48 protein-coding genes and 1 riboswitch (2 of these 49 running past the window's edge) are annotated in these 57,671 nt (G+C 50.8%); of the genes, 28 read left to right on the top strand and 20 right to left on the bottom strand.

The genetic code is table 11. The features are described 5' to 3' along the window. The 16 genes from ACYVHX_RS20995 to ACYVHX_RS20920 all read left to right on the top strand — a co-directional run. On the top strand, window positions 1-677 hold the 3' portion of the coding sequence (locus ACYVHX_RS20995; RefSeq protein ID WP_460673653.1) for a hypothetical protein. 298 nt of this gene lie to the left of the window's left edge; only the last 677 of its 975 coding nucleotides appear in the window; its start codon lies off the left edge, out of view; the stop codon is at window positions 675-677. A gap of 6 nt (window positions 678-683) precedes the next feature. Beyond that, complete coding sequence (locus ACYVHX_RS20990) at window positions 684-1,814, top strand: glycosyltransferase family protein (protein ID WP_460673652.1); 1,131 nt, start codon at window positions 684-686, stop codon at window positions 1,812-1,814. Between the two features lie 68 nt (window positions 1,815-1,882). Beyond that, on the top strand, window positions 1,883-2,908 hold the full coding sequence (locus ACYVHX_RS20985; protein WP_460673651.1) for a glycosyltransferase family 4 protein: 1,026 nt from the start codon (window positions 1,883-1,885) through the stop codon (window positions 2,906-2,908). A 143-nt stretch (window positions 2,909-3,051) separates the two neighbouring features. Then, window positions 3,052-4,215: a glycosyltransferase family 4 protein gene (locus ACYVHX_RS20980; RefSeq protein ID WP_460673650.1), complete on the top strand. Its 1,164-nt coding sequence runs from the start codon at window positions 3,052-3,054 to the stop codon at window positions 4,213-4,215. Window positions 4,216-4,241: 26 nt separating this feature from the next. Then, a complete protein-coding gene (locus ACYVHX_RS20975; RefSeq protein ID WP_460673649.1) occupies window positions 4,242-5,609 on the top strand; it encodes a hypothetical protein in 1,368 nt (455 codons plus the stop codon). Window positions 5,610-5,860: 251 nt separating this feature from the next. After that, window positions 5,861-7,012: a glycosyltransferase family 4 protein gene (locus ACYVHX_RS20970; protein WP_460673648.1), complete on the top strand. Its 1,152-nt coding sequence runs from the start codon at window positions 5,861-5,863 to the stop codon at window positions 7,010-7,012. Between the two features lie 25 nt (window positions 7,013-7,037). Continuing rightward, window positions 7,038-8,207, top strand: a complete 1,170-nt coding sequence (locus tag ACYVHX_RS20965; protein ID WP_460673647.1) for a glycosyltransferase — start codon at window positions 7,038-7,040, stop codon at window positions 8,205-8,207. Between the two features lie 30 nt (window positions 8,208-8,237). Continuing rightward, window positions 8,238-9,416, top strand: coding sequence for a glycosyltransferase (locus ACYVHX_RS20960; RefSeq protein ID WP_460673646.1), 1,179 nt, complete (start codon window positions 8,238-8,240; stop codon window positions 9,414-9,416). A 23-nt stretch (window positions 9,417-9,439) separates the two neighbouring features. Then, a complete protein-coding gene (locus tag ACYVHX_RS20955; protein ID WP_460673645.1) occupies window positions 9,440-10,555 on the top strand; it encodes a glycosyltransferase family 4 protein in 1,116 nt (371 codons plus the stop codon). Further along, window positions 10,527-11,141, top strand: coding sequence for a DapH/DapD/GlmU-related protein (locus ACYVHX_RS20950; RefSeq protein ID WP_460673644.1), 615 nt, complete (start codon window positions 10,527-10,529; stop codon window positions 11,139-11,141). Before ACYVHX_RS20955 ends, ACYVHX_RS20950 begins: the two co-directional genes overlap by 29 nt. A gap of 213 nt (window positions 11,142-11,354) precedes the next feature. Next, window positions 11,355-12,806: a CsgG/HfaB family protein gene (locus tag ACYVHX_RS20945; RefSeq protein ID WP_460673643.1), complete on the top strand. Its 1,452-nt coding sequence runs from the start codon at window positions 11,355-11,357 to the stop codon at window positions 12,804-12,806. Between the two features lie 46 nt (window positions 12,807-12,852). Further along, window positions 12,853-14,397, top strand: a complete 1,545-nt coding sequence (locus ACYVHX_RS20940; protein WP_460673642.1) for a carboxypeptidase regulatory-like domain-containing protein — start codon at window positions 12,853-12,855, stop codon at window positions 14,395-14,397. Window positions 14,398-14,879: 482 nt separating this feature from the next. After that, on the top strand, window positions 14,880-16,550 hold the full coding sequence (locus tag ACYVHX_RS20935; protein WP_460673641.1) for a lectin-like domain-containing protein: 1,671 nt from the start codon (window positions 14,880-14,882) through the stop codon (window positions 16,548-16,550). A gap of 177 nt (window positions 16,551-16,727) precedes the next feature. Further along, window positions 16,728-17,450 carry a hypothetical protein gene (locus tag ACYVHX_RS20930; protein WP_460673640.1) on the top strand — a complete coding sequence of 241 codons (723 nt, stop codon included), beginning with the start codon at window positions 16,728-16,730 and terminating at the stop codon, window positions 17,448-17,450. 88 nt (window positions 17,451-17,538) lie between these two features. After that, on the top strand, window positions 17,539-18,393 hold the full coding sequence (locus ACYVHX_RS20925) for an alpha/beta hydrolase (protein WP_460673639.1): 855 nt from the start codon (window positions 17,539-17,541) through the stop codon (window positions 18,391-18,393). Between the two features lie 214 nt (window positions 18,394-18,607). Further along, window positions 18,608-19,030 carry an EamA family transporter gene (locus ACYVHX_RS20920; RefSeq protein WP_460673638.1) on the top strand — a complete coding sequence of 141 codons (423 nt, stop codon included), beginning with the start codon at window positions 18,608-18,610 and terminating at the stop codon, window positions 19,028-19,030. Between the two features lie 46 nt (window positions 19,031-19,076). Here ACYVHX_RS20920 and ACYVHX_RS20915 read toward each other — a convergent pair whose 3' ends face one another. The 7 genes from ACYVHX_RS20915 to ACYVHX_RS20885 form a co-directional block, all read right to left on the bottom strand. Next, window positions 19,077-23,087, bottom strand: a complete 4,011-nt coding sequence (locus ACYVHX_RS20915) for a S8 family serine peptidase (protein ID WP_460673637.1) — start codon at window positions 23,085-23,087, stop codon at window positions 19,077-19,079. Between the two features lie 77 nt (window positions 23,088-23,164). Beyond that, on the bottom strand, window positions 23,165-23,509 hold the full coding sequence (locus ACYVHX_RS20910) for a hypothetical protein (RefSeq protein WP_460673636.1): 345 nt from the start codon (window positions 23,507-23,509) through the stop codon (window positions 23,165-23,167). A gap of 428 nt (window positions 23,510-23,937) precedes the next feature. Continuing rightward, window positions 23,938-24,735, bottom strand: coding sequence for a polyprenol monophosphomannose synthase (locus ACYVHX_RS20905; RefSeq protein ID WP_460673635.1), 798 nt, complete (start codon window positions 24,733-24,735; stop codon window positions 23,938-23,940). Window positions 24,736-24,825: 90 nt separating this feature from the next. Further along, window positions 24,826-26,151 (bottom strand): protoporphyrinogen oxidase, encoded by a 1,326-nt coding sequence (hemG, locus tag ACYVHX_RS20900; protein ID WP_460673634.1) that lies wholly within the window; start codon window positions 26,149-26,151, stop codon window positions 24,826-24,828. Continuing rightward, on the bottom strand, window positions 26,148-26,567 hold the full coding sequence (locus ACYVHX_RS20895) for a DUF4296 domain-containing protein (RefSeq protein WP_460673633.1): 420 nt from the start codon (window positions 26,565-26,567) through the stop codon (window positions 26,148-26,150). The genes hemG and ACYVHX_RS20895 overlap by 4 nt, the downstream gene beginning before the upstream one ends. Before the next feature lie 323 nt (window positions 26,568-26,890). After that, on the bottom strand, window positions 26,891-27,823 hold the full coding sequence (locus ACYVHX_RS20890; protein ID WP_460673632.1) for a serine hydrolase domain-containing protein: 933 nt from the start codon (window positions 27,821-27,823) through the stop codon (window positions 26,891-26,893). 298 nt (window positions 27,824-28,121) lie between these two features. Then, window positions 28,122-29,630 (bottom strand): M20/M25/M40 family metallo-hydrolase, encoded by a 1,509-nt coding sequence (locus tag ACYVHX_RS20885; RefSeq protein WP_460673631.1) that lies wholly within the window; start codon window positions 29,628-29,630, stop codon window positions 28,122-28,124. A 161-nt stretch (window positions 29,631-29,791) separates the two neighbouring features. On the opposite strand from ACYVHX_RS20885, the gene ACYVHX_RS20880 reads away from it, so the two are divergent. Then, window positions 29,792-31,873, top strand: a complete 2,082-nt coding sequence (locus ACYVHX_RS20880; protein ID WP_460673630.1) for a S9 family peptidase — start codon at window positions 29,792-29,794, stop codon at window positions 31,871-31,873. Between the two features lie 228 nt (window positions 31,874-32,101). Here the strand turns inward: ACYVHX_RS20880 and ACYVHX_RS20875 are convergent, their stop codons facing one another. Next, window positions 32,102-32,284, bottom strand: a complete 183-nt coding sequence (locus tag ACYVHX_RS20875) for a BrnT family toxin (protein ID WP_460673660.1) — start codon at window positions 32,282-32,284, stop codon at window positions 32,102-32,104. Between the two features lie 205 nt (window positions 32,285-32,489). Here ACYVHX_RS20875 and ACYVHX_RS20870 point away from each other — a divergent pair, with 205 nt between their 5' ends. Beyond that, window positions 32,490-33,971 (top strand): xylulokinase, encoded by a 1,482-nt coding sequence (locus ACYVHX_RS20870; protein WP_460673629.1) that lies wholly within the window; start codon window positions 32,490-32,492, stop codon window positions 33,969-33,971. 172 nt (window positions 33,972-34,143) lie between these two features. After that, window positions 34,144-34,260: riboswitch (SAM riboswitch) on the top strand. A 143-nt stretch (window positions 34,261-34,403) separates the two neighbouring features. Here ACYVHX_RS20870 and ACYVHX_RS20865 read toward each other — a convergent pair. From ACYVHX_RS20865 to ACYVHX_RS20830, 8 genes are all read right to left on the bottom strand, one after another. Then, window positions 34,404-34,886, bottom strand: a complete 483-nt coding sequence (locus ACYVHX_RS20865; RefSeq protein WP_460673628.1) for a DUF6644 family protein — start codon at window positions 34,884-34,886, stop codon at window positions 34,404-34,406. After that, window positions 34,883-35,239: a DUF6152 family protein gene (locus ACYVHX_RS20860; RefSeq protein ID WP_460673627.1), complete on the bottom strand. Its 357-nt coding sequence runs from the start codon at window positions 35,237-35,239 to the stop codon at window positions 34,883-34,885. The genes ACYVHX_RS20865 and ACYVHX_RS20860 overlap by 4 nt, the downstream gene beginning before the upstream one ends. Window positions 35,240-35,342: 103 nt before the next feature. Further along, window positions 35,343-37,547, bottom strand: coding sequence for a xanthine dehydrogenase family protein molybdopterin-binding subunit (locus ACYVHX_RS20855; RefSeq protein ID WP_460673626.1), 2,205 nt, complete (start codon window positions 37,545-37,547; stop codon window positions 35,343-35,345). 16 nt (window positions 37,548-37,563) lie between these two features. After that, window positions 37,564-38,037 carry a (2Fe-2S)-binding protein gene (locus ACYVHX_RS20850; RefSeq protein WP_460673625.1) on the bottom strand — a complete coding sequence of 158 codons (474 nt, stop codon included), beginning with the start codon at window positions 38,035-38,037 and terminating at the stop codon, window positions 37,564-37,566. 75 nt (window positions 38,038-38,112) lie between these two features. Further along, a complete protein-coding gene (locus tag ACYVHX_RS20845) occupies window positions 38,113-38,886 on the bottom strand; it encodes a carboxypeptidase-like regulatory domain-containing protein (RefSeq protein WP_460673624.1) in 774 nt (257 codons plus the stop codon). A gap of 112 nt (window positions 38,887-38,998) precedes the next feature. Then, window positions 38,999-39,733, bottom strand: coding sequence for an ABC transporter ATP-binding protein (locus ACYVHX_RS20840; protein ID WP_460673623.1), 735 nt, complete (start codon window positions 39,731-39,733; stop codon window positions 38,999-39,001). A gap of 44 nt (window positions 39,734-39,777) precedes the next feature. Further along, on the bottom strand, window positions 39,778-40,278 hold the full coding sequence (locus ACYVHX_RS20835; RefSeq protein ID WP_460673622.1) for a hypothetical protein: 501 nt from the start codon (window positions 40,276-40,278) through the stop codon (window positions 39,778-39,780). Window positions 40,279-40,319: 41 nt separating this feature from the next. Next, entirely contained in the window at window positions 40,320-43,349 is a 3,030-nt protein-coding gene (locus tag ACYVHX_RS20830; RefSeq protein WP_460673621.1) for a tetratricopeptide repeat protein, read from the bottom strand. A gap of 365 nt (window positions 43,350-43,714) precedes the next feature. Here ACYVHX_RS20830 and atpD point away from each other — a divergent pair, with 365 nt between their 5' ends. Both atpD and atpC read left to right on the top strand, forming a co-directional pair. Further along, window positions 43,715-45,238, top strand: coding sequence for a F0F1 ATP synthase subunit beta (gene atpD / locus ACYVHX_RS20825; protein WP_460673620.1), 1,524 nt, complete (start codon window positions 43,715-43,717; stop codon window positions 45,236-45,238). A gap of 83 nt (window positions 45,239-45,321) precedes the next feature. Beyond that, window positions 45,322-45,570 carry an ATP synthase F1 subunit epsilon gene (atpC, locus tag ACYVHX_RS20820; protein ID WP_460673619.1) on the top strand — a complete coding sequence of 83 codons (249 nt, stop codon included), beginning with the start codon at window positions 45,322-45,324 and terminating at the stop codon, window positions 45,568-45,570. Between the two features lie 90 nt (window positions 45,571-45,660). Here atpC and ACYVHX_RS20815 read toward each other — a convergent pair whose 3' ends face one another. Further along, the gene (locus tag ACYVHX_RS20815) at window positions 45,661-47,178 is read right to left on the bottom strand and encodes a S41 family peptidase (RefSeq protein ID WP_460673618.1); all 1,518 of its coding nucleotides are present in this window, start codon (window positions 47,176-47,178) and stop codon (window positions 45,661-45,663) included. Between the two features lie 68 nt (window positions 47,179-47,246). Continuing rightward, window positions 47,247-47,600 carry a YraN family protein gene (locus ACYVHX_RS20810; protein WP_460673617.1) on the bottom strand — a complete coding sequence of 118 codons (354 nt, stop codon included), beginning with the start codon at window positions 47,598-47,600 and terminating at the stop codon, window positions 47,247-47,249. A 92-nt stretch (window positions 47,601-47,692) separates the two neighbouring features. Here ACYVHX_RS20810 and lipB point away from each other — a divergent pair, with 92 nt between their 5' ends. The 6 genes from lipB (at window position 47,693) to ACYVHX_RS20780 (ending at window position 53,287) form a co-directional block, all read left to right on the top strand. Further along, the gene (lipB, locus tag ACYVHX_RS20805) at window positions 47,693-48,475 is read left to right on the top strand and encodes a lipoyl(octanoyl) transferase LipB (RefSeq protein ID WP_460673616.1); all 783 of its coding nucleotides are present in this window, start codon (window positions 47,693-47,695) and stop codon (window positions 48,473-48,475) included. A gap of 29 nt (window positions 48,476-48,504) precedes the next feature. Then, the gene (locus tag ACYVHX_RS20800) at window positions 48,505-48,918 is read left to right on the top strand and encodes a hypothetical protein (RefSeq protein WP_460673615.1); all 414 of its coding nucleotides are present in this window, start codon (window positions 48,505-48,507) and stop codon (window positions 48,916-48,918) included. Window positions 48,919-48,936: 18 nt separating this feature from the next. Continuing rightward, window positions 48,937-49,668, top strand: a complete 732-nt coding sequence (locus ACYVHX_RS20795) for a ribonuclease H-like domain-containing protein (RefSeq protein ID WP_460673614.1) — start codon at window positions 48,937-48,939, stop codon at window positions 49,666-49,668. A gap of 139 nt (window positions 49,669-49,807) precedes the next feature. Continuing rightward, on the top strand, window positions 49,808-52,177 hold the full coding sequence (gene rnr, locus ACYVHX_RS20790) for a ribonuclease R (protein WP_460673613.1): 2,370 nt from the start codon (window positions 49,808-49,810) through the stop codon (window positions 52,175-52,177). Window positions 52,178-52,246: 69 nt separating this feature from the next. Further along, window positions 52,247-52,684, top strand: coding sequence for a nucleoside deaminase (locus tag ACYVHX_RS20785; protein WP_460673612.1), 438 nt, complete (start codon window positions 52,247-52,249; stop codon window positions 52,682-52,684). 27 nt (window positions 52,685-52,711) lie between these two features. Further along, a complete protein-coding gene (locus tag ACYVHX_RS20780) occupies window positions 52,712-53,287 on the top strand; it encodes an NADPH-dependent FMN reductase (protein WP_460673611.1) in 576 nt (191 codons plus the stop codon). 76 nt (window positions 53,288-53,363) lie between these two features. Here the strand turns inward: ACYVHX_RS20780 and ACYVHX_RS20775 are convergent, their stop codons facing one another. Further along, window positions 53,364-54,992, bottom strand: a complete 1,629-nt coding sequence (locus tag ACYVHX_RS20775; protein WP_460673610.1) for a CehA/McbA family metallohydrolase — start codon at window positions 54,990-54,992, stop codon at window positions 53,364-53,366. Between the two features lie 137 nt (window positions 54,993-55,129). On the opposite strand from ACYVHX_RS20775, the gene ACYVHX_RS20770 reads away from it, so the two are divergent. Both ACYVHX_RS20770 and ACYVHX_RS20765 read left to right on the top strand, forming a co-directional pair. Further along, window positions 55,130-55,696, top strand: a complete 567-nt coding sequence (locus tag ACYVHX_RS20770; RefSeq protein WP_460673609.1) for a hypothetical protein — start codon at window positions 55,130-55,132, stop codon at window positions 55,694-55,696. Then, window positions 55,696-56,511, top strand: a complete 816-nt coding sequence (locus ACYVHX_RS20765) for a hypothetical protein (RefSeq protein WP_460673608.1) — start codon at window positions 55,696-55,698, stop codon at window positions 56,509-56,511. The genes ACYVHX_RS20770 and ACYVHX_RS20765 overlap by 1 nt, the downstream gene beginning before the upstream one ends. On the opposite strand, the gene ACYVHX_RS20760 is transcribed toward ACYVHX_RS20765, so the two are convergent. Next, window positions 56,512-57,671, bottom strand: partial view of a hypothetical protein gene (locus ACYVHX_RS20760; protein WP_460673607.1) — the final stretch only. 1,246 nt of this gene lie beyond the right edge of the window; the window shows 1,160 of its 2,406 coding nt (coding positions 1,247-2,406); the start codon falls outside the window, past its right edge; the stop codon is at window positions 56,512-56,514.

Raw genomic sequence — 57,671 nt, 5'->3', positions numbered from 1 at the left:
AAAGAGCAAAGCAAATGTTATACTTTGATCCGGATATTGTAGTAACAGCTCCGTGGTTGTATTTTAAAAGATGGGTAGAATGTGGAGTTGCCGTGTGTGAAGACGTAAACTCACCTCTGGCAGAATTTCATCCACGGCGCACCGCATGGCGAGAATTCTTTCTCGGAAAAGGTATTAAGCTTAGTTTCAATACTCCGATCTATGTGAATGGTGGATTTTTGGGAGTCGAAAACCAGGAGTTTTTAATCCTGTGGAAGAAAATTCAAGAGTTGATGGCCATTCAAATTGGTGGTCTCAATCGCTCCTCTCTCAAGGGAACACCCTTGTCTGAAGAAAATCAGGGGCCGTTTGAACCTTTTAGCAAAACTGACCAAGACGCTCTAAATGCCACTATTGAAGCATGGAATGGTAAGGTGAGTTTTATTGGCAAAGAAGGGATGGCTTTTAAAGCTGGCTCCGCCTTAATGCCACACGCACTTGGACAGCCCAAACCGTGGCATAGAAAACCCCTTTTGCAGGCAATTTATGGTGTTCCACCCCGGCGAGTAGACCACTGTTATTGGAATTCCGCAAACGGTGTTGTAACGTCCCAGCCACAGCATGTGATTCGTTTAACCAGGATGGCACTTAGCTGTGCCGCTTTTATCGGGCGGTTTTATAGAAAAGGAGAGCTTTAGTACCCTATGAAAATTATTTTTATTTGTGGCTCCCTTGAAGCTGGACGGGATGGGGTTGGTGATTATACCCGAAAATTAGCAGGTGAATTAATCGCCCAGAACCACCAGGTTGCTATTATTGCTTTAAACGACAGACATTTAAAACAGTACCTAGCGGACGGTTTTCAACACGAAGGCACAAATCAAATCTATACATTACGCTTATCTCCTCAGGTACCCTGGAAAAAGAGAATTGAAAAGGCATCGGAATTGGTGAAGTCATTTAACCCTGATTGGATCAGTTTACAATTTGTCCCTTTTTCATTTCAACTAAAGGGCCTGCCTTTTGGCTTGGGCAGTTCAATAAAAGGACTAAGTTCCGGCAGGAAAATTCACTTGATGTTTCATGAATTGTGGTTGGGATTATCAACCCAATCCTCAACAAAGCATCTTTTATGGGGCTGGACGCAACGCCGTTTAACGAAGGCATTAATTAATACATTGCAACCCAACGTAATTCATACACAAAATCTATTATACCAAATCCATCTTCAAAAATTAGGCATTAAAACCGCACTCTTACCTTTATTTCCAAACATTCCTACTCCGACCAGTAACCCGTTTACCTCAAAACAACTACCAGACAAGTCTCCAGATAAAATCAATTTCGTTTTTTTTGGTGGCATTCATCCTGATGCACCGGTTGAAGAACTAGCGATGGAAGTAGCTAACTATGCCACTAAAAGAAGTCTTGATGTTGACTTAACCCTTGTAGGTCGGAGTGGTAAAGAACAGGAAATATGGATCAAAGCGTGGCAGTCTCAAGGATTGAATGTGAAAATGCTTGGTGAGCAGCCCCCCGAAAAGATTTCAGAGATTCTAGAAAAATCATCAATCGGCCTTTCAACGACGCCGGTCGCCTTGTCAGGTAAAAGCGGGTCGATTGCGGCAATGCATGCACATGGCTTACCGGTTTTATGTGTTTCAAAACCATGGCATCCTAGAAAGGTAAAAATACCAGAATCACTTCCCGGAGTACTTGAATATACGATTGGGAACTTTGAGGTATGCATAAACAATAAGGACAAATCCATACCGATTCATACAACAGTGGGAAATATCGCTCAACAATTTATAGCAGATCTCTCAACAACCTGACTATGAATTAATAAAATCTCTCAACGTTAAGCACTTATTTAACCTAGCACATCAAATTGAAAATTCTAATGTTATCTCATAAATTCCATCCAGATATTGGTGGAATTGAAAGTATATCGGAGGGTTTGGCAACTAGTTTTGTAGAAGAAGGGCACGAAATTCATATTCTGACCTGGTCGACCAGTTCTTCCAAAGATGACTTTCCATACGAGGTGATCAGGAAACCAGGCTTTAAACAACTAGTCAGTGAGCATCTTTGGGCAGATATAATTTTTGAGAACAATCCCTGTATCCAGCTATCTTGGGTAGGTGGATTCCTAAACCGTCCATCTGTTATCAGTTTACAGACTTGGATAGGATCGATAAATGAAAAACTTAACTGGAAAAATTATCTTAAAATCAAATGGTTAAGCCGCGCTAAATACGTAATTGCCTGTAGTGAGGCTGTTAAAAACCGCTGTTGGCCGGCGTCATTAGTCATAGGGAATCCTTATAAAGCAGAGAGCTTTAAGCGTGTAGACACGATTCCCAAGACAAAGGATTTCATATTTCTTGGACGCTTAGTTTCTGATAAAGGGGCGGATCTTGCTATTCAGGCCTTTTATGAACTTACGAAAAGGATGCAGGCCCAACAGGGCCACTCGCAAAAAATGTCGTTAACCATCGTTGGTAATGGGCCTGAAAGGCAAAAGCTTGAGCAATTAGTTTTAGAACTAAATTTACAAGATCATATTTTATTCACAGGCGCTCTGCGTGGGAAAAGCCTGGTTGACTGTTTAAATCAACATCGTTTTTTGGTTGTTCCTTCAAATTGGGAAGAACCTTTCGGGATTGTTGCTTTGGAGGGTATGGCGTGTGGCTGTTTGCCCATTGTATCTGATGGTGGCGGTTTACCAGATGCAGTAGGTGAAGCGGGTCTGATTTTTAAACGCGGAAGTGTAAACAGCCTGGTAGAGGTAATCTGGCAACTTCTTAATGATGTTGATCTGGAAGAAAAACTCCGGGATGCCGCACCGCAGCACCTCGTTGCCCATCATCAGGCTGTTGTGGCAGGGAAGTATTTGAAATTATTTACAAAGGCACTTAATACCTGAACCACACCCGGTTTACTGAAACCGGGTGCGATCAGCAATCAACAGTGGCAGTCTATTTAAAAGCCGGTAATCACAGAATGAGCAATGGTAGTGCCGAATGGAATCATCGTTTAAGCTCATTTTGACAAAGCATTCCAAATACTATGAAAGTTGTTTACACTGCCCCCAATAGAGCTCATCATTACCGCTACGCTTTAGCAATGTTTAAAGCGGACGTTTTAAGTTCATTTATCAGTGGGCTCTCACGCTTCAGCCCTTTTGCAAAGTTCGACGAATTAGGATCTAAGATTCATCGTGCCGATTTTTTACAGACACTTTATGTCGCCAGCCTAAAGTTTGGAGCCCCTGCTCGAATCAGTAAGTATCTTGCCTATTGGTCGAAGATTGAACAAGACTTAGCCTGTAAGAAATTTATTAAATCTTGTGATATCTTTATGTTCTATAACGGAAGCGGCTTGCATAGTTGCCGTTTTGCGCACAATAAAGGCATTATCACAGTCGTAGAAGCGGTTAATTCTCACGTACAATACCAGGAAGACATTTTACAGGAAGAGCATCGTTCGTTGAGTCTTCCTTGGGTCCCCTTTAATAAGAAAGAAAAAAACCGGCGAATTGATGAATATAAGGAAGCTGATTATATCCTGCTGCCTTCGGAGTTCGTAAAAAATAGTTTTCTGGAACTGGGCTTTCCTGAACACAAACTCTTAAAGGTTCCGTACGGTTTTAGCCCATTTATGAATGCGAACACGGAAACAGCTTCGGAGGAGAAATCTGAAGATTTTACAGTTCTGTATGTTGGAAGTATCTCGGTACGAAAAGGTTTGCGGTATTTACTCCAGGCATTTGAGCAACTTCAGCATCCACGCAAGAAGTTAATAATAGTGGGTCCAAAGACAAAATTGACCGGAATAGATGATTTAAACATTCCACCGCAAGTAAGTTTTACGGGCGTACTTAAAGGAGAAGCTTTGCAAAAAGCTTACCGCAGTGCCAGTGTTTTCTGCCTTCCATCCATTGAGGAAGGGCTGGCTTTAGTGCTTGGCGAAGCTTTATCATACGGTTTGCCAATTATCGCAACGACTAATACGGGGGCAGCAGATATCATTTCTGATGGCAAGGAAGGATTTATCGTTCCAATTAGAGACTCAAACAGTATCCATGAGAAACTTCAGTTCCTGGCCGATGAAAAAGAATCCTATTATACAATGAAAATATCGGCAAAGGAAAAATCGCTGCAATTAAACGGATGGGAAGAAACCGGACAGTTACTTGTTTCTACTCTGTCGCAGATAAAAGATAAAAAATAGAAGTATATATTTATTCAGCTATACCAGTGGAAAAGATATCAACAAAATATCAACAACTCCTTTATTTATTAATGGGTGTGATGGTATTTGAGGGGCTAGTGCGTAAGCTGCTTCCTCCAACTCTAGGCTTAGCCGTATTTTTCTTAAAGGATTTTCTGTGCGTATATGCCATGTATTTAATTAGCAAAGCCAGACTATCTTCAACGCTAAGGATTATTAACACAAGGTGGAAAGTTTTACTGCTTCTATTAAGTCCCTTGCTGCTTTATACGGCAATGATTGACTTACCATTAAGTATTTTTGCAGCGAAGCAGTACCTACTGTATATTGTCATTGCGTTACTGGTTCCTATTGCATTTCCTCCAAATACGCTCAATCAATTTAAACAATTTGCATTCTTTCTTGCATTCTTTATCGTTCCAACCACTATAGTTGCGATCATACAAAACTCCCTTCCTTCTACGCATTGGTTAAATCTAAGTGTGGGTGGAAATTCTCTGGAAGGTTTTGCTGCGGCTGGTTACCTTCGCGTTAGTTCGACTTTCTCATTTACCGCACAGTATTCCTGGTTCTTAAACGCAGTTTGCGCTTTCCTCGTTTCACAATATTTTCTGCCTTACTTCACTAAAAATACGTTGAAGCTACTAGTTCCTACCGGGCTGGGAATTTTATTTCTAATTGGGATCTTTATAACGGGTGGCCGAACAGCGGTAATTGGGAGTACAGGATGCGTCGGACTGGGCTTTCTTTTAGCTACCTGGAAAGCTCCCTCTCAAATTATTTGGAAAGGAGCACTATTAGGAACCGTAATGTTTATTGCTCTTTTTCTGGTTAGAATGCAAAACCCCCGGTTCTTTGCTGCGTATGACAAACGTTCTAGTGGAACAGCGGAAGTATCACACGAAGCAGAAATAACGGAACGCGTTTTTGATGGCCTAACGAACTGGGCAAACTGGTTCTGGGTGCAAGAGTCCACGCCAATTTTAATAGGAAACGGTTTGGGTGTGATGAGCAATGGTTCTGAAAAAATCAGCGCTTATGCAAACCTGATCCGATCAGCGGGGTTCTGGACGGAAGGAGACGCGGCAACGATTGCCTGGGAAGGGGGGCTCTATCTTTTGGTTATCTGGTACGGATTTCGAATCCTAACGATTCTTTATTGCCTTAGCAAATGGCTAAAAATAAGGAATACTAAGTACAGTTTGCCGTCTTCTTTTCTAATGGCTAACGTCATCATTAACGGGCTTTTGGGGACTCTAAGCATACAACCACCAGTTGCTATCTGGTGGTGGATTTCGGTAGGATCTATTTTAGCAATTGAAGGTTTCGACAAGTATGAATTCAGTTTAAAAACTACCGTAAACGAAAGAAAAGAAGTTGATTTACAAGTATAAAAATTAATATTTTAAGTTATCACTACGCCTAAGGCTGACTAAATTGCGGAAACTGGTTTAGGACGTAATAAATAACAAACATTCACTTTTAAGCATGATAAAATATAGCTAAGAAGATAATTCTATCAAAAAATAGCAATATAATAACATAACACCTCCCTTAACACTTAAATTTAGCTCTCAATAAAAATTTAAACAGGTTCTTCAATAAATTAGAGTAAGTAATACACCAAGAGTAGTTAGTGCATTTCATGAAAAAGATAGTCTTTATTAATTCGCATCCTATTCAATATTTTGCTCCATTGTATAAATACATGAACGAGCAAGGGTTGGACGTTGATGCCTGGTATGCATCAAAGGGGTCTTTGAATACAACTATGGATAAAGACTTTGGTGTTAAAATAAAATGGGATATTCCACTGCTTGAAGGATATAAGTATCGGTTCTTCAAGAATATGTCCTGGAAACCATCGCATGCAAACGGTTTCTGGGGATTGATAAATTTGGGGATGCTGGTTGAGCTTTTCAGAATACCAAAATCTGTAGTTATCGTTCATGGGTGGCATTATTTCACCAACTTCCTGGTTATAATGCTGGGTAAAATAAAGGGCCATACGGTATGTTTAAGAAATGAAACACCATTAAGCCACGAAAAACACAAAACCGGCTGGAAACAAAAAATGAAGTATTTCTATTTCCAGCATATATTATTTCCCAGAGTTGATTATTTTTTATTTATAGGTTCACAAAACCGTTTGTTTTACAAAAGCTTTGACGTACCTGATAACCGACTTTTAAAATGTCCTTACGCAGTTGACAATAACAGGTTCGATAAAACAGAAATCGATGTTGAAGCGATTAGAAAGAATTATAATATCCAGGAAGATGACAAAGTAATTTTATTTTCTGCCAAATATGTCGACAAGAAGAAGCCTTTAGACTTACTAGAAGCCTTTAAAAATATTGACAGTAAAAATTGTTGGTTAATAATGGTTGGCGAGGGGAAGTTAAGGGCGGAGATGGAAAAGTTCATAAGCGATAATCAACTCAAAAACGTTCTACTGACCGGTTTTGTAAATCAATCCGTCATTGCGCAATTTTATGCAATTAGTGATGTATTTGTCATGTGTTCAACAATAGGTGAAACATGGGGTCTTTCTGTCAATGAAGCAATGAACTTTAATCTTCCAGTGGTTATATCGGATCTTACCGGCTGTTCAGATGATCTGGTTTTGGAAGGGGTAAATGGTTACGTATTTAAAACCGGTGATACCAACGAATTATCGGCAAAAATTAAAAGTGTACTATTTGAAAATAAACTCCTGTGGAAACCGGACTCCAAAGAGATTATTAAAAATTACAGTTATCAATCCATTGTCGATAATATCAGAAGTTTGGTTTAGTCTCCAGATTCGATTTCTTGTCTAAATGAACATCGTTTTTTTTGCACATCCTAGTTTTTTAGTGTCACAGAGCATGCCCCGTTTCGCTAAGATGTTATCGGACGGGATGGGAGAAAGGGGCCATACGGTTGAGATTTGGTCACCTGTCTCTCAATTAAATAACTACAAGATTCCGCCTTCCGTTAAAAAATGGTTTGGTTACTTTATTCAATTTATTCTCTTTCCTATTGAGGTTCAAAAACGACTACGAAAATGTGGCTCCAATACATTATTCGTCATTACTGATAATGCCTTAGGTCCCTGGGTGCCTCTAGTAGCCAAACGCCCACACATCATTCATTGCCATGACTTTCTGGCGCAGCGGTCTGCGCTGGGGCAAATTTCAGAAAATCCTATTAGCTGGACCGGTAAAACCTACCAGGCATTTATTCGCCGTGGTTATTCACAAGGACGTAATTTTGTTTCGGTTTCTGAGAAGACCCGGCAAGACCTTCATCATTTATTGCCTTCTCTACCTGCTTTTTCAGAAGTTTTATATACGGGTTTAAACAAGACGTTTACAGCTTATCCTGTTGACAAAGCAAGAACTCTGTTTGGTAAATCCGTTGGTCTCGATTTAGAATTAGGCTATTTGTTGCATGTAGGGGGAAACCAGTGGTATAAAAACCGGGGGGGCTTAATTGCCATTTACAATGCCTTACGATCAACTAGTTCGTATACTCTTCCCTTAATCTTAGTCGGCGCAGCGCCGTCGGCCAAGCTTCAGAACAGTAGAGATTCATCTCCGTATGCAGCAGATATCATCTTTCTTACCGGAATAAGCGATGAATCGGTTCAATTGGCCTATGCGGGAGCTTCGTTATTAGTATTTCCATCGCTGGCAGAAGGATTTGGATGGCCGATCGCGGAAGCGATGGTTGCGGGTTGCCCGGTTGTAACAACGGGTGAAGCACCAATGACCGAAGTGGCGGGTGAGGCCGCTTATTTTATTCCACGTCAACCTGAAAATTTAGCCGATAGAAAGGCATGGGCTAATGAAGCTGCCGAAATCATTAAAACCGTACTTGATTTACCGCAGGAAGAACGGAAAAAAGTAGTAGAAAAGGGGATCATTAATGCGCAAAGATTTAACGCTCATTCGTATTTAAATGAAGTTGAAGCCCTTTATAAACGCATTATTGCTAATTATGAATAAAAAATGAAATTCCTTCATGTAATTAACAGTATGGATCCCCGGACGGGTGGACCATGCCAGGGAATCCGGAATTTGGATAAAGAGTCACAAAAGCTTGGTATAACCAGAGAAGTTGTTTCGCTCAATAGCCCTACCGATTCTTTTCTGGGAATGGACTCTTTTCCGATCCATGCACTAGGCCCCGGTAAGCGCCCTTGGCATTATAGCTCGAAGCTTATTCCGTGGCTTATTGAAAATATAAACCGGTTTGACGTAGTAATTATAAATGGAATTTGGCTCTATCAATCTTATGCGGTTTGGAGCGCCGTTCGCCAGTTAAAAAAGAACAAAACGTATACCGGCAAGATCCCTAAAGTATTTGTCATGCCCCACGGAATGTTAGATCCCTGGTTTCAGGTTTCCAACGTCCGGAAACTAAAGGCGGTTCGAAATTGGGTTTATTGGAAATTTATTGAAAGCAAAGTAGTAAATGATGCTGCGGGCGTTCTATTTACCTGTCAGGCGGAACTGGTACTTGCTCGAAAACCGTTCCGGCCTTATCATCCAAAACGTGAGATAAATGTTGGCTACGGTATTCAGGAGCCCCTTTCTTTTACCGACGCTATGTCGAAGGATTTCCGGGAGAAATGTCCGGAAGTTTCTACCAAACCTTACCTGCTATTTTTAAGCCGCATTCATTATAAAAAGGGGATTGATTTATTGGTAGACGCCTACGCTCAGCTTCTAAAAACGGAACTTCAGACCAACGTCCCCATTCCGGATCTGGTGATTGCCGGACCCGGACTTGATCGTGACTATGGTCAGGAACTCCTAAAAATGGTTGAACAGAATTCTCAGTTGAAAAACCGGGTGCATTTTCCGGGTATGCTCACCGGCGACGCTAAATGGGGGGCTCTCTATGGGTGTGAAGCGTTTATTCTACCGAGTCATCAGGAAAATTTTGGCATTGCGGTCGTTGAAGCAATGAGTTGCCGGAAGCCCGTCTTGATTTCGTATCAGGTCAATATCTGGCCAGAAATTGAAGCGGGTGGGGGGGGCATAATTGCCCAGGATACCTTGGAAGGAAGCCGGAAGTTGCTGGATAAATGGCTCGCCTTATCGCCGGATGAAAAAAATCAAATGGGTCAACAGGCACGAACTATGTTTGAAAATAATTTTCATATAGAAAAGCTGTCGATCCGAATGAGTGAATTGCTGGATCAGTATTAGTCAAATCTAAATTTATTACAATTGTGCGAATTGCAATACTCCAGGGAGCCTTTTTACCCGTCCCCACGCTCCTGGGGGGAGCGGTAGAGAAAAGATGGTTTGCATTAGGGAAGGAGTTTGCCTTACAAGGTCATAGTGTAACGCAGATTTCCCGGCATGTTGAACAGCTCCCCAGGTCAGAGATGATTGATGGCGTTAACCATATTCGCATCGATGGCTATAATACCCCAAAGTCAGGATTGATTCTGAAATTTTTTGATTTACTATACACGTTAAAAGCGCGCCGACTGTTTTCCGCTGATTTCGACGTTGTCATTAGCAATACCTTTTGGGCACCGATTATTCTACCGGGAAAGGCCAAAAAAATATGCGTTGTTGATGTGGCCCGAATGCCTAAAAAGCAAATGCAATTCTACAAACAAGCCGCACGTTTGCGAGCAAACTCCAATGCCGTTGCCCAGGCCATAAAAGATGAACTCCCTCAATCGGTACATAATAAGGTGGTAATGATTCCAAATCCGCTCCCTTTTGTTTCGTCGTTGGAGATCGATTTAAACCGGAAAAAACCAATTATATTGTACGTCGGGCGTATTCATCCGGAAAAAGGTTTAGATTTACTTATAAAAGCATACAAGAAGACCTCTCAAAACTATAGATTACAATTAGTTGGCCCCTGGGAAACCGCTTCCGGAGGAGGTGGCATGGGTTATCTCAATTCACTAAAACAACTGGCAGGCGATGCTCCTGTTGAATTTATAGGGCCCATATTTGACATTGATAAATTGAATAAATATTACCAGGATGCTTCTATTTTTGTCTATCCGTCCATAGCTGAAAAAGGTGAGACATTTGGTCTCGCTCCCCTGGAAGCGATGGCCTGGGGATGTGTGCCTATCGTCTCCAAGCTGGACTGTTTTCAGGATTTCATAACTGATAAAAAGAACGGTTTAATTTTCGATCACCGGGCTGAAAATGCGATTGATCTACTCACTGGTCAGATAAACCGGGTGCAGGAAGATCGCGAGCACCGGATAAAATTAGGAGGTCTGGCCTTAAATGTCAGACGAACACATTCTACAAAGCACATTGCTGCCCAGTTTTTAAAAGAGTTTGAACGTATTGTCAACCCGACAAATTGATGTGATGGTCGCAAATTCAAAAACTTATAACCAGGCCAATCCTTATGCCAGCCCCTGGAGCGTAAAACACCGCATTAAAATGTTGGTTTGGGAATATGTCTGGGCAATTTTGTGCTCATGGACGCCTAAACCGGCTAACGCCTGGCGACTGTTCTGGCTCAAACTTTTCGGTACGAAAATTTACGGTTCTCCTTTTGTTCACCAACGTGCCCGGATTCAGGTACCCTGGAATCTTATCCTGCACGATCATGCCTGCCTGGGCGATCGGGCGAATGCTTATTCCCTGGGGATAATCGAAATTCACGAACACGCGACGATTGCTCAGGAAGCGTATTTATGTACGGGTACGCACGCGTTTGACCAGGCAGCCTTAAACCTGGTAACAGCTCCGATCTCGATCGGGCCGCATGTTTTTGTGGGTGCCCGGGCTTTCATAATGCCTGGCGTCTCGGTTGGTAAACGGGCCATTGTGGGAGCCTGTAGCGTAGTTACCAAGGATGTAGCTCCCCGTAAAATAGTTGCAGGCAACCCTGGCTGTGAAATAGGTGTGAATAATTTCTCTATTAAAGAACCCATAGATGAGTAATTTTAGAAGCCTATACCCGGTGGATTAGCCTCTATTGGCAACAATATGGACTGACAGATACTACAGAAGTAGTTGGAGTGATCTCTTCAGTCTGTTGCCTGGCTAAGCCGACCCCAATTTATTAGAAAGCTAAAGGCGGTTTTTATTCAAACGGTACAGATCGACCCAAGCATTATCAACGAATCTATTTACAAAACTCTCTTTCGTCATTACATGAATTTTTATTTACTCAAAGATCACTACTTTCATTTATTTGCCAGACTCATCGGAGCTCTAATACTTTATTTGGTGCTCTTTCAAAAACCGGCCTTCGCTCAACAAGCACCAGCGAGAAGCACGGTGGCGGCTTCAGCTTATGTTCCTCCACTGCCAGTTCCTAAATCAAAAGTGCCAGTAATCGTTCTGAAATTTCGTGATCTCACAGATTACCAAAAACAAATAAATCAAAGCCTGACGAACACCGCCCCCCCGGTGATCGGTGATCTGAATCATACCGGTACTCTGCTCAAGGCGCTCGAAGAAAGTGGCTGGTTTACAGCCAGCGAACACAATGACCTCGTCAGTCTGCTCAAGGAGCGAAAAAGCGCTCAGTCCACTCTGGCCAACGGGGGCGAGAAATCGCTTTCTGTGCAGGGGGCGAACTTCTTTCTGGAAGGAGGCATCTTGGCGCAGGATGCCAATACATTTTTAGATGAGAAGGGCGTTAAATACTTCGGTGAAGGCGGCTCCAGACCCTATCAGCAAGACCGGGTCACCTTGTATCTGCGCATTCTGTCGGCTCAGTCAGGTAAAATTTTAAAAACCATCTACAGGTCCAAGACCCTTTTCACGCAACCGAACGGGGCCAACTCGTACCAATTTGTTAGATTTAAAAAGCCTTATGAAGCTGAAACGGGTACAATTACTACCCTGCCAGGCCAGTTTATCATAACCGAAACCATCAAACAGGCCGTACAAGGATTAGTGATCGAAGGAATACGCGATGGTTTGTGGTCAGCACCCGAAAACTCCGCTTTGGTGACGAGTACTTTAATCCAGAAATACGAGCAGGAAATAAAGGATTTGAGCGAAGATGGCCTGCCGGACAACCAGGCTAAAAAGGGTTTATTTGGACTCCGTCCCCGAATCAATGCCCCGTTTATTAGTGTACACCCCTATTTGGGCAGTATGCGCTATGTGGGTGATTATACCCAAAGGGAGACCAAAGGCATGTATGGTGTATCGCTGGAAATGTATATAAATCCAATTGTTGGCATTCAGGTAAACGGGGCTACGGGTACGATGGCCAGTAAAGACGCCTTTTCAGTCAACCTTACCTCGCTGGAAGCCAATGTGATTCTGAGGCCCTTCCCCTACCAGCGCTGGACTCCAATCCTGCTTGGCGGAGCTGGAGTCTTGAGCCGCAGCGGGTCAACCCCTTTTGAACTGCAAGGAGAGAAATATGGACAAGCGCAAGGTGGAATTGGAGTGCAGTATACGCCGAGCAGTTTTTTGGGACTGCGGTCAATGGTGATGATTAGTCAACCCTTTACGGATTCCCTGGATGGGAAAATAATGGGTTCTCACAGCGATTACTACACCCGCTTTACGGTGGGAATAGTTTTCCATCTTGGACGCTTCCTGGTAAAAACTCAGTCTATCAAATTTACGAAAGTAACTCCATAGGGGAAATCAATACTATACAAACAGAATTATCCATCAAGCAATTCTAATGAAATCTATTGTTTATTTTGCTCTGTTTATTATCGGAATAGTAAGTCTGTTAAGTTGCAAGGAGGATTTCACGATCAGTCCGACTCAGTACGCTACGGTACAGGGAAGAGTACTAAACAATACTAGTTTAGTACCTGTCGCCAATGCACTGGTAACTTTATCCCCGAATAACCGGATCGTAAGAACCGATGCTTCAGGCGTGTTTCGCTTCGACAGTGTTTTGGCTGGAGCCTACACACTTCAGGCGGAAAGAGCCGGTTTTACAACCCAGATTGCTTCAGTTACGGTAACCGGCGATGTGGCCCCACCGTCAATAACCCTTATACTGGCTCAGGTTCAAGTTCCAAACACTCCTCCAACCGTGCCTACCTTGGTTGCGCCTACCAGTGCGACCACGATTCAATCCACCTCCGTAACGCTCAAATGGAAGGCAACTGATCCGAACAACGATACCCTGAGGTATGAAGTACTCCTGTATAAATCCAGCTTAACCACACCGGTCCAGTCCTATACCGGACTGACTATCGATACGCTGGCCCTTTCCAATTTAGAGTATAACACGACGTATTTCTGGAAAGTCAGTGCAAGCGATCAAGTTAATGTTGTCAATGGTCCTGTATGGTCATTTACAACCCCGGCCTTTCCAAACTATAGCTATTTATTTGCCCGGCCTCTGAATGGACAGTTCCAAATCTTTGGATCAAATGCAACCGGCGAAGCCGTTCAGATTACGCGAAACGGGAGCAATTGGCGACCGGTTACCAGTCCAAATAAACAGCAGGTAGCCTTTATTTCGAACAGAAATACCAATCTGCACCTATTTATTATGAATTTGGATGGTAGCAATACCAGGCAGATTACATCGGTGCCGGTGGGAGGACTCAATCAGCTGGATTTATCTTTTTGCTGGTCGCCTGATGGTACCCAGTTATTGTATCCAAGCAATAACCGACTGTTCGCCATTAATATTGATGGCACGGGGCTTCGGGCGGTGGCGCAGGCGCCAAGTGGTCGTGCATTTGCCGGCTGCGACTGGACACCCCAGGGCAACCGAATTGCGGCCCGGACTACGGGGGATAGTGTTTACGACAACGAAATTTCGACTTTTAATACCGATGGATCCGACAGTAAAACCGTCTATATCCGCAGAGATCGGCGGGTTGGCAACCCTGTTTATTCAGTGACGGGCCGCCAACTGGTTTTCTCCGCCGATTCCAGCGGTTTTATGAATGAACAGGGGCGGCAACTGGATGCCCGGCTTTATTTATTCGACCTGGCTACGTATGCCGTATTTGATTTGTCCGTATTTCCGACGCCTTCCTCTCAGACGAGTCCAAACCTGAACAATAAAGTGGCTGGCACAAATGATTTAGACCCCCGTTTTTCGCCAAATGGTGCACAACTAATCTTTACGAATACGGATAATTCAGAGACGGGAACCCCTGCCGTTTACGCGATTAATTTGAGCACAATAGCGCAGGACAATCGAAACCGCCGACTACTGTTCTCATCAGCAAGAATGCCTGATTGGCGACAGCCATAATCGGTTTGCACCCTTAGAATGCGGATTGTCGTTTTTTCTTACCTGCTGACAGTCTATATTTGTGAAATTCAAACTTGGTTCAAAAGCCTTAGTCTTAGCCATTTGGCCGGTTTACGTATGCAGCCGTATTGATTAAAAAAATAAGCAATTAATTATACGAGCGTTAACAAATTTCACTGATCAGTTAAAGTATAACAAATCAACCTTTAATAAAATTTGATTCCTGACCCCGCTAAAGTACGTATTAGATTAAAATTATCTTTATATAATACTATTTGAAAACGATTGAGTAAATAAATCCCTTCGGTATAGAAGTTTTGTCGGGTTTTATAATTTCATTTAAAACCGGGTAGTAACTAACTACGAACATTCCTAATTGTCGAGGAGCTGGCCATTTTATTGGCCGGTGCTGATAAATAGTATATACTGTCTGCTTTATTTGCTCTTTGGTATATAAGTGTGGCGAAAGAATTGAATGCCGTATGAACGTATTTGCTAATCCATATTATAAATGCCTATTTTTATTGGCTGGCCTGCTAGCAAGTAGTTTCGCGGCTAAAGCGCAGAGTGGTTATACACTCGTTGGCTCAGCTCAACCTGCCTCAGTGGCAGATTATGTCTCATTAACTCAGGAACGTCCTGGCCAACCGCAAACCGGAGCTCTGTGGTATAATCAACTTCTAAGACTAGCCGACTCATTCGAAGTTGAGTTTACGGTAAATTTTAGCGCAAACAATTTTGCCGCCGACGGAATAACCGTGGTGATGCAAACCGCGGGAACCAAAGCTCTGGGTGGAGCGGGCTCGGGCATTGGCTACCGGGATCAAAGCCTGCGTCCGTCCTTTGGAATCGAGTTCGATACGCATTACAACGGAGAGACGGATGACCCGCGCGGGGATCATATGGCGTTGGTTCGTGATGGCAATAATGGGCATCAGTTTAATACGTCCTTCCCTAAACCTGTGCCCATTTCTACGACTTCCAATTCCATTAAAGATGGTCTGGATCATGTTGTGAAACTAAGCTGGAATGCCGTTACCCATTTCATTCAGGTAGAGGTAGATTGTGTTCCCAGAATCAGTCAGTCGATCGATTTAATTAATGATGTTTTCGGAGGAACTCAAGAGGTTTACTTTGGCTTCACTTCTTCTACAGGAACCGCCGGTAACGCTCATACGCTATATGCCCCAAAGGACCTAATCGCCTATAAAACCCTTAGGGCCTGCCCGAAAGAAACACTTACGCTGGTCGCCGGTTTGTCGATAGACGGCAAATATGACTGGAAGCCCGACACTGGATTGAATGACACACATATCCGGAATCCGCAGCTACTGACAAGTACCAATCAAGTGTATACCGTAAGTTACGTAAACCGGTGTTCGCTGCTAAAAAATGACACTGTAGCGGTAAAAATAAACGGCCCCGATCTTACCATAACAGGAAACCGGGAGGTTTGTGAGAATGAAGTAATTGAACTCAGCCCAGTGCTTAATCCTACGAATACCAAGGCTAAATTTCGCTGGTCAACGGGTGACACAACGCGTCAATACAAACCTAAAGCCTCGGGTTTATATAAACTCCAGGTAACAATCGATAACTGTACCGTTAGTGATTCATCGCTGGTGACATTTCACCCAGTACCGAAACTGGATCTTTCAATCGATTCTACCTTGAACTGCCAGATGGGTTCCCCTATCAGCTTAGATCCAAAAGCAAGTGGTCAAAATCTGAAATACTTCTGGACTTCTAGCGGCACTAATGAACCTACCTTCTTGGCGAGCCTTCCCGGCCGGTATACAGTGCAAATCAGCACCGAGTTTGGGTGTTCAGTACAAAAGAATTTTACCATTCTCGATAATTGTTTGCCAGCAACCTTAATTTTTACGCCGGATGTCTTTACCCCAAATGGCGATGGAATAAACGAAGTGTTTGAATGGAAAAGTAATGTAGAGATTGAGGCTCAAATGAAAATATATAACCGCTGGGGTGAGGTAATATTTTCCTCATCGAATCCCAACGACTTCTGGGATGGTACCTCAAGTGGCCAGCATTGCCCATCGAGTACCTACTTCTGGAAACTTGACTATCAGTCCAGCCAGAGTAAAACAAACGGCCGATTAGTAAAACAAGGTGAAGTAATCTTAATAAGGTAATAGACGATGAGCGCGTTCGTTCTCCACAAACTTTTTTGGATAACTTGCCTGTCTTTATTAAATTTAAAATTGTGAGGTAGCTTCAAGATGGTTTTTTGTAGTGTACAGTTAGAACTCTATCCTGGTTGTTTAATTAAGAAACGATAAAATCCAATAAAAATACCTTTACTATTTGCTATGCTTTCCAGAATCGCTGCTAAATTTATTACGCTCACATTGCCAACAGAAAAGTGGTTTGGGACTGCATTTACCCTGACAAGATACTTTTCCTATTTTATTGAGTCACCGGAAGAACGCCTGAAAAATAGTTTTCGTAAGGTTCAATCAGCCAAGTTAGATACCTTAATGTCAGCTATCCGGGCCAGTAGTCCACCGCTTACTGAATTTCCGGTACCCATAAAAGTACAGGGGGCAGAGTTACTAAAGGAGAAGTATCCAAATGGATTAGTGGTATGTTCTATCCACATGCCATTGGTTTTGCTTTCGGTCCGTCTTTTAATTGAACGCGGGTTAATACCAGATGCTATACTTGTGAAAAACGTACCTAAAGACGGTTATTTATATGTAACAGGTACCAAAATAAGAATTCCTGCTTTGTTTACAGATCACTATATATTAGTTAAAGTAAGAAGCATTTTACGAAAAGGTGGAATTGTCATTATTCTGGTCGATGATATTTCAAAAGAAGCGACTTATTTTCCCAATATATTTCGGTTAGTGAATAAGCTCAATTCTGACCTTATATTAACGCTGGTTAAGCTTCAGGGTGATGGCTATATAGAAGGGCGTATATTTGATTTACCTGATACTAGTTCTGACGAAGAAGAAAATATAAAATCAAAATTTGATGCCTTGCATAAGCACGTAACTACAGTTATGAGTCCAACAACAGAAAACTAATTTAGTCTTTTAAAGTTTTATTTAGCGGTTTTTCCTTCTCCTCATAAAAGGATCTAATTATAATCAAACCATATATTATCAGACACTCATGGTGAAACTATATCTATTCTGTCTACTCGGTTTTGTGCTTGGCTTGAGCACTCAAACCAATGCCCAGAACGCTCCCCGGCGATATATTGATTATCTGGGATTGCCGACAATTCGAACCTATAATATTCCTTTTGGCCAGTCGGTTGATGAAAATGGCGTATTGCAAACCCAAAAGTTGGATATTTATGAGCTTCGGGGCGACGTTCTGGCGGCACGACCTGCCATTATTCTGATTCATGGGGGTAACTTCACCGGTGGTGATAAGGAACACGTTGCTCTATACGCAAACGAATTCGTTAAGCGTGGCTACCTGGCGGTTTTGGTTAATCACCGCGTATCAAAGAAAAATTTTAAAAACGAAATTACAGATCCCGATTTCGTAGCAGCTGCGGATAATGCTAAAGAGGATGTACTGGGTGCAATTCGGTGGCTGCGTGCCAATGCGACTCAATGGCGCGTTGATAAAGGACGCATCGGCGTTTTTGGCTTTTCATCGGGTGCTAGTATAGCCTTAAGTATTAATGCCAACCAGACAAGTCAGAGTTATGAAAACGATGCAGATCCTAGTCAAAGCATGGCAATTTCTTCTATCATTGAGTTGGTGGGCCTTGCCGATCCGGCGTCCATTGCTCCGGGCAATAAGCCGGTGTTAATGATTCATGGGGAAACAGATACGGGGATCAAAAGAGAATATGTAATGAGTATTTACCAAACCTTCAAGGATAACAATGTGCCGGTCAAGTTGAAGTTTTCTCCCGGAAGCCACGATATGGCGCCTTATATAGGAGAAATAGGCCCTATGACGTCGGCATGGTTTAAGTCCTTTCTGGTGGATGCCCAACCCGTCTATTGATGAATGGGGAACGAGTAGACTACCCTCGTCTGTGTATTGTAAAAGCGGCTTCGTTCTACTGAATGAAGCCGCTCACGTAGAAGGAAACCCGTAAGGAAAGCCATCAAGGCCAGGATCAAGAAAGAAATCAGGGGCGGCCAAAACCTTTGAATCAGATTCTGAATCATTTTAACCATTTCCGGGCTTACTGGTTAATACCCTTCTTAACACGACGATGTGGATTCTTTTTTCGTTGCTGGCCGCCCTTACGTCAGCACTGGTTGTGACCCTTTCCAAGGCCGGAATCAAGCATGTTGACCCGAGTCTGGCCTTCGCAATTCAAGCGGTTTGTATTCTGTTTGTTTCCTGGGGGGTCGTCATTGGTCAGGGCAGCCTGGCCGACATTAGCCGGATCGAGCGTCGCGTCTGGGTTTACCTGATCATCGCGGGCATCATCACCTGCATTTCCTCTCTGCTTTCCTTTCGGGCGCTGAAATTGGGCGATGCCGCCCGTGCCTCACCCCTGGACAAAATTTCGCTGGTTTTTACAATTATACTGGCGGTTGTTTTTCTGAAGGAAAAAGTAAACTGGCAGGTTATTGCCGGAGCGGTTTTGATGGCAGCCGGTGCAATTGTAATTGCCCTGGCGCGGGAGTAATAGCCAGCTTCATGGATCACGATTGCAACCCCGATCCGCATTCCCGCTACGGTTTTAACACTTTAGCGCGTTGCACGGTTTTTCCCTGTTCATCCTGAATGACGACAAAGTAGAATCCGGCGGACAAGGTCGATACGTCCAGCGTCACTGAATAATCGGTAGAAGTCCGGGTCAAAACCGCCGACCGCAGCACCAGCCCGTGCGCATCGACCACCAGACTGCGGTAAATCCGGTTTTTAACGGATTCCGGCACGAACTGAACGGTCATCTGCCGCGCAACCGGGTTTGGTGAAACAAGCAGTCGCGTCCCCGCAAAAACCGGCACTTGAACCGATGTGATTACATCCAGCGCGATTTCCGGCGAAACCAGTTCGGCGCACCCGTTGACGTTGGCCCGGACCGAATACCGCCCCGACTGGGTTGCAGTATAAGTTTGCTGCGTCGCTCCGGCAATCGGATTTCCATTCAGCAGCCACTGGTTACCGCTTGCCGCGTTGGATTGCAACGTATAGCCATCGCGGGAAATACTGGGTGCCTGCGGATCTTTGAGCGTAATCACGACAGCCGCCGAGGTCACCGGCGGACACTCGCCCGCTACCCGAACGCTGTAGGAACCGGCCGTCGAAACCGCCAGGGTGGAAGAAGTAGCACCCGAAACCGCCTGTCCGTCTTTCAACCATTGGTATGCATAACCCGCCACATCCCGGGCCCGCAGCACCACCTCGCTGCCCCGGCAAAGATCGGTGGCACCTTCCGGCGTGATGGTGGCCACGACTGCCGAACCCGGTTTTAGCGTAACCGCCACGCGGGTCGGGGCCGGACAACCAGTGGCTTTAACCCGCAAATTATACAGATAATAATAGGCGTTCGTCAGCGTATCACTGTTAAAAACCGACCCTTTCAGACTTACAACGCCGGGAATTTGAAACGGAAAACCGCTGACGCCGATATTACTCCGAAAAATTGTGGCCCCATCTTCATACTCGATGGCGATCTTGTAGGTACCGGCTTCAGGAATGGACAGGTTCAGCAGGTATTCCGCGCCCGGATCGGTCGGATTGTCGGACTGCTGCCCGGAAGGGGGTGTTCCCACGGGCGTATCCGGGCTGCGGGTCGGTGTCACATCGAGGGCAACACTGGAAACGGCGGTGCCATTTAGCCGCTGGACGGTGAAAATGATTCGGCCCGGACTGCCAATGTAAAGCCGGGTACTTTCCAGCACCAAAGGCACCTGCGTCGTAAGCAGCGGCTGCGGACCAAAATTACCCGAATAAGTGCCGCCCCCGAAAGCTTGCTTGCTGGCCGGACCAACGGCTCCCGAAAATTCATTCAGGGCGGCATAATAAACCCCGCTGGCGGGTCGGCGGAAGGCCGTCGCCTGGTTTCCCGCCCCTACCAGATTGCCAGCCGTGGGGGCGTCGTACCAAAACGCCGTACCGGCCCCGGTGTTGCGTACCGAAACGACGCTCGTGTCGCAGGCCGAAACCGAGAAATTGCCCGGCTCCGTCGCAGCCGCCGAGGTGGTCAGGATGCTCACCCATTCGTCATTAGCCGCGTTTTGATCACCCGGCAACCGGGTCTGGACCGTAAACCGGTAGGCGGTCGTTGCCGACAGACTTGCCGGCCCGCGCAAAAGGAGTTGTGCTTCTTTCGAGGGGCCCAAAACCGCCCGAAGTGTGTCGCGCAAAGTGGCAACCACCGATCCGAAAGGAGCCACAATCTGGACGGCAACGGGAATATTTTGTTGTTCGGCAGCCCCGTAATTGCGAACCGTTACGGCCACCTGAACATCCGACTGTCTGCAAAAGCCGTCCTGCGGTGATACCAGCGCACTGACGCCCACATCGTTCTGCGCCCGCGCAAACCGCACCAGATAATCCTGCGTTTCACCGTTCGGATAGGTACCGCAGGCCGAAACCGCCCCTGCATCCGTTGTTTCTACCGTCACGATGCGCATTCGCGTAACCTGTCCGTCCGGCAAACCACCCGGCACAGTCACCGTCGTCGAAAAAATGGCCGTTGTCGTCAACGCTTCCGAAGTCGCCACCAATTCGCCAGCGTCCTCAAAATCCCCGTCCAGATTCCAGTCGATAAACGCTTTCGTGATGGTCAGCCGGTTTTCGCCACAACTTCCAATCGTTACCTCCAGCGGTACTTTCTGACCAATCGATACGGCCGTATTCGCAGCCGTGAAGTCCGAATAAGGCTGGCAACCGCTGTTTCCGGCCTGATCAATGGTTCCGAACCGCACGCGGTCGATGTTGGCCGAACCCGCCGAACCTGCCGCCGAAAGACAGTACGGACTTCCGCCTACGCCACTCATGATCAGCGCAAAATCCTGCCGGCCACCCTGGAGTGTACTCTTGTGGGAAATGGTGAGGGTGTAGCTTTTTCCGGGAACCGCATCGGCAATCAGAATCTGTTCGATATTGTCGCGAATGTTATCCCCCCGCGTCGCCGGATTGGCGGGGTTTTCGGGATCGAGCACCCAGGGTTGTACGGTTCGCGCGCCGTCGGCCAACCGGATATCCAGGTCATTCACCAGCCGGGGACTGCGGTTATTCAGGTTGGCAACGCTGGCCCCCAGGGCCGTGGCTTCCGGATCGGTCCAGCAAATCGTTACAACCAGCGGCCCGCGGCCCGACGCCACCAGTTGCACGGTTTGGCGGTCGCCCTGATTCAGCGTTCGCTCTTCCAGCGCATGACTTTTGTCGGTATTTCCGATGACGCGGGCGGCTTTTTCCGCGTTCAGCAGCCCCCAGCCAAACCGGTAGTCGGGGCCGGGCGCATCGCCCGCTTCACTGGCCGTGTGCAGCGCCAGGCCTTTCAGCGTTGAGGACCGCATCGGCTGGCCGTTGCGCACCTGGGCGTAATATTCCTGCAACAGCAGCAGCGAACCGGCCACGTTCGGAGTCGCCATCGACGTACCCGAGAGCGTGGTATACGCGTTGTCGTTGGCCGATCCGGATGACAAGACACTAACACCCACGCCCACCAGATCCGGTTTTATCCGTCCGTCGTCGGTGGGCCCCCACGAACTAAAACTCGCCACGCGGACATCCGAGGGCTGGGCGTATTCGGTCGGAATGCTGCTCACCGCACCAACCGACAGAATATTCTTGGCGTTGCCGTCCGTCGAAATCTGGTCGTAGCCATTCTGGTTATTCCGGGCGGTTTTGCTCTGCGTATTGGTGTTGCCCAGCCAATACGTCACCCCGGCACCGGGGCCGTTCTGTCCGTGCGTATTCCCCGCCGATTTAACCAGCAGATAGTACGGAGCCGCCACGGCTACGCGGTCCCAGTTGCGGGCTCCGTTGTTATAAATACCAAATTTGTAATCTTCGGTGGCACTGATGGTGGTGTCGCCCCACCACTCCCATTTGAATTCCCCGGCGCGGTCGGCGTCGAAAATCCAGCCGGCCTGAATATTATAGGAATGGTTGGAAACGAGCAGATTAGTAGCCGCGGCCGCCACTTCGGCGTGATCGTTCTCGAAATCATACGACTTCAGGTTGGCCCCAAACGCCATGCCCCGCGTCCGTTCGTTAACCCCCGCTGCCATCATGATGCCGGCCACGTGGGTCGGGTGGTTGGAAATTGTGGTGACGCTGTCGGCCTGCGTAATCCGGCCGGTGAGCTCGACGTGGCTCGTGCGCGGTTTTCCGCCATCCCACATGCCTAATTTATCGCGCACGGACGCGCCGTTTCCCGACAACGACAGGCCGAGAATTCCGCCCGCATACAGCGACGAGGTGCGGGTGGTGGTGCCGGCGCGGGTGGCACTGCCCGTTGCCTTAAACAGCAGATTTCCCCGCTCATCGGCATCATCCAGCACAATGACCGTTCCGTCCGCGCGTTCCCGGCGCAGCGGAATCCGGCGCTTCCGCGCAATTTCAACGGCCCGGCGGTACGACGGTCGGCGGTCCTGTTGCAAATTCCGACTCAATTGTCCGAGCGCCGTGCGTTGTTTTTGGGTATATAGTGGCTTTTGGGCCTGAACGCCGAGCGTTATTCCCAACAAAAAGCCAATCCACAGGTATTGGAAACGTGAAGACATAAAAAAGCTAAGCCCAACAAGTTATTAAAACTGTTGGGCTTAGCAGTAAGCAGACCGGATTTTTTATCCGTTTCTTATTAAACCGCCTTTTGGGCAGACAGTGTTACGTCTTTTACTTTTTTAGTAGTTGCGTTGGAAACTTCAACCCGGTACGTACCGTTCTCGGCATCTTTCAAACCAAAGTGAATCGTGTTCCCTTCAACCAGTTGGCCGCTGGCAATTACCTCGCCGTTCTGTTTCGACAACTGAACCGTAACCGGCTGATCATCGACCCGGTTTACAACAACCGTTACATTGGCTTTCGGTTTCGATTGGCCCAGTAGTGAACCAATCAGCGATTGAGGAGTAACGGCGTCAACGACACAAATCATAACAAAGCCCATTCCGAGGGCGATTAACGAAGCTTTCAGTGTGGTGTTCATCTTTCTATTTGTTTACAGTGGAAACCTTTTTCTTACTTGTTTCAACAAAGTAACTATATAAAGATGACATTTAGTTCTACCCAAATAAGACACTGATTTTCAGTGCAATTTTATATTCAGATAGATATTATAATTGCACTTATCTAAACCAAATAATATTTTGTTAAACAAAATATTGCCTCCTTTAAATTTTTACCTTATCCGTTTACTCAAGAAACGGAATTAATTGAAAAATGCAAAGATTCTTTATATAATACAATTAGATTTCCATCGCTGATTTCTAATTTCCGGAAATCCGGGAGAATTTAAGGCTGCCTTTTGGAGCAACTGGACGGTTTTGGCAGCCCGGCAGAGGAACGAAAACGAGGGAAGACAGCTATAGAGGAACTCTAAATAATACAAAGACTAAAAAAGCGATATAGGATACCCTACACCGCTTCGGTGGCTTCCGATTTGGCCGGTACCACATCCGCTTGTTTCGGTGGTGGAATGTATTGCCGGAAAAAGCTGGCAATTTTCATTTGCAGAACCCCAAAAACCGCTTCTTTGAAAATTCCCGTCGACATTTTCGAAACGCCTTTCGTACGATCGGTGAAAATAATCGGCACTTCAGTGATGCGATACCCGTATTTCCAGCTCAGAAATTTCATCTCGATCTGAAAAGCGTAGCCAACAAACCGAATATTATTTTGCAGCACGGCGTTCAAAACGACCCGGTTGTAGCAGATAAAACCGGCGGTGGGGTCCATCACCGACATGCCGGTAATAAACCGCACGTAAACGCCCGCAAAATACGACATCAGCACCCGGCCCATGGGCCAGTTCACCACATTAACTCCGGTAATGTACCGCGAGCCAACCGCGACGTCGTTGCCTTGCAGACACGCTTCGTAGAGACGCACCAAATCCTCGGGATTGTGCGAAAAATCGGCATCCATTTCACACACGTACTGGTAGCCTGCTTTTAAGGCCCACTGAAAACTGGCGATGTAGGCTGTTCCGAGGCCCAGCTTGCCTTTGCGTTCCATCAGGTGAAGCCGCTCCGACAACCCACCCAGATCAAACTCTTCCTGTAATTCCTTCACCCGCAGGGCAGTACCGTCCGGTGAGCCGTCATCGACAATCAGTACATCGAAAGGCGTTGACAGACTCAACACTTTTCGAATAATGGCTTCGATGTTTTCGATTTCGTTGTAGGTCGGAATGACCACTAAGCATTCTTTCAAGGTCTGATCGGGTTAAGGTATTTCCTGATTAAATAACTTAAAAAACGGCCGATTTTATGCAATATGGATCTTAAAATTTGTTAAAACCGCCTAGAAGTCAGCCTTTTCCAATTCCGATAGACGCGCCCCCAGCTCCCGGCCCTTGCGAATACAATCCGACAGGCTGCTGCCCCGGTACCAGTTGCTGCAAACGTAGATTCCATCCGACTCGAGCGCCGGCACTTCGTTGTTCACCGGTACAATCCGGGCGTCGTACTGCGGAATGGCCCGCTCCCAACGGGTAAGCCACTGCTGTTGCGGTTTTTCGGCCCGAATGCCGAATGCTTCACTTAATTCCTGGTGAACCCGCTGCCGAACCATCTCGTCGGGTTGCCGGGTGTTTTCGATCCCCTGCCGCCCACCTACCAGGCTGGTCAACAACACTTCGTCAGCCGGGCAGCGTTCGTCGAAAACCGAACTGTTCCAGATGTGTCCGGCCACAAACCGCCCCTCAGCGCGCGGATTCAAACCACCAAAACCGTTGAGCGGGTGCTGAACGGCGGCTTTTTTATAGACCGAATGCACGGCAATCATGGGCGGATAATCGATTTGCCGGAGCAACGACGCCAATTTCGGCCGGTGAGTTTCGAGCAAACCGGCGGCCGCATTCGTATCGCAGGCCAGCACAACGCCATCGACCGGATACGAACCACTTTGCGCTTCCAGCCGCCAGCCGGTTTCGGTTTTGTCCAGCCGGTTTACCGAATCGCCCAGGTTGAGGCTGGTGAGTCGGGCCGCCAGTGTTTTTGGCAGGGTTTGCAGCCCATCGCGAAACGTGAACGACTGCCGCCGACCGGACGAACCCGCGTTTTTGATCATTCCTTTCAGCACCGAACCGTATTTCCGCTCGTAGTCCAGCAGCATTGGAAACGTTTCGGAAACCAGCAGCCGGTCGGGATCACCGGCGTAGATGCCCGAGACAAACGGCGCCAGCGCATAGTCCACCACTTCCGCCGAAAACCGGCGTCGAAAAAAAGCACTCAGGGTTTCGCCGGGGACCGAAATCGTTTCGTTGGTCCGTTCCCGCCAGATGGCTTTTTTCGTTTTCCAGCTAAAAAATGAGCCAAACAGCAGGGAAAGCGGCCCCGACGGCAATTGCCGGTAGTGACCGTTGCGGTAAATAAACCGGGCTTTGCTAACGGGTTTGGCAAACCGGATTTCCGGGGTCAGTCCCAGTTGATCGAGCCAGGCAAGCAGGTCGGCATCCCCCAACAACGAGTTCGGGCCCAGTTCGATCAGGTAGGAACCCTCGCGCCGGGAACGCATCAAACCGCCTGGTTCGCTGCTGCGATCAAAAACCCGGCACGGGATGTTCCGTTGTTGGAGTTCGTAGGCCAGCGTTAGGCCCGAAATTCCGGCTCCGATGACGGCAATCATTTCTTCAGACTTTTAAGGCGGGCGGGCAAACTGGGTTTCACCACCTTGCTGCTGTCACCCGGTTTTTTGCGCCGTTCCAACTCTTCCGTCACCTGTTTATAAATGTCGGCCAGCTTCTCCGGGTCCGACGAATAATAGGTGTAGCTCTTCGAGTAGGCAGCGGTATCGACCTGGAATTTCTGAAAAATATGCTTTTCAAGGCGTTTGTAGATCAGCGTGTTACTGTCCTGCGAAATCCGGTTCAGCTTGGTCACCCGCGCTTCGGCCAGGTGGATTTCGGTCAGAATCCGCGCCATCGTCGTTTCCGGAATTAGATTTTTGGGCGCTTCAACGGTTGAATTCTGGCAAGCCGGTAACAAAACCGTTAGCAAAACCCACAGCCACTGTCGGAACGGGCCGCTCCGGGATTCCTTCATGGTCACTATGTTGGTCAAAACTGGCATCTGCCTGCAAATGTCGGGAATCCTGTGCTGAATACCACGCGATTCGCCCGTCAGGTGCTTATAAAACCGCCTGAGATTCCTCAGCAGGAGCCCAAGTCCCGGTCGGTGCAGACTACCCCCGGTTTTTGCGGAACTGAAAGGATGCAGAACCGAGGGCGGCAAGCAGGCCGCTCCGGCCGGTCGTTGCGCATTCCGCCGGGGTTGGGTCAGCGGATTGAGTTTCTGTTTTTGGCCAGCGATTCCTAGCCAAAGCGTACCGGAAAGCAGCCCGACGTACATCCCCACAATTCAATCAATTATTCACTGGCTTTCAATACGTTGGCCAGGTCATTTTCAAGATCAGCCAGATCAAGGCCCCCGGCATTCGCTAGCAGCAGAATCATTTGGTTGGTGGTTGTTTTCCGACTCAGGAAGCTTGTATAGCCGGGAAGATCACCTTTGTGGTAGGAAACATCCCATATTCCAGCGCGTTCGCGCAAAAACCAGCCGTACCCAAATTTTTCTTTTACATGCTGGTGAAGCATCAGGTCACGCATTGGCTTCGACAGGAGCTTTTGTGAATTGAGGCTCTCGTGGAATCTAACCATGTCCGAGGTCGTTGTAAACAATGAACCGGCGCCGTCGACTACTTCAAGCGAGTACGGAATCGCAGCGCGCTGTCCCTGCTTCGTGTTCGTATAACCCATTGCCAGAGTAGCGACGGTTTCTGTCGTTCTGGCAACGCCCGATGACGTCATTTGAAGCGGCTTGAAAATAGACGCGTTGATTAAATCAGGATACGGTTTTCCGGATGAAATTTCTGCGATTTCCTTTAAGACGATATACCCGGAATTTGAATACTCAAAATTCGAACCCGGTTCAAAATTAAACCCGTTACCCGCCAGACGGGCTTCGTCAAACCCGTGCTTTTCGTCAATAAACTCCTTGATTCCCGACGTGTGCGTCAGTAATTGATGGATGGTTACGTTCGCTGCGTTTGAATTTCCGATCGCTTTGAAATACGTCCCAAGTTTGTCCGTAAGCTTTACTTTGCCTTGTTCAGCTAATTGCAGGATCAGAATAGCCGTAAAAGGCTTGGAAAGCGAAGCAAGTAGAAATTTGGTGCTGTCCGTGTTCGGTTCACCAGACTCCGCATTGGCTTTCCCGAAACTCTTTTTGTAAATAACGTGTCCTTTGTCAACGACGACGACATTACCGATGAATTCGCCGTTGGCATAGGCTTTTTCCACCAGATACGCTATTTTTTCCGGTTTTGTTTTTCCGGGGTTCGTGTTGCAGCTAATTACAAATAGCAGGAGACAAATCCCTGTCCAACCGGACAAGTTCGGTCCCGTTCTGGTTCGACTGTACCGTGTCATGTTGCGGTTTTTAACACCTTAATCCCTGAGAAAACCGGCCAGCACGAGGGCGCTATGGCGGGCCTTTCGCGTCACAGTATGTTTCGGTAATTAATTCTAAGTGAATTTCTTTTCGATGCCGCCAAACCGGGTGACGCTTACTGCCCTTCCTGCCAAGTCAAAAACCGTATTATTCTTTCCAGCGCCATTCGTTGGCAATTTGCAGGGGGGTCCGCAGGCCCTGCGCAATCAGAAAGTCGCGGGTTTTGATGTCATCCATTCGGCGGGTCGGAATTTCCTCGGCGTTTGCCAGGGCGTAGAGCAGCATCGCCGAGTAACGAACCGTGTTTTTCAACTGATCTTTGTTGACCAGATTCATGTTATCGCAGTTGGCGTGGTAACAATCCACCACATTTTTGTCGAGATGCCCGCTCAGGCCCACCACCGGCACGCCCTCCATCATAAACGGCTGATGATCACTGTGTAAACCGGCCTGATTCGAGAGTGTGTTCTGGAACGCCGGTTCAACCTGTTTCATGCTTTCGCCAATTTCGGTCAGAAACGGCATCATTTCGTTCCGGCCAAAGGCGTTCAATCCGCCCGGGTCGTTGGTCATGTCCAAGTTCAGAATGCACCGCACGTTGTCGAGCTGACCGGTTTGCTTCAAATCCTGGACCAGGCTCCGCGAACCCAGCAGGCCCTGCTCCTCCCCCATGAACATCACGAACTCGATGGTCCGCTTCGGTTTGATTTTCAACGCCTTGAACGTCCGGGCAATGTCGAGCACCGAAAACGAGCCAATGCCGTTGTCGATGGCCCCCGTGGCCAGGTCCCAGGAGTCGAGGTGACCGCCAATGATGATTTTTTCGTCGGGATACTGCGTTCCTTTCAGCGTTGCCACCACGTTCCGCGCCCGGATTTTCCGGCTGACGTTCGTCATGTCGATGATGCCCTGCAGGTTTTTCTCTTCCTGCATCCACTGCCGGATTTCGTGACCGCTTTCCACCGAAATGCAAACCGACGGAATCGGAATCAGCTTGCCCGTCACGGAAGCGGTTCCGGTCAGCAGCACATTGCCCGGCACCAGGTTGACCATGATGACGCCAATCGCGCCGTGGTGAATGGCCAGGGCGGTTTTTTCGGAACGGTGAAGGTTTCGCGCTCCTTTGGTCGGTGCCGACAAGCCAATGTTTACCAGCGCAATCCGGCCCTTCAGCTTGTCTTTCACGGCCGCAAAATCGCCTTCCAGACCGTTGCCTACATCCACAATATCGCCCTGCACGTGGGCTTCGACGGGCGAATGCGCCAGCGAAACCACTTCGACATCCCGGAAATTATCGCTTTTTTTCGGTACAACCGCCAGCGTAACGGTGTCGCGCATCCACGACTCCACTTCAAACGGCATGTATTTCGTATCCGAATAACCGTACTGCTTCAGTAAATTATGGGTATATTCCTCCGCCCGGCTGCCGTTGGAACTGCCGGTCAGCCGGTGTCCGATTTTCTTCGTCGCTTCGGTCAGGGTTTCGTAAACCCGGCTGTTCTGCGTGACCTCCTGATTGATTTTCAAAAACACTTTTTCCAGCGATGGACGGCTGTTTTCACCATCAAATCGCTCGTCGAATCTTTTCAGGGTATGGGCACTCAGGAAGTAAATACCGCCCGAAAGCAGCAAATAAACGTAGACTTTTCTGCGCATAGTGAAGCTAACCGTATAACTCCTCAAAATAACAAAAAAGCCGCTGAATGCCATTTGTAAATACCTAAAAAACTTTAAGTTTCTTTGCCACCGCAAACCGGCTCAACGAATCCGGAAAAAAAGGTGTTTACTGAATTTACCATTCCGTTTCCATTGCCATTATGACAAACGCGCAGCCCACCTCGGTTCCGCCCAAAGCGGCCCTTAAACCGACCGAACTGACCACGCACGGCCACACCCGTATTGATAATTATTACTGGCTCAATGACCGGGAAAACCCCGAAGTCATCGACTACCTGAAAGCTGAAAACGACTACCTCGAAGCGGTTTTGGCCCCGGTGAAGGACTTTCGGGAGAAGTTGTTTGAAGAAATGAAAGGCCGCATCAAACAGCAGGATGAATCGGTGCCGTATAAAGAAGGAAACTTTTATTACTACACCCGCTACATCGAAGGGGGCGAATACCCGGTGTATTGCCGGAAACGCGGTTCACTGGAAGCCGGGGAGGAAATTGTGCTGGATGTGAACGAACTGGCAAAACCGTATTCCTACTACGACGTCGGTGGGCTGGAAGTAGCCGATAACGAAGAACTGGTGGCCTACGGCGAAGACACGGTAAGCCGGCGGATGTACACTCTGCGGATCAAGAATCTGAAAACCGGCGAAATTTACCCCGATGCCATTCCGGATACCGAAGGCGGTAGTTATGCCTGGGCAGCGGATAATCAAACCCTTTTTTACATTCGGAAAGACCCGCAGACGCTGCTCGGCTACCGGGTTTATCGCCATGTGCTGGGCACTGACCCCGCCGATGATGTCCTGCTGTATGAGGAACAGGATAACCAGTTTTACATGGGCCTGGGCCGCATGAAATCAAAAAAATACATTGCCGTGGTGTCCGACCACAACGGTGTCGCCACGGAATACCGGCTGCTCGAAGCCAGTAATCCGACGGGCGAGTTTACGGTTTTTCTGCCCCGCGAAAAAGGCCACGAATACGACGTTCAGCACCTGGAAGCGAGCTTTTACGTCCGGACCAACTGGAAAGCCGACAACTTCCGGCTGATGGAAGTGAAGGAAAACAAAACGGACGACCGCTCGGCCTGGAAAGAAGTGATTCCGCACCGGCACCACGTTTATTTGCAGCAGTTGGACGCTTTTAAAAACCACCTCGTGCTGGGCGAACGGCAGGACGGCCTGATCCACCTGCGGGTCATTGATCAGAAAACGAAGCAGGAACATTACCTGGATTTTGGCGAACCGGCCTACGTCGCCGGGATTGGCTACAACCCGGATTTTAACACCAACATTCTGCGGTTCGGGTATTCGTCGCTGACAACGCCCAGCTCCACCTTCGATTACAACATGGACACGAAGGAAAAAACGCTGCTGAAGCAGCAGGAAGTCCTGGGCGGTTTTGACCCGGCGAATTACAGCTCGGAGCGGTTTTTTGTCAAATCGCGCGACGGTGCCAAAGTGCCGGTTTCGGTGGTCTACCGCAAAGGAACGCCCAAAGACGGCTCGGCCCCGCTCCTGCAATACGCCTACGGTTCCTACGGCTATTCGATCGACCCCACGTTCAGCTCCACGCGCCTGAGCCTGCTCGACCGGGGTTTTCTGTTCGCCATTGCCCACATCCGGGGTGGTCAGGAAATGGGCCGGAAGTGGTACGACAACGGCAAAATGCTCAAAAAGAAAAACTCGTTCAACGATTTCGTGGACGTGTCGGCGTACCTGATCGAGCACCGGTACACGAGCGCTGACCGGCTGTTTGCCATGGGCGGCAGTGCGGGCGGGTTGCTCATGGGCGCGGTGGTCAATCAAAAACCGGAACTCTACCGGGGCGTGGTGGCGTCGGTGCCGTTTGTCGATGTTGTGACGACCATGCTCGACGAAAGCATTCCGCTGACGACGGGCGAATTCGAGGAATGGGGCAATCCCAAAATCAAGAAATACTACGATTACATGCTTTCGTATTCGCCGTACGACAACGTGAAGGAACAGGCGTATCCGAACATGCTGGTCATCACCGGTTTGCACGACTCGCAGGTGCAGTACTGGGAACCTGCCAAGTGGGTCGCGAAGCTCCGCACGCTGAAAACCAATCCCAACGGGGAACCGCAGTTGCTGTTGCAGACAAACCTGGAAGCCGGCCACGGGGGTGCGTCGGGGCGGTTTGAAGCCCTGAAGGAAATTGCCCTGGAGTACGCCTTTGTGCTGAATCTGGTCGGGATTCGGGCGTGAAATGTTACTATTTCTGGTGTAACCTGAAAACCGAACCCGGTTTTCAGGTTACTTCACAGGGGCGGTTTCCTGGGCACCTACTTTGGTAAGAATTTCCGCTAATGTCATGAATCTACCTTCGTGACCCGAAAACCGCTCTCCCGATTCTTTACGTTGTTGCGGAGTGTGCGCGTTTTTAAAAACCGCTTTCTTTTTTCCGCTTGCTTCATCCTACCGTAATCGTTCTTTTCAACTGGCTGTCCGACAGCTAATTGGTCTAACTTCGCCGTTTCTGATTACAAAAACAACGTATTTGATTGTATTTAAGTGACTAATACCTAACCCGTGGTATTGTTGTTCACCCGCCTTATCAATACGGTCGGGTACGGCAATGAAATTTAGATCATAAAAAATACTTTCTACTTTTGCCAGCGTGTTTTCTCGTTCGGGATAATCCTCAACGATGTATTTTACATTCCCCGCATCCCATTGAAAAGTTAACTTCCTTCCATTAGCCGGTTAGTATATGTATGACGGGCTAGAGCCAAAGAAGTAATTGTGTATGAGGTATTGATTTGCCTAACGTCGCTCCTGTGCTTACTTTGCATCCTAGTTTTAGATCTGAACCCCGCGTAAAATGTATCTCCTTGGATTTGATGTTGGTAGTTCGTCCGTAAAAGCCTGTTTGCTGGAAGTAGAAACCGGTGCGGTGGTGGCCTCCGCTTTTTTCCCCGAATCAGAAATGGCCATTGACGCTCCGCAACCCGGTTTTGCCGAACAACAGCCCGATGCCTGGTGGCAGAACGCGGGTAGAGCCTCAAAAACCGTCCTGTCGAAAGCGGGCGTTAAACCGGAAGACGTGAAGGCCATCGGTATTTCGTACCAGATGCACGGACTGGTGGTGGTCGATCAGGCGCTGAATGTGCTGCGGCCGTCAATCATCTGGTGCGACAGCCGGGCGGTACCATACGGCGAAAAAGCCTTTGAAACCGTCGGACGCACGAAAAGCCTGCAACACCTGCTCAACTCGCCGGGCAATTTTACGGCGGCCAAACTGGCGTGGGTGAAAGAAAACGAACCGGCGGTTTACGATAAAATCCATAAATTCATGCTGCCGGGCGATTATCTGGCCGCCCGCATGACCGGCGAAATCGTGACGACACCCTCCGGCCTGTCGGAAGGCATTCTCTGGGATTTTCAGGACGGAAAACCGGCGGATTTTCTACTCGATTATTTCGGCTTCGATCCGTCGCTGGTGGCCAGTGTGCAACCGACTTTTTCGGAACAGGGCCGGTTAACGCCCAGTGCCGCTCAGGACCTCGGACTCGCGGCCGGAACACCGGTTACGTACCGCGCGGGTGACCAGCCGAACAACGCCTTTTCGCTTAACGTACTGGAACCCAACGAAATTGCGGCTACCGCCGGAACATCGGGCGTCGTCTACGGCGTCAGCGATCAGGCCAAATACGATCCGCAATCCCGCGTCAACACATTTCTGCACGTCAGCCACACGCCGGAAGCCCCGCGCTACGGGGTTTTGCTCTGCATCAACGGCACCGGTATTTTGAACAGCTGGCTGCGGAACCATTTGCTGCGGGGCACCGTCAGTTACGCCGACATGAATGATCTGGCCATTCACGCGCCCGTCGGGGCCGACGGACTGGTTTGTCTGCCGTTTGGCAACGGGGCCGAGCGCGTCCTCGAAAATCAGGACCCGGGTGCTTCGTTCCACGGTTTGCAACTGACGCGCCACGGCCTGCCCCACTGGATTCGGGCGGCTCAGGAAGGCATCGTTTTTGCATTCTACTACGGCATACAGGTTATGGAGCAGGTTGGCGTGGGCCTGAAAACCATCCGCGCCGGAGAGGCCAATATGTTCCTCAGTCCGCTCTTCCGCGACACGCTGGCCAACCTGACCGGTGCCGAAATTCAGCTCTTCAATACCGATGGCGCGCAGGGAGCCGCCCGCGGAGCCGGGTTGGGAGCCGGTATTTACAAAAACCGGCAGGAGGCTTTTACGGGGCTGAAAATTACCCGGACCATCGAGCCCGACATGCGCGCCCAGGAAGCGTACCGGGAAGCGTATGGCAAATGGCAAAGCCTTCTGACGAGCAAGTAAACCGGTATTTGAAAAAATTCGAGACTTAAAAACCTAAAAATCAGCTGCTTGAAAACAAGCAGCAAATTAATCTACAAAAAATATAGATTTAGTTTGGTTGATAAAAAACCGCCTTTTATCTTTGCATCATCATCTCATAATTCTACACGAGTTGTCCGGTACGCCGGTTTGAGATTTATACCGAAAGGGGGAGAGACAGGCTCAATGAACCCTTAGCAACTTTCTGAACGATCCGTGATCGGGAGGAATAAGTGCTAACCTGCCTAAAACAAATTAGGAACTATAAATTATCAACCATCATGAACAAGCAAACTTCGTATCAACGTTGTGACCCCGATCAGGATTGGCATTTGGCCCCGATTCGGTAATCCGCATTTTTAGGCGAGTGCAAAGCCCGCGACTGCAGTCGCGGGCTTTGCTATGTCCGGTTTTTTAGTAGGCCAGCAGACGGCCGCAGGCAATGGTCGCCAGCCAGACCACAATTGAAGCAATGGCGGCCGCTCTGGCCCCGACCGGTACGGGTCCGGTTTTCCAGCGTTCCGGTGCTTGAAAGGTAATCCGGTGAAAAATCGCGACGTTTACCCCGGCCACCGCGATCAGCAACAGCTTGAGCCAGAACGTGGGATCGTTTCCCAGCGATTCGGCGTTGGTCGTAAACAGCAGAATTCCGGAAGGCACCACCAGCAGCAAGCCCCTCCGCGACCACGGCAATACGTGCGTTGCCAGATCCTGTACCGCTATTTTTGTTGAAAACCCCAGCAGTCGAAAATCGAAGACAAACGCCCCGCCCACCAGCAACACGATGCCGACGATGTGAACGATTTCCAAACCGGGATAGAGCCAGGTAGCCTGACGAATGGCAGTTGCCAGCGCGCTGTTTTCGATGGTTTGTAACCACTCAACGGGAACGCTCATTTGCGCATCTCGTATTTCTGGCCGTCGATAAAAATCCGCTCGGCCCGCATCTCATTTTTGACGGTTTTGTGCGGATAACCGACCAGGCGCAGCGACGTTCCTTTTTTCAGCATGGCCGCACTGACCCCCCGCTCCTGCATCCGGCTCATGGGCGCCAGATACACCGTCCAGGTTTTGTCCTTGTCTTTCACCCGGGCCGTTACGTGCGGATTTTCGTATTTCGACTCTTCGATGGTGCCCGTGTAATCCAGCACTTTCGTCTGGTCGTAATCGCCCCAGCCGTGGTGCAGGGGCGCAAATGCCAGGCTCAGCAACAGGAGCAGCGCAAACGGTGTTTTTTTCAATGAGATCATGGCAATTAAGTTTTTGTGAGATAAAGGGGTTAGATATGGGAAAAGCGGGTACCGATTACCAGACAATGTACGTTTTTTATCTCTCGGTTGTCTCCGTTCTAATTTACTTCAATCGAACCGGCAACTGCCGGATCCGTTTTCCGCAAGCCCGATAAATGGCGTTGACAACAGCCGCCCCCGCCGGACCCTGAGCCGCTTCGCCCGCACCCAGCGGTTTTTCGGTTGGGCGGTCAATCACCACCACCTCGGTTTCCGGCACGTCGCTGAACCGAAAAATGGGATACGAAACCCAATCCCGGCTGCTGACGTGCTCTTTGTCAAAGGTAACTTCTTCTTTTAACGTCCAGCTGGCGGCCTGAATCAGCCCACCTTCGGTCTGGTTCTTAATTCCGTCGAGGTTAATGACTTCCCCAGCGTCGATCACCGCCCACATTTTCACCACCCGAACCTGGGCGGTTTTTACGTCGACGTGCAGTTTAGCCGCCACGGCGCAGTAGGTTGCCACGTTTTTGTACCGCGCAAACGCAAACCCAATGCCTTCGCCCGTTCCGGTTTTCTCAGCCCGGGTCAGTTCCTGCAATTTCGTAACGACGGCGACGGCCCGTTCGTCTTCCAGGTGCGCCAACCGAAACGCCAGCGGCTCTTTTCCGGCTTTTTCGGCCAGTTCGTCCATGAACGACTCAATGGCGAACACGTTGCCATACGCACCCAGACTCCGCAGCGCCGACACCCGCAGCGGTCCTTCAAAAAAATGGGCGTCTATTTTCAGGTTCGGAATGGCGTAATACGGTTCCGAATTGCGGTATCCTCCCCCGCTGTAGCCCGACGACGGTTGCGGAAACGGTTTTTCGATTGAGCGGGCCGCCAGCAAATTACCCGGTTCTCCGCCGGGCCGAGTGCTGTGCGAATCGGTCCAGACGCCGTAGCGCCAATGCGTAATCGTGCCGGAGCTATCCAGCCGGGCTTCTACGTCCATTTGCATGGCGCTGCCGTACGGTTCCCAACCGTGTTCATCGTCCCGCGACCACTGCAAGCGCACCGGTTTTCCCGGATACGCCATCGCCAGCAAAGCCGCATCGGCCGCGACGTCATCGGCTCCGTTGTGCCCATAACAACCCGAGCCCGGCACACCCACTACGTGAATCGCATCGGCGGGCAGGTTGAGCATTTTTTTCAGCGCTTCCTGCAAGGGATAAACGCCCTGGCTGTGCGTCCAGATGTGCAGTTTCTCCATCTGGTACAAGGCCAGGGCGCAGGAAGGCCCAATCGAAGCGTGCATGTGATACGGCTTGAAGTAGCTGGCCTTTAACGAATTTCCGCCCGTTGTCTCCACCGCTTTCACGTCGCCGGTTTCCTTCACATTCCGGGTTTTGGCGGGTAGTTTTTTGATGTAGTCCGGCAGTTTCTGATCGTCGGGCAGGGCCGGGGCGGTTTCCCATTTTGCCTGTTCCCGGGCGATCAGCTGCGCCTGAACGGCTTCGTACTCTTCCGTTGCGATAATGCCCAGGAAGTTGCCATTAACCACGGTTTTCAGGACGCCGGGTACGGTTTTCTGCAAAACCGCGGGATCGAACGAACGGAGTTTGGCCCCGTAGGCCAGCGGGCGGACGACCCGCGCGTGGACCATTCCCGGCAACCGCATATCCTGCACATACACCGGCTCGGCCCGCACCATCTTCTCAATATCAGCTCGCGGAATGGCTTTTCCGACCCAACGGTATTCGGCCTTCGGTTTTAATTTCACCGGCAGCCGGACTTCATCGGTCAGTTGGACGCCGTTCAGCAGTTGCGCAAAAGTCAGCTGGTCTTTGCCGCCCTGAACCAGCACCCGGCCATTGGCTAGGCGGACCTGATCGACCGGTTTATTCCAGCGTCTGGCGGCCAGTTCCAGCAGTTTTTGCCGGGCGGCTGCGGCCGCGTACCGCACCGACATCGCGCTGTTTTCGATGGAACCGCTCCCGGCCGTATACCCTTCGTGCGGAGTCCGGCCGGTTTCGGCCAGGTGCACCTCCACCCGGTTTGGTTCCATATCCAGTTCCTCCGCGGCTACCTGAGCTATGGCGGTTCGGATGCCCTGCCCCAGTTCCAGCTTGCCGGTCAGCACCCGAACCCGGCCATCGTCCAGCACTTCCAGCCAGGCATTGATTTGCGGCTGTTGCCGCAACGGGGCTGGCAATGAATCCTGCAAAGGCGGTTTTGACGAAACGAGCAGGGGCGTGCAGGTAAATGAAAAACCGATGGACAGGCACCCGGCGGTTTTGAGAAAATTCCGTCGCGACAAGCTGGTGCTGTTCAGAGGTTCGTTCATGTCGGGAAGGCTGGAATTACGGTTTCGATTCGTTGGCTGCTTGCCGGATGGCCCGCAGAATGCGCGATTGGGTGCCGCAGCGGCACAAAACCCGCTCCATGCCCTGGCGGATAGCGGTTTCGTCGGGATGCCTGTTTTCGGCCAGGAGCGACGCGGCCGAGATGACCATGCCGTTGAGGCAGTAGCCGCACTGGGCCGCCTGTTGCTCCACAAAAGCCCGTTGCACCGGATGCAGCGTGCCGTCGGGCTGCGTCAATCCTTCCAGCGTAACGACGGATTTGTTTTTGACGGTGCCGACGGGCATCAGGCAGCTGGGCGTTGCTTTTCCGTCGAGCAGCACCATGCAGGCTCCGCATTGCTCCAGCCCACAGCCGTATTTGGGGCCGTTTAGTTGCAGATTGTTGCGCAAAACGTACAGCAGCGGGGTTGCCGGATCGACGGTAACGGTGTGCCGCTTCCGGTTTACTTCGATCGTTAGCCTGGCTTTCATCGTCTTGCTTTTTATCCCGGAGTAAATAAATGAACAACCCGTTAAAAAGCAATTTGTTGAAGCAGCTCGCGGACTTTACCCTTTTCCGGTTTGCTCCTGCACCAGAAAATCCTTCAGGCAACCGCGAATGGCAACGATCAGATCGTATTCCGTGGCTTCGAGCACGAATTTTTCGGGAAGTTTGCAGAATTGCATGAAGGCGTTCAGACGCTCTTCTTTTAAATCGGTTATGCGCGAAATCCAGACCGGGTCCAGGCGCGACTGGTAGCGTTTTTTGTTTAGCTCCGACTGGTTGAACTGCTGGAGTTTGCGTTCGTTTTTGGCTTCTTTGCTGAATTTACCGTACAGCGCCGAAACCGGGCCTTTCATCGTAATCTTGGGCGCCAAAGTCGTGTAATCGTACCCCAGCCGGCCCACCTTTCCCAGCGAGGTGCCCACCAGTTCGGGGGCGGTTTTTATCTCGATCACCGGCTTATCGGCAATATCCAGCTTTAGAAATTCTTCCTTGAAACGGCTTTCGGTCCAGCCTTTGATGACCACTTCGTTCAGCATTTTTACCTCCTGAACCATCTCTACCAGCAACTCGGATTCGTCGACCGGCACGACCAGCTGAACGGTTTTGTAGCCAATGCAGGAAATCAGCAGGGTGTCATTCGGAAAGGCCGTGATTCGAAAATGCCCGGTTTCGGTACTCATGACCGCCCGGCGGAGCGTGGTGTTCTGGACGGTTGCCGACACGACCGGTTTTCCGTTGACTTTATCGCTCACCAAACCGCCCCGAATACTCTGGGCCAGGCCGGTCAGCGTTGTCAGTACCGCCAGGAAAAGGAAAAGTAGGGCTTTTTTCATGCGAACCGGAAAATGTTCCAACGGCAAGCTAGCCGTTTTTAAGATAGCCCACCCGGTTTTTAACATTTTTTAGGTTTCCGGCTACCGCTTTCGGTAAACGCCAAAAACCGGGTCAGTGTTCGTCCGTCGCCTGAATAAACGCCCGGGCTTTGCGGATGTTGGCATTGACGCGGTCGGTTTCGATCAGGCCGTCGCGCAACCGCACAATCCGGTGGGCGTATTCGGCAATGTCCTCTTCGTGCGTTACCATGATGACGGTGTTGCCCTTGCTGTGAATCTGGTCGAACAAATCCATGATTTCGTACGACGTCTTGCTGTCGAGGTTCCCCGTGGGTTCATCGGCCAGCAGAATACTGGGGTCGTTGACCAGCGCCCGCGCCACGGCCACCCGTTGCCGCTGCCCACCCGACAGTTCATTGGGCCGGTGCCCGGCCCGGTGCTCCAGACCCACGTTTTTCAGCGCCTGCATGGCTTTTTCCGTTCGGTCGGCTTTGCTGTATCCGGCGTAAATCAACGGCAGGGCGACGTTCTCCAGCGAGGTCTGGCGGGGCAGCAGGTTAAAGGTCTGAAAGACAAAGCCAATCTCCTTGTTTCGGACTTCCGCCAGGGAGTTTTCGCTCATGTTGCTGACGTCCTGACCGTTCAGGATGTAAGAACCGGAGGTCGGCGTATCCAGACAGCCGACGATGTTCATCAACGTTGATTTACCCGAACCCGACGGCCCCATAAAGGCTACATATTCCCCCTTTTGCACCGTGATCGTTACCGATTTCAGGGCTTCGATGACCTCGCTGCCCATTACGTAACGCTTTGAGATTTCGCGGGTTTCAATAATATTTTTGCTCATAATCAATTGGAAACAGCCTACACGTTATCGGTACAGAAAAGCAATCAGGTAGCCGCAATTTTTCGTTTACGCAGAAAGAAATTCCGGACAAACAACCCGGTCAGAATCAGCATTTCCGCATTCGGCCGGTCGGTGACCAGTTCGATGGTTCCTTCGTCGGCCAGAAACATCCGGGTGCGGTCATAATGAACGATTTCCTGAGCGGCTTTCGAATCCGGATTATCGGCCACCAGGCTCCATTCGTGCATCATAAAATTTTCGCGTCGCCAGGTGTATTTCTCGCCATTTTCCAACTGAACCGACGCGTCATTGAAGCCCGCAAAATCAATGCGGCCGATGATCCGGTCACCGGCGTTTTTATCGTGAATGTTAACCGATTGCACCAGAAATCCCCGGACATCGAAAAAAATATGAATCCCGTTCAGGTGGGCATCAACGTCGCGAACCAGCAGATCGCGGTGCATCCCGCCCACAACGTTCGGGCCGTCCATGATGACGACGCTGCGGCTGAAGGCTTCTTTAACCCAGTGAAGTTGCTTTTCCATAATTCCAGTCAGCATAAAACAACCTCTTAAACTTACGGAATTTACCGGAATGACTCCCGCTGTTTTTCAATCAACGCACGTTTCGCCTGATAGCTTGCCAGAAATGCCTGATAATCGGCGGGTGAGGCAGCCCCCCGCAGCCGGGCCAGACCCGCTTCGGCATAGTCGGTCAGGCCCAGATCCAGACACAGTAAAGTGTACATTTTCAGCAAATCCGGATTTCGCTCGTTCAGCGGGAGAGCTTCCAGCACCAGGTTATAGGCTTGCTCCGTCTTGCCCTGCCGGCGCTCGAAACCGGCGGCTGCGGTCACAATTTCGGCCTCGAACGGAGCGCTCCGAGTGGCGTTCCGGTAAAATTGCCGAGCCGGGGCGGCTTGCCGTTTTCCTTCATACGCCTGGGCAATCAGAAAATCCTTTTCTGCCTGAAAAGCCGCCACCACCGCCTGACGGGCGTCCGTCAGCGTCTGGTCAAATTCGCCTTTCGCATTGCGAAGCCGCAGGTAAGCCACCGTCAGGGCCGAACCGGCATAAGCGGTGAGTTTGGCTTCCTGCGGAGTTTGTTCGTACCAGCTTTGCGCCACCGGCTGCTGACGGGCGGCCAGATACCGTTTGACCAGCGCCGATGCGACTACGGTTTTCAGGTTCGCGTCCCGCATGGAAGCATACAAGGCCCGCTGCGCTCCGGCCTGATCGAGCAGGGGATCATAGAGCAGGGCAAACGCTTTTTCCAGATCCGTTGCGGGTTCTCTCCTGTTATACAGGACTTCCGCCAGCGCCTGCACACCGGCATCGCTTTGTCCGGCGGTTTCCCACAGCGACCGGGCCACCAGCGGATCACCGGCTTTGGTCAGGGCCAGCGCCTGGTAATACACCGAAAGTGTATCCGAGTTCTGAGCCAGAATTTCGGCGGCTTTTTGGTTGAGGCCCTGTTCCAGCATCCACAGCCCGGTTACGGAATTGTAGAAAGAACCGTTCTGCTGGTTGTCGCGCGCCAGTTGGTCGGTCAGCTCAAACGCCGTTCGTTTGTTGCCGGTATGGTAATTCGTAACCGCCCGGGCAAATAATAAATCGTCGGTAAAATCCTGGTTGGCGGGTTTCTCGCCCATGCGTTTCAGCACGGTTACCAGGCTCGTATCGGCGGTTCGGTTCCGGACCGCATAATTATAGAGACGGGCAAACCGGCCTACGTTCAGCCCTTCGTCCGTCAGCGGCTCATCGAGCCAGTCGGGCCGCTGAACAGCCGCGCTGTCAACGGGATCCCGAAAAAAACTCAGTGCTGCCCGGTTGGCTTCGTACGATTCGTAGGTGGTGGGTTTCGATGCGTTGGCGAGCGAATCGAGCGAAACCAATTGCGGATTTCGCACCCAGAACGCCAGCAGGTTCGTCTGCGGAACGTCCTCACGGGCGGTGTTGCCACTGGCTGCGGCCAGGTAATAATACGCCGAGTCGGCCACGCTGGTTTTGGCGTACAGGTAGCCCAGGTTATTCTGCAACTCACCATTTTTCGGGAACGTCCGAATGCCACGCTGCAACATTTTGACGGCTTCAAAAAACAGATTGTCTTCCAGCAAAACCGCCGTCAGTCCGGCATACGCCTGTGGCGACGGCTGTTTCAGCAAGGCCTGCTGAAAATAATAAGCCGCCGTTGCCTTGTCGCCCTGACCAAGCGCCAGCGAAGCCATTGCGTAGTTGGATTTATGATTCTGAAATTCGCTGTTCAGGGCCAGGGTGTAGTATTGTTCCGCAATCCGCACCTCACCGGTAGCAGCGTGAAAATCGCCCACGGTATTGAAATAACCGGCCGTCGCCTGGTTAAACGGAAAGAAGTTTTCGACGCCAATGATGACGACCGTCAGAACAGCTGCGATCAGGCGGGTTTGCCACAACGAAAACCGGGTGGGTTTGTAGAACACCTTATAAACCGGTAAGGCTTGCCGGTACAAGGGCCTGAAGTTAAAAACCGTGTACAACACGAATACCAGTCCGGTGGCCAGGTGGGTATAGACAATGCTATCTTCCAGCGCTTCGATCAGCGGATCATTGGCGGAAGCAAACGCGTAGGTGATCGTCAGCGTAGTGATCAGCGATAAACCGAGGTACAGAAACGCCCCGCCATCGTGAAAGGACATAAAGTTCTCGCTCTGCCGCAGTTGCTGCCGAAATCCCCAGAGTCCGAGTATCAACGAGATCAGGAACAGAAGGAACGGGCTGATGACCACCGGATTCCAGCTAATTACTTTGGTATTGCTCAGCCAGATCAGGAGCAGGTTGGCCAGGTACAGCAAGCTGATGAGCAGGAAATTATTGAGACCCAGCGGGCGACCCGAGCCATCACTGCGGTTAGTCCGGGCGACCGAGGTGACGTACACCAGAGCCGCCATAATTTCCGCCGAAATCCAGAAAATAAAAGCCAGCGACACCACCAGCAAGCCCGGCAAGGCGTGGCCCACAAAAGCCAGGGCCGGTACGGGCTGCCCGGCCAACTGATCGATCGCCAGCCAGCCCAGCAGCACCAGACCGGCAAAAACCAGCAACCGGACCGGCAGCGATATTTCCAACCGGAAGGCGTGAAAATAATAACTGACCACGCCTACCACCAGCGCAATGACAACAAACGGCAGACGCCCGCCAAAGGCCGTTCCTAAAAAACCGGGGAATTGCAACACCTCCAGCCGGAATGTAGCCAGCAGCACAATCACCGCCCCCATGCCAACGAGGTAATACCAGCGCGGAAGCCGCGTCAGGGCCGCCACCACAAAAGCCAGTCCCACGCAAACCCCCAGCGTTACCAGCCGCGCGGCCAGAACATTAATCTGCATGGCCGACGCCACAAACTGCTCCGTTACCAGGTACGACTTGCCGGTTACGGAATAATCAAACAACCCGTCGGTAAAAGCACCAATGGATGCCGGAAGCTCCGTCAGCTCGCTCAGGACATCCCAGCGAACCACGTTTTGCAGGCCCTGCATCCAGGCCCAGACCATGCCGGCGATGGCCGTTATGAACAAAACCAAACCCGTCCAATAGGCCGTCTGGTGGCCTGTTCGCCAGTTTTTCCAGAAAAAAAGCATACGATCAGCAACAAACCGGCCAGGGTTTTGAAACGGGCCGGTTGAATCCTTGTAAGCAACGCTACGGCGGGTTACTTAGTGCCTGCGAACGCTCCGACCGGCGAAAAAACGCTGATTGCAGGCCGGTTCTGCGGTTCAAATTCCTTACCCGTCGGTTCGGGCTGGCCATCCGGGAGGTAGACTACAATCTTTGTTTTGTACAAACCCGGCAAATGGGCCTTCGATTCGCAAACTAATTGGAACAAAAACGATTTCGCCCCAGAAATCTTAAAAATAGATGAAAGAGCAACTTGGGTTTAAGCAAATTATACCCTAATTTTGCGGTCGCATTTATTACGCCTACTAAAATTTCTCAACTTCATAGCATGACAACTGCAACAGCAACGAATACGGGTAGAGTTACGCAAGTAATCGGCCCGGTTGTTGACGTGAGTTTTGAGGGCGAAGGGTCGCGGCTACCGGCGATTCTGGACGCTCTGGAAGTCACGAAAGCCAATGGCCAGAAAGTGATCCTGGAATGCCAGCAACACCTCGGTGAAGACCGCGTCCGTACAATTTCGATGGATGCTACCGAGGGTTTGGAACGGGGCATGACCGTTGTTCACCTTGGTAATCAGATTACTATGCCGACCGGCGACGGAATTCGCGGCCGGTTGTTCAACGTCGTCGGCACGGCCATCGACGGAATTCCCCAACCCGAAAGCACCGGCGGCCTGCCTATTCACCGGGCGGCCCCGAAGTTCGAAGACCTCGCTACATCGACCGAAGTACTTTTCACCGGAATCAAGGTGATTGACCTGCTCGAACCCTACGCGAAAGGGGGTAAGATCGGTCTGTTCGGTGGTGCCGGCGTCGGAAAAACCGTATTGATTCAGGAATTGATCAACAACATCGCCAAAGCGTATTCCGGTTTGTCGGTATTTGCTGGCGTGGGCGAGCGGACCCGTGAAGGGAATGACCTGCTGCGCGAGATGATCGAAGCCGGTATTATCAAGTACGGTGACGACTTTAAACATTCCATGGAAGAAGGTGGATGGGATTTGTCCAAAGTGGATTCAGAAACCCTGAAAGACAGCCAGGCTACCTTTATTTTCGGACAGATGAACGAGCCTCCCGGCGCCCGGGCCCGCGTTGCGCTTTCCGGTCTGACGATTGCCGAGCACTTCCGCGATGGCGACGGAACCGGTCAGGGTCGGGATATTCTGTTCTTTATCGATAACATTTTCCGGTTTACCCAGGCCGGTTCGGAAGTATCCGCTCTGTTGGGCCGGATGCCGTCGGCCGTAGGATACCAGCCCACGCTGGCAACCGAAATGGGGACCATGCAGGAACGCATTACGTCAACCAAACGGGGATCAATCACCTCGGTACAAGCGGTTTACGTACCGGCCGATGACTTAACTGACCCCGCTCCGGCTACGACGTTTGCCCACTTGGATGCCACGACGGTATTGAGTCGGAAAATTTCCGAGTTAGGGATTTACCCCGCGGTTGACCCGCTGGATTCAACCTCCCGGATTCTGACCGCCGAAATCCTGGGTGACGAGCACTACAACACGGCTCAGCGCGTCAAAGAGATTCTGCAACGCTACAAAGAATTGCAGGATATCATCGCCATCCTCGGTATGGAAGAACTTTCGGAAGAAGACAAGCAGACGGTAAACCGGGCGCGTCGCGTGCAGCGGTTCCTGTCGCAACCCTTCTTCGTGGCCGAGCAGTTCACCGGTCTGAAAGGCGTACTGGTTCCGATTGAAGAAACCATCCGGGGCTTCAACGAAATCATCGACGGCAAGTGGGATCACCTGCCCGAAGCCGCCTTCAACCTGGTTGGAACCATCGACGATGCGGCTGCCAAAGGCGAGCGTCTGTTGAAAGAAGCAGGAAGATAAAAATCGTTCCGGGTTTGAGGATTAACGTTTAGAGCAACAGTCAGGCGTTAACCCTCAAACCTTAGACCTTAAACGATAAAAAAATGCATCTGGAAATCATTACACCGGATCGAAAAGTCTTCACGGGTGAAGCGACGGCTGTCACGTTTCCGGGTACGGAAGGTCAGTTTCAGGTTTTGAACGACCACGCTCCCATTGTCAGCACGCTGGCCCGGGGACCGGTTACGATTGCTACTGGTACCGGCACACAGACGTTTACCGTCGATGGTGGCGTTGTGGAAGTTCTGAATAACAAAGTACTCGTGCTGGCCGAAGCGGTTATTGCTGCCTAACGGGCATTGGTTATCAATACGAAGAGGACCGATCTTTGCAGATCGGTCCTCTTTATTTTTCACTCCTTGCAGACTTGGTAGCACTGGTGATTACCGCGCCGTCATCTTTCGTTTTCCTTCCTGAATAAGCTCCAGCGCTTTTTCCATATCCCGGTCGCGCTGCTTGATCCGGTCCTGCACGCTGTATTCAACCGGAAAGTCCGGCATGACACCCCGCCCCTGATCCGGATTTCGGCTAGCGGTGGCAATCCAGAAAACCGGAAACCGCACGCGCAGCCGCGTTTCGGGCAGCGTCATGGTCTGAATGATGCCGCCATTGCAACCCGCTTCGCCCCCACCCGTTTCCTGGCCGATAATCGTCACCGGCCGCTGCGCTTTCAGGCTGGCCGTAAAAATGGAAGCCGCCGAAAACGTTCGGCCACTCGTCAGAACGTACACTTTACCGCTAAACCGATGCTCCGAAGCCGGTTTGTTCCAGCCAACATTGGACTTGCCGAACTGGTAGCGGCCGCTCTCCGATTTCATGAAGCGGAAATTCTGCCTCAACACCCGTTTTTCCTTCCGGTCAAAGTACGAGCAGGAGTTGGGTCGGCGCACCCGGCATTCGGCCCGGTCGACCTGCCGGAAATCGGATTTCATCAGGTACGACATTAAATCCGAGCCGATTTCGGCGTTGCCGCCGGTATTCTGGCGCAAATCGATGACCAGATCCTGAACTTTTCGTTTTTCCAGCGTTTCAAAAACCTCCCGGTGAAAGGACTCGTACCGGTCGTAGCCAAAGCTGTTGATAATCAGCATCACAGCTGTGGAATCGCTGTTCAGGAAATGCAGGGAGCGCATCAGCTGGAGTTTGGCGTCGTCGTCGTGCGATGCTTCGGTTTTATGACGGCTTTTCTTACTTCGCCGAACCGTCGCGGGCGCGGTCGGCGCATCTCCCGAACCGCCCGGCCGGCGCCGAACCGTCGTCAGGCGCTCCGTCCCCGTCGTATCCCGAACGCTCAGCGTCCAGGGTGAGCGCCCGTCGAAGTGCCGCCAGTAGGTTTCTTCGAGGTGGTATAATTCCAGAAAATAATTCTTGAACGTCTGGTTATAACCGTCTGAGGGCCAGCGATCACGGGCCGCCTGAATGATCTCCCTAACCGGATGATTGCCTAATTTCAGGATTTCCGTTCCGCAGATCAGCGAGGAATCGGTGCTGCGGTTTCGGCCAATAAACATCCGGTCTTCCTGCAGAATAATATCGAATGGCAGCCATTGCGGTTGCGGTTTTCGGCTCGACCGGCTGGTGTACAGCGACTCCTGCACATCGGTGTGGCCGCAGCGAATCTGGACGATCAGCGGACGGAGCAGCTCACGGAATTCGATCTCGGTCATCGGGCGGTAGAGTTGCCGGAAAACCGCATCAAAATTTCGGTTCATCTCCTCGCGCGCGACATAACGGTACAAACTCGGATGGCGCTCCTCCAGCGTCTTCCGCAGCACCGCAAAGTCGCTCCGTAGTTGCTCGACCGTATACACCCGGGGGCGATAGGTCGCTCGTTTCGGATGGGTCGGAAAACAATAAGCCGTGCCGACGGTCAGCGCCATCAGCAGCACGAGGAAACGCATACTGTTTTTCTAAAGGAATCAATTCATTTCTGTTCCCGAAACTACCGTTTTTTTTATGGGAAACAAAATTAGTAAAAGGCATCTTCCAGGTGCTTTACGGTGACCGCATCGGGCATCACCGTCACGGCGACAATATCGAAACGCACATCGTGCTGCCAGTCGTTGGTGAAGATATAATGCTCGGCGGCTTTCATGATCAGCCGCGCTTTCGTGTAGGTAACGAATTCTTCGGGGTTGCCAAACCGGGTGCTGCTGCGGGCTTTGACTTCCACAAAAATGAGCAATTTGCCTTTCTGGGCGATCAGGTCAATCTCGGCGTGCTGGTGCCGGTAGTTGCGCTGCAGCAGGTCATATCCTTTTTGCTGAAGGTAGCGGGCGGCTTCGTCTTCGCCCTGTTTGCCGGTGTCGTTGTGCTGTGCCATGCTGCTGTTTTTATCCTTAGACGACAAACCGGGTGAATGGATACGAACGAAAAGAGACGGTTTTGGTGTTTTCTTTTTAAGGATTACACCAAATGAACCACCATTGTAACAGGCAGGTCCAGATTCAGGACCTGGGATTGATTGATTATCAGGCCGGTTGGGATTACCAGGAACAGCTGCTGGCCGATAGCATAGCGACCAAAATCGCCAACCGAAACCGGCCCGCCGACCAGCAGATTCCAACCGCCAATTACCTATTGTTCTGCCAGCATCCCCACGTGTATACCCTGGGAAAAAGCGGAAAAGAAGGTCATTTGCTGGCCAATGATGCGTTTTTGCAAACCATTGGCGCGACCTACTACAAAATAAACCGGGGTGGTGATATTACGTACCACGGACCGGGGCAGTTGGTGGGCTACCCGATTCTGGACCTGGATAATTTTTTTACGGACATTCACCGTTACATGCGCCAGCTGGAAGAAGCCATCATCCGAACGCTGGCCGACTACGGATTGGATGCGGGCCGGATCGAGGGTCTGACGGGGGTTTGGCTGGATTATGATCCCGAAAAAAAACAATCCAGCGGTCCGCGGAAAATCTGCGCGATGGGCGTCAAGGCGAGCCGGTGGGTAACGATGCACGGTTTTGCCCTGAACATCAACACGGATTTAAGCTATTTTGAGCACATCGTGCCCTGCGGAATTGCCGACAAAGCCGTCACGTCGATGCAGGCCGAGCTGGGTCGGGAGGTGCCGGTGGACGAAGTTGCCGGGCGCGTCAGTCACCATCTGGCCGATTTGTTTGCCATGGAGTTAATCGTGCCGGCGGGCTTTAGTCTGTTTCCGGAACTGATTTTAAAAGTTAGCACTACCTAATACGGGCAGAAGCCCGCCGGTACTTTAGAATGAAGAAAGATATTTCGTTTTTGCCAGTAGAAGGAATTCAGGTCGTCATTGCGCGCAAATTGACCGAAATCAACCAATACGACTGGCAGGTTTATTTGATCAACCAGAATACCGTCAGCATCCGGAACGTTTTCGTGACGTCCAAAGGCTACGGTTTTGTAGATGAAAAGCAGGAACAGCCGCAGGCCACCTCCACCCTGCGGCATTTTTTCCCGGAGCTCCAGCCCAATGAGCACGTGGTGGTTGAAACCATTATGCCGGATGTTTTTCATTTAAATAACCAATATTGGGTCAGTTACTACATTGGCGACCAGATTTTTGACAAAAAGTTTATCTTCGTGCCCGACAGCATTACCGAACAGAACCTGATTCAAATTCATGAATTGGGACTGGAGGGTGTCCTGCACGCCTGAACTTTGTCATTCACTGCTATGCCCGTATCCTGGAAAAAACGACTTAAAAATCTCTTATTCATTGACATCAAAACCGTGGCCGGAGCGCCCTCGTACAACGACCTGGACGAGCGGTTCCAGCAGCAATGGGGACAGAAAATCAGTTATTTTCAGAATGAAGAAAACTGGTCGGCGGCCAAATGGTACGACAACCGGGCGTCCTACTACGCGGAGTACGGCAAGATTGTCTGCATCGGCATCGGCGGTTTGTACTGGGATGACGACGACAATGTGTTTCTGAAAGTAAAAACGCTGGCCAACAACGACGAAGCGGTTTTACTGGCGGAGTTTATCGACCTGATTGAAAAATATCCGACCAATGAACTGATTCTCTGCGCCCACAACGGCAAGGAGTTTGATTATCCGTATCTGTGCCGCCGGATGCTGGTGCACGGCCACCCGCTGCCGGCCACGCTGCGGCTGTCGGGGCGCAAACCCTGGGATATTCCCCACCAGGATGTGCTGGAAATGTGGCGGTTTGGCGATAGTCGCCACTTCGTTCCGCTCGACTTGCTGGCGGCTGTTTTGAACCTGCCCATTCAACCGCTCGAACTGACCGGCGACCAAACCAGTTTAGTATATTACCAGAAGAAAGGGCTGGCCAAAGTGCGCGAATACGCCCGCTCGTCCATTGTTACGCTGGTGCAGGTTTACCTCCGCCTGCTGGGTGCCCCGCTGGTGGAAGACCAACGCATCACGCGCCTGGAGTGAGAAAGGGTTGTTTCGCAGAGTTGAGCGGAGAAATTAAGAGTTGAGCCGAGGAAAATAACTCCGCATAACTCATACAACCTCTGCTCAACCGCCGGGCGGCCCCGTCCGCGAAACAACTGAACATTTACCAAAGAATTACATGAGAAATAATAGAAATAAACCACGAGAAAACCGCAGAAGCCCGCAAAACAACGCGGCTCCCTCGGCTCATTCGTTTCTGGATGAGATGAAGAACGACATTGCGGCTTTTTTTGAAATAAACAGCAAAGAAACTTTTTCGCAAAACGACGTATTTGAGAATTTCGACCTCTACGACCGCAAAACGAAACTGCTGACTCACGGGTTGATCGGCGAACTGACCGATGAAGGCATTATAAGCCGCCATGCCGACGGCACCTACCAGTTTAACGAAAACGACCGCACGGTCGAAGGTACGGTCGATCACGTCAACCCCCGGTTTGCCTTTGTTAGCGCTGGCTCGGGCGACCGCGACAATGATATTTACGTCAGTACCGACGACCTGAACGGGGCTATTGATGGGGACAAGGTGAAAGTAACCCGCCTGAGTGGCTCGTCGAATTCCGGCGGTTTTTCGCGCGGTTCAAAAAATCACAGCCGCCGGACCGAAGGCCGGGTGATCGAGATTGTGGAACGCGGCCGATCCGAACTGGTGGGCCGGATTGCGACCTGGCCCAATTACGGGCAGGTGATTCCCGACAGCAAGCGGATTTACGAGGAGATTTACATCCCGAAAGACAAACTGGCCGACGCAAAAGACGGCGATAAAGTGATTGTCCGGATGACGCGCTTTCCCGACGGCCATCACCGGCCCGAAGGTGAGGTCATTACGGTTTTGGGGAAAGCGGGGGACAACAACACCGAAATGCACGCCATTCTGGCCGAATTTGGGCTGCCGATTCACTTTCCGGATGCGGTTGAACGGGAGTCGGAAGCCATTTCGGAGCAGATTCCGGACGAAGAAATCGGCAAACGGCGCGACATGCGTCCGGTGACGACCTTCACGATTGACCCCGAAGACGCCAAGGATTTCGACGATGCGCTGTCGGTGCAGATTCTGGAGAACGGCAATTACGAAATCGGGGTGCACATTGCCGACGTAACGCACTACATCCGGTTGGGTACCGCCCTGGAAGACGAAGCTTACAAACGCGGAACGTCGGTGTATCTGGTGGACCGCGTGGTGCCGATGTTGCCCGAGAAGCTGTCGAACAACCTGTGTTCGCTGCGACCGAACGAGGACAAACTGACGTTTTCGGCGGTTTTTGAACTGACGCCCGACGCCAAAATCAAAAAAGAGTGGTTTGGCCGCACGGTGATTCACTCCGACCGGCGGTTTGCCTACGAAGAAGCGCAGGAAGTGGTCGACAGCGGTCAGGGCGATTACTTGGAAGAACTGCGGCTGCTGAACGAACTGGCGTTTAAACTCCGCGACGAGCGGTTTCGGCACGGTGCGATCAACTTCGAAACCGTGGAGGTGAAATTCAAACTGGACGAAAACGGGGTGCCGCTGTCGGTTTACCCGAAAGTGCGGAAAGATGCGCACAAGCTCATCGAGGAATTTATGCTGCTCGCCAACAAGCGGGTGGCCGAATTTGTACACGGTCTGTCGCGCGGGGAACACCCGAACGTAATGGTGTACCGGGTCCACGATTCGCCGGATTTAGAGAAGCTGCGGACGTTTGCCACCTTCGCCGGGCGGTTTGGCTACAAGCTCAAGGTCGATAGCGAAAAAGAGCTCTCGAAGTCGTTCAACACCATGATGGATGACCTCGAAGGCCAGCCCGAGCAGAATGCCCTGCAACAACTCGCCATTCGGACGATGGCCAAAGCGCGTTACAGCACCGAGGACATCGGCCACTTTGGGCTGGCATTCCGGCGGTATTCGCACTTTACGTCGCCCATTCGTCGCTACCCCGACATGATGGCGCACCGGTTGCTGCAGCACTACCTGGATGGCGGCAAATCGGTCAATGTCGAAGAATACGAAGCCCGTAGCAAGCAGTCGTCCGACCGCGAGCGCGTGGCTGTTGAAGCCGAGCGTGCTTCGATCAAATACAAGCAGGTGGAATTCATGAACCGGATGGACCGCGACCAGGAATTCAAAGGCGTAATTACGGGGGTGACGGATTTTGGCATGTTTGTCGAAATCACCGAAACCAGCGCCGAAGGGCTCGTTCGCATGACCGATCTGGACGATGATTTCTACGAGTTTGACAAAGAAAATTACCGGCTGATCGGCAAGCGCAACAAGCGGATTTTTGCGTTTGGCGACACCGTGACGGTGCGCGTCAAGGAAGCCAACCTGGCCCGCCGGAGTCTGGATCTGTTGCTGGTCGACGACAAAAGCGGGTCCAAAGGATCGGTCAAAAACCGCCTGACCCGCCGGGACACCAACGAGGGCGAAAGTCGCTCCGACCGACGTTCCAAAGCGTCAGCGGGCCGCCCGGAAAAAGCCGTCAAAGCCCCAAAAGACCGCAAACGGCGTTGATTGCCAGCCCACGCTTAAAACCGTGGGCTGGCAATACCCGATCCCAAAACTTCCAAACCCGGTTTTACGATGAACGATGAATTCATGCAGGAAGCCATTCGGCAGGCCCGGAAAAGCCTGTCGGAAGGCGGTATTCCCATCGGCTCGGCGCTGGTGAAAGACGGCCAGCTGGTGGCGTCCGGCCACAACAAGCGGGTGCAGGAAAACAACCCCATTCTGCACGGCGAAATGGACTGTCTCAACAACGCCGGGCGCGTCGGTTCGTTTCGCAATACCGTCATTTACTCCACGCTCATGCCGTGCTATATGTGCGCCGGAACAATCGTGCAGTTCAAAATTCCAAAAGTAATCGTGGCCGAATCGCGAACGTTTGCCGGCGCCCGGGAGTTTATGGAACAACACGGCGTGGAAGTGATCGACCTCGATCTGCCGGAATGCGTCGGGATGATGAACCAGTTTATCGCTCAGAAACCGGAGGTCTGGAATGAGGATATTGGGGAGTTATGAGCTTAAAAGGAACCCAATTTACGACCAATGTACAACCTGAAAATTATCAGTTCGACCGTCCGGCCCAGCCGGAAAGGACCGATCATTACCAACTGGATTGCGGAAGTGGCCAACCAACACGGCGGTTTTTCCGTCGAGGTCCTGGATCTGGCCGAAATCAATCTTCCGTTCATGAATGAAGCCGCTCACCCGCGTCTGAAGCAGTATGAGCACGCGCATACCAAACAGTGGAGCGCCAGCATTGAAGAAGCCGATGCGTTCATTTTCGTGACGGCCGAATACGACCACGGTTACCCGGCTCCGCTGAAAAACGCCCTGCAATATCTGGTGCACGAATGGGCCTACAAAGCCGCCGGAATCGTCAGCTATGGCGGTATTTCGGCCGGAACCCGGGGCGCTACGCAGTTGAAAACGGATTTGATTGCGCTGAAAGTGGTGCCCCTGTTTGAGGCCGTCAACATCCCGTTCTTCGATCAGTTTATCAACGAAGAAGCCGAGTTTGTGCCCAACGAATCGAGCCAGCGGGCCGCCCAGCTCATGTTCAACGAACTGGTTCGCTGGACGAAGGGAATGGCGGTGGTTCGGGAGCATAAAGCGGACTAGATCAACAACTCGGGCCGCTGGTCTGCGCCTTTCGCTGGTAAAACCGCCGGGTGAAGTTTTCCGCTCAGGCCTAGGCTCACTTCCACTTTTGCCGTAATCCGTCAATCACTTCCCGGGTTTCGGCAATCCGGGTTTTCAGGCCTTTTTTGTAATGCCACAGTCGAAACTCCGGATTGCCGCTTTCTTTTTCGAGTTCCTGTTCAATTTCCCGAAGGTAGTTTTCGCTGAGCTTCAGATATGGTTCGGCGGTTTCGGGATTGTGAAAACCGCCCCCGTCGATGGTTACGTAAACCGGCGTTGTGTGAGCGGCTTGCTGCGGGCCGGCAAAACAGCGGGCCGCCAGCCAGATGCCCCGCGTCAGCGTATCCAGTTGCACCTGTACCGTCAATTGACGGGCCGACTGCCCCGCATCCTGGCGGGTGACGGTTGCCAGAACTTTTCCGTGGCCGATCAATTCGATCTTCTCCAGCGGCACCTGCTTTTCGTGACCGAAAGCCTGCGCCGAAATCGTCAGTTTCGCGCCTTTTTTTAGGGCCAGTCGGTCGCCGGGCCGGGCGCTGTTCACCCGAAAGTCCAGCATCGGGCCGCTGGTGACTACCGTGTGGCCCGCTTTCAGGCCGGTTTTCCACGATTGATTGGTCAGGGGGCCGTCGGTATGAACGTAAAACCGGGCGTTGCCAATCCGGGCCGAATGCTCCGGCGGACCGTGGCCGTGGTCCTGCCCGCACCACGGGAAGTCGGAACCCGCCGTGGCCGTCACCGGAAAGCCCAAATCCAGCAAATGGTAGTAATGAGCGGTGCGCAGCGGTTTTTCATCCACGCAGTACTGCAAAATTTCCAGCACATCGACCTTGCCTCGCAGCCCGTCGAGCGTCAGGCCCCGGTAGCCGTGAAACGTTTCGGCGTGGTGGGCATACCCGCTGATGCCCCCCAGCTGGTGAAGCTTGTCAAAAACCGCATCGTAATGGTAATAATCCTTTGAAAACCGTACTTTATCGGCTGCGCCGTAGCCCAGCGCGTGGCCGAGTTCGGGTGTTCGCGGGTCTTCCTGGCCGGACACCAGCAGGTAATTATCCCGGCGATAAACGCCCGCTTCCCCGAACGCATACTGCGGATAATACGTCTCCCAGAAGTCGCCCATGCGCAGCAGCACGCCCACCCGAACGTCCTCGGCCTGGAGCCAGCTCATCAGCAGCGGATCTTCGCGCGGGGAGCGCCGGATGTGAATGTGGCCGTCGGTCGAGTACCAGCCGCGAGTCGCCATGTCGATCCAGCGCGTCATCCGGTATGTTTTCTTTTGCGGTTTTCCGGCTTGCACGGTGATCGGGTGGTGCTGATCGAGAAATTCCGGCCCTTTGGATAGGGTCAACTGGTAGGAACCGGGCGGCAGCCTCAGTCGAAACCGGCCGTTGACGTAAAAAGAACTGTCCGGCTGAAAACCGAACCCGTCGGCATGATCCCACAAACCGTACATGACACCGATCGCTTCCGGCGGCAAGGACCTGACCGGGCGGTTTCTGTGCGTCAGCCGGACCCGCACCGGCGTGGGTTTGTCGGTAGTGGCCAGCCGGATTTCCACGTCCAGCAGTTCCGGTTTGCGGGGTTGCGCACCAACCGGGTTCAGCCCTGACAGACCCACGAAAACCGCTGCCACCCGCAAAAAGACAGGCCAGTGCTTTAGCCCGAATCCCGTTCCTTTCTTCATTCTTTCAACCGCCGTAAAGGCATCAATTTACGGACTTAAAACGCATTAATTTTCTTCATATACTCCGCTTTTTCAATTTCTTTTGCGTACTTACCAGTCCGGTTTTTTCCCGTTTCAGGCCTTAATCAGTCGTCAGAATGTCAGTGGTGCCAGTCATCCGAAGCAAATACGGTTTCTATCAAAAGCTGCTGCGGGAGCATAAATACGTACTCCGGGATACCGTCGATGTGGTTAAGGTAAGCGGTCAGCCCATCTTTCTGGAGGGCCGGGCTGCGGTTTCGCACAGCGACCTTGATGCCGAAATTACGCTGTCCGTTCGGGTCAAAAACAATAATCACGACTTTTTTCAGTTTGAATTACGGTGTGATGAACTGGGCGACGAATCTTTTTTTCAGTTTCACAGCGACGGGTGCGCGCACCGGAATGCGGACGAAACCATTCCGCTGGCCAAGCAACAGGTGACCACCCCGCACTTCAACCATTACAACCGGCATGGGGCCGCCGTTACGTACAAAATGCCGCTGCAACCGTCGGAGAAAGAACCGGATACGATTGAAGACATCAACCGCAGTATGGTTTATTTTTGCCAGGAAGCCAAACTGAATCTGCGCGACGACGAATTTCCGTTTATCCGGGTTTTGCCCAACGCCTTACCGCTCCACGTCACTCAAAAAGACCCCAATTCAACGGTTTTGTTTTTGTAATGGTATTCGAGGAAATTTATAACGATATCAGAACCGCGTTCGGTCAGCTATGGACCGTTAAGGAGCGGGGGAAATCGCTGGAAATCATTACGCCGTATACCACGACGACGCAGAAATTCATTTCCGTATTTCTTTCGTACAAAGACGACGAATACATCGTTTCGGATGGCGGCTGGATCGACAACGGTTTTTACGAGAACGCTTACAACCTGGAAGACGACACGTTCCGAAAAATCGCGCACCACTACTTTAACGCATTCGGAATCAAGGAAATAAAAGGCTCCAGCCAGCGAACGTATTTCTACAAAAAGACCATTACGGCCATTGCGGTGCCGTCGCTGGTTTTCGACCTTGCCAATTTCATCGCTGCGATGGTCAGCATGTCCGAAATTGAATTTGTCGAGCGCGAGGAACGCGAAACCAAAGAGCAGTTCCGGCGCTCGGCCAACGACTACCTGCAAACGGTTTTTCCGAAAGAAAGGGTGGATCTGGGCGTGTATCTGGACGATCAGAAGCAAATCCGGCTGCACGCGGTGGTCAAAGAATCGTCGTCGCGGCTGGTTCTGATCAATTACATCACCGGCAGCAATCCGTATTTTTTCAACAACAGCATCACAAAAACCAACTTTCTGTTCGAACTGGCGGACAAATCCATCGTCGGCCGGTTTGTCAAACGGAAAATTTCGCTGATCGACAACACGGCGGCCGGTTTTGTGCCGAACCGGATTACGACCTTCATTAATCACTTGCTGGAAAATACTGGCTCCGAAAAAATCGACTGGTCGGAGCGCGAGCGATTAAACGGGCTTCTCTGATCACTTAATCACCTTCGCCACTTCAAACACGCCCTGTTTGCTGCCGGCCCGGCCGTCGGCCGTAATGCCGTTGATGACAAACCGGAAGGTCCCCGCTTCGTCGGACGTATAAAAGTCAAACTGAGCTTTGCCCTGCGCATCGGTTTTCAGGGCGGGCGTCCAGTAGAGCAAGGTGCGCATATCCGGTAACCGGCTCCCCGACCGCTGGGGCGTGTCGTAACGCGGAGCGTAAAAATCGCGCGGAATCTGCAAGCCTTCGTAGTCGGCCAGCAGGGCTTTGGCGTCGGGTCGGTACCCGGCCAGATCGCCCTTGTACGTCGTAAAACTGATGATGCCGTCGAAAACCAGCGGCCCCACGATGTAATGCCGGGCCATTACCTCCAGCTTTTGCACTTTCCGGGGATCAATGGCCATTACTTTGTCCATGTCAAAAAGAGGTACGCCATCCAGCAGCGCCAGCGGGTTTCCGGTGAAAAACTGTTTGTGCGGAATATCCAGCACCGTGATGCTGTACCCCTCCCGGCGTTTGCGGGCCATGACGCCCGGCACATATTCGCGAAAGACTTCTTCCATCACCGGAAAGCGGGTGAAATCGTCGAGCCGGTATTTCTCGTCCGGCGTTCCGTAAAACGCGACGCTATCGACCTGCGGCAGGTGGTAACGAACCAGGTTCTCGCGGTAATACGCGTTCTGCACCTGCATCGGAACACTGCGCGCCAGCAACGGCGACTGCAAGGATGCTGGAAAATCGAAAACCGGCAACCGCGAAGCGGAATACCGCTCCAGAAACGGATTCTGCAATTCGGCCCGAAAAATACTGTCTCTCGGATTGAGCTGAATAACCAGGTCTTTCGGCCCAAAAAATTCTTTCATTTCAAACTGGACCCGCCCTTCGGAATCGGAGCGCGAACCGTACAGCAAAATGTGTTTGCCCGGCACCGACAGGTAGGCACTCAACCCCCGTCCGGGCTGGCCCGTGGCGCCGTGCACGAGTTTGCCCCGCACAAAATGACCGTTCACTTCCGGCACGTACTCCTCCTCCGGCGGACTGGATTGCAGTACGGTTTCCCAGCGGAACCGGCGCCAGCCCTGGGTTAGCATCAGGTTGTCGGTGGCTTCGGCCACTTCGCTTCCTTCGGCGGTGAAGTAATACGTCGGGT

The sequence above is a fragment of the Larkinella ripae genome (assembly GCF_054780775.1).
The sequence above is the reverse complement of the archived record's forward strand: the minus strand, read 5'-3'. Positions and strand labels throughout refer to the sequence as shown.

Excerpts from the sequence above, each read along its gene's own strand:
- ACYVHX_RS20990 (WP_460673652.1), top strand. The coding sequence starts at position 684 with ATGAAAATTATTTTTATTTGTGGCTCCCTTGAAGCTGGACGGGATGGG.
- ACYVHX_RS20985 (WP_460673651.1), top strand. The coding sequence starts at position 1,883 with ATGTTATCTCATAAATTCCATCCAGATATTGGTGGAATTGAAAGTATA.
- ACYVHX_RS20980 (WP_460673650.1), top strand. The coding sequence starts at position 3,052 with ATGAAAGTTGTTTACACTGCCCCCAATAGAGCTCATCATTACCGCTAC.
- ACYVHX_RS20970 (WP_460673648.1), top strand. The coding sequence starts at position 5,861 with ATGAAAAAGATAGTCTTTATTAATTCGCATCCTATTCAATATTTTGCT.
- ACYVHX_RS20965 (WP_460673647.1), top strand. The coding sequence starts at position 7,038 with ATGAACATCGTTTTTTTTGCACATCCTAGTTTTTTAGTGTCACAGAGC.
- ACYVHX_RS20960 (WP_460673646.1), top strand. The coding sequence starts at position 8,238 with ATGGATCCCCGGACGGGTGGACCATGCCAGGGAATCCGGAATTTGGAT.
- ACYVHX_RS20945 (WP_460673643.1), top strand. The coding sequence starts at position 11,355 with ATGAATTTTTATTTACTCAAAGATCACTACTTTCATTTATTTGCCAGA.
- ACYVHX_RS20940 (WP_460673642.1), top strand. The coding sequence starts at position 12,853 with ATGAAATCTATTGTTTATTTTGCTCTGTTTATTATCGGAATAGTAAGT.
- ACYVHX_RS20935 (WP_460673641.1), top strand. The coding sequence starts at position 14,880 with ATGAACGTATTTGCTAATCCATATTATAAATGCCTATTTTTATTGGCT.
- ACYVHX_RS20930 (WP_460673640.1), top strand. The coding sequence starts at position 16,728 with ATGCTTTCCAGAATCGCTGCTAAATTTATTACGCTCACATTGCCAACA.
- ACYVHX_RS20925 (WP_460673639.1), top strand. The coding sequence starts at position 17,539 with ATGGTGAAACTATATCTATTCTGTCTACTCGGTTTTGTGCTTGGCTTG.
- ACYVHX_RS20920 (WP_460673638.1), top strand. The coding sequence starts at position 18,608 with ATGTGGATTCTTTTTTCGTTGCTGGCCGCCCTTACGTCAGCACTGGTT.
- ACYVHX_RS20915 (WP_460673637.1), bottom strand. The coding sequence starts at position 23,087 with ATGTCTTCACGTTTCCAATACCTGTGGATTGGCTTTTTGTTGGGAATA.
- ACYVHX_RS20910 (WP_460673636.1), bottom strand. The coding sequence starts at position 23,509 with ATGAACACCACACTGAAAGCTTCGTTAATCGCCCTCGGAATGGGCTTT.
- hemG (WP_460673634.1), bottom strand. The coding sequence starts at position 26,151 with ATGATTGCCGTCATCGGAGCCGGAATTTCGGGCCTAACGCTGGCCTAC.
- ACYVHX_RS20895 (WP_460673633.1), bottom strand. The coding sequence starts at position 26,567 with ATGAAGGAATCCCGGAGCGGCCCGTTCCGACAGTGGCTGTGGGTTTTG.
- ACYVHX_RS20885 (WP_460673631.1), bottom strand. The coding sequence starts at position 29,630 with ATGCGCAGAAAAGTCTACGTTTATTTGCTGCTTTCGGGCGGTATTTAC.
- ACYVHX_RS20880 (WP_460673630.1), top strand. The coding sequence starts at position 29,792 with ATGACAAACGCGCAGCCCACCTCGGTTCCGCCCAAAGCGGCCCTTAAA.
- ACYVHX_RS20870 (WP_460673629.1), top strand. The coding sequence starts at position 32,490 with ATGTATCTCCTTGGATTTGATGTTGGTAGTTCGTCCGTAAAAGCCTGT.
- ACYVHX_RS20865 (WP_460673628.1), bottom strand. The coding sequence starts at position 34,886 with ATGAGCGTTCCCGTTGAGTGGTTACAAACCATCGAAAACAGCGCGCTG.
- ACYVHX_RS20860 (WP_460673627.1), bottom strand. The coding sequence starts at position 35,239 with ATGATCTCATTGAAAAAAACACCGTTTGCGCTGCTCCTGTTGCTGAGC.
- ACYVHX_RS20855 (WP_460673626.1), bottom strand. The coding sequence starts at position 37,547 with ATGAACGAACCTCTGAACAGCACCAGCTTGTCGCGACGGAATTTTCTC.
- ACYVHX_RS20850 (WP_460673625.1), bottom strand. The coding sequence starts at position 38,037 with ATGAAAGCCAGGCTAACGATCGAAGTAAACCGGAAGCGGCACACCGTT.
- ACYVHX_RS20845 (WP_460673624.1), bottom strand. The coding sequence starts at position 38,886 with ATGAAAAAAGCCCTACTTTTCCTTTTCCTGGCGGTACTGACAACGCTG.
- ACYVHX_RS20840 (WP_460673623.1), bottom strand. The coding sequence starts at position 39,733 with ATGAGCAAAAATATTATTGAAACCCGCGAAATCTCAAAGCGTTACGTA.
- ACYVHX_RS20835 (WP_460673622.1), bottom strand. The coding sequence starts at position 40,278 with ATGGAAAAGCAACTTCACTGGGTTAAAGAAGCCTTCAGCCGCAGCGTC.
- ACYVHX_RS20830 (WP_460673621.1), bottom strand. The coding sequence starts at position 43,349 with ATGCTTTTTTTCTGGAAAAACTGGCGAACAGGCCACCAGACGGCCTAT.
- atpD (WP_460673620.1), top strand. The coding sequence starts at position 43,715 with ATGACAACTGCAACAGCAACGAATACGGGTAGAGTTACGCAAGTAATC.
- atpC (WP_460673619.1), top strand. The coding sequence starts at position 45,322 with ATGCATCTGGAAATCATTACACCGGATCGAAAAGTCTTCACGGGTGAA.
- ACYVHX_RS20815 (WP_460673618.1), bottom strand. The coding sequence starts at position 47,178 with ATGCGTTTCCTCGTGCTGCTGATGGCGCTGACCGTCGGCACGGCTTAT.
- ACYVHX_RS20810 (WP_460673617.1), bottom strand. The coding sequence starts at position 47,600 with ATGGCACAGCACAACGACACCGGCAAACAGGGCGAAGACGAAGCCGCC.
- lipB (WP_460673616.1), top strand. The coding sequence starts at position 47,693 with ATGAACCACCATTGTAACAGGCAGGTCCAGATTCAGGACCTGGGATTG.
- ACYVHX_RS20800 (WP_460673615.1), top strand. The coding sequence starts at position 48,505 with ATGAAGAAAGATATTTCGTTTTTGCCAGTAGAAGGAATTCAGGTCGTC.
- ACYVHX_RS20795 (WP_460673614.1), top strand. The coding sequence starts at position 48,937 with ATGCCCGTATCCTGGAAAAAACGACTTAAAAATCTCTTATTCATTGAC.
- rnr (WP_460673613.1), top strand. The coding sequence starts at position 49,808 with ATGAGAAATAATAGAAATAAACCACGAGAAAACCGCAGAAGCCCGCAA.
- ACYVHX_RS20785 (WP_460673612.1), top strand. The coding sequence starts at position 52,247 with ATGAACGATGAATTCATGCAGGAAGCCATTCGGCAGGCCCGGAAAAGC.
- ACYVHX_RS20780 (WP_460673611.1), top strand. The coding sequence starts at position 52,712 with ATGTACAACCTGAAAATTATCAGTTCGACCGTCCGGCCCAGCCGGAAA.
- ACYVHX_RS20775 (WP_460673610.1), bottom strand. The coding sequence starts at position 54,992 with ATGAAGAAAGGAACGGGATTCGGGCTAAAGCACTGGCCTGTCTTTTTG.
- ACYVHX_RS20770 (WP_460673609.1), top strand. The coding sequence starts at position 55,130 with ATGTCAGTGGTGCCAGTCATCCGAAGCAAATACGGTTTCTATCAAAAG.
- ACYVHX_RS20765 (WP_460673608.1), top strand. The coding sequence starts at position 55,696 with ATGGTATTCGAGGAAATTTATAACGATATCAGAACCGCGTTCGGTCAG.